This window comes from Streptomyces sp. NC-S4, from assembly GCF_054353315.1.
Window position 1 is genome coordinate 6,397,678 of sequence record NZ_CM135937.1, and the last position, 56,913, is coordinate 6,454,590.

Consider the following 56,913-nt stretch of genomic DNA (forward strand, 5'->3'; position numbering starts at 1 on the left):
CCGGGATCCCCGCCCGGTGCAGCGCGGCCGCGGCACCGGCGATGCCGGCCAGGCCGTCCTTCAGCCGGATGCCGAGGACACCCTTGTGGTCGTCCCGGGTCAGCTCACCGACCCGCGCCCCCTCCAGGGCGGTCAGCGCCGCGGGCATGTCGGCGGGATCGGCGACCGTGATCTCCAGACGCTCCTCGCCGACCCTGCGCTTGAGTTCGTCGGCGGAACCCTCGGCGACCACGGTTCCCTGGTCGATCACCGCGATGCGGTCGGCGAGTTCGTCGGCCTCTTCGAGGTACTGCGTGGTCAGCAGTACCGTGACGCCCTCGGTCACGAGCTCCCGTACGACGGCCCAGAGGTCCAGGCGGCTCTTCGGATCCAGACCGGTCGTCGGCTCGTCCAGGAAGATGACCTCCGGGCTGCCCACCAGGGTGCTGGCCAGGTCCAGCCTGCGCCGCATGCCGCCCGAGTACTCGCGCAGCGGTTTGCTTCCCGCGTCGCTCAGGTGGAACCGGGACAGCATCTCCTCGGCCCGGGCGCGGGCGGCCGGGGCGCCCAGGTGGAGCAGCCGGCCGAGCAGGACCAGGTTCTCCCGCCCGGACAGTTCCTCGTCCACGGCGGCGTACTGGCCCGAGAGCCCGATCCTCCGGCGCACCTCGCGGGGGCTCTTCGACACGTCGAAGCCGCACACCGTGGCCCGTCCGCCGTCGAGCCGCAGCAGCGTGCTGAGGATGCGGACGGTCGTCGTCTTGCCCGCTCCGTTGGGCCCGAGGAGCCCGAGCACGGTGCCCGCGGGGACGTGCAGGTCGATCCCCTTGAGGACCTGGTGGTCCTTGTAGTCCTTGCGGAGGCCCTCGGCCTCGATCGCCGCCGGCGCGTGAGCCGCCACGGGATCAGGCTCCGTGCTCGACGAGGCTCAGCGGGCGGAGGTCGGTCCAGTGCTCCTCCACGTAGCGCACGGCGTCCTCGCGGGCGACGTCGCTCAGCACCTGGCGCCAGCCCGCGGGGACCTCGGCGAAGGAGGGCCACAGGCTGTGCTGGTTCTCGTCGTTGACCAGCACGTGGAAGGTGCCTTCAGGATCGTCGAAAGGGTTGCTCATCTACGTTCGTCCTGTCTGTTCGTCATGGTCAACTTCCTTGACCACTATGCTTGATGGGCACTGACGAGAAGCTGACGGGCGGCTGATCGCAGGTGCGGGGCGGGGACCCGACGGTCCCCGCCCCGCCCCGCACGGCCGGGCCGGTCGTCCAGCCGCGTCCGGGTCAGACGCGGGCCCCCTCCTCGAGCATCTCCTCGGAGCGCTGCGGCCTGGGCAGCCGGCTGGAGGGACCGGTGCGCGACGGCCACCAGTTGGCCCGGCCGAGGAGGGTCATCGCGGCGGGCAGGACGTAGATCCGGATGACCGTCGCGTCGATGACGATCGCCACCGCCAGACCGATGCCGATCTGCTTCATCTCGATGAAGGTCAGCGTGCCGAAGGTGGCGAACACCGCGACCATGACCGCCGCGGCCCCGGTCACGACGCCGGCCGTGCGGGTGATCCCGTCGACGACCGCGTTCTTCGTGGTCATCCCGGCGACCACGCTCTCCCGGATCCGGCTGACCACGAAGACGTGGTAGTCGAGCGAGAGCCCGGAAAGGATCACGAACAGCAGGATCGGCACCCAGGACACGACGTGCCCGGTCGACGTGAAGTCCAGCAGGTCCTCGGCCCAGTTCCGCTGGAAGACCAGGCAGAGGAAGCCGAACGAGGCGGCGACGGACAGCAGGTTCAGCACCACGGTGGTCATGGCCACGACCACCGAACGGAAGGCGAGCAGGATGATCAGGAAGGTCAGTGCGAACACGCCCCCCATCACCAGCGGCAGCCGGCTGTTGAGGTTGGACGTGTAGTCCATGTCCTCGGCCTGCGCACCGCCCACGGCGTACTCGACGCCCGTCAGGCCCCGCAGGGCGTCCGGTACGAGGCCGGTGCGCAGGCGGGTGACGGAGTCACGGGCGGCGTCGGTGCCGGCTGCGGTCGGGGTGCCGGCTTCCAGGACCGCGCCGCGGCCGTCCTCGGAGAAGCGGATCCGGGGCGGGCTGTCCTTGGCGAACAGCGGGTCCTGCTGGATGGACTCGGACAGCCGGGTCAGCCGGGTGCGCAGCTGGTCGCTCTCGCCGGCCGGGACCCGTACGGCGACGGTGTCGGTGTTCGCGGTGGAGGGGAACGCGTCGACCAGGCGGTCGTAGGTCTGCATGGTGCTCAGCGAGCGCGGGAAGTCGTCGACCTGCGTGGCCTTCAGGTTCATGCCCAGGGCGGGCAGGGCCAGGGCCACCAGCGCGCCGACGGCGACCAGGAGGGCGGCCAGCGGGTGCTGGGTGGCGGGGCGGAGCAGGAAGCCCCAGACGCGGGGGGTGCCGTTGCGCTGCGAGAGCCGCCACACGAGCGGGACGCGGGGGCGGTCGACGGCGCGGCCGAGCTTGACCAGCAGGGCGGGCAGGACGGTGACCGCGGATACCATCGCGACGGCGACCACGATGATCGCACCGGTGGCCATGGAGGCCAGCATCACGTCACCGGAGAGGTAGAGGCCCGCGGCGGAGACGATCACCGCGATCCCGGAGACCATCACGGAGTGGCCGGAGGTGGCGGCCGCGATGCTGACCGCGGACGCCGGGTTGTATCCGTTGGCGCACTCCTCGCGGTAGCGGCGCAGGTAGAAGAGGCAGTAGTCGACGCCGACCGCGAGGCCCATCAGGACGATGACGTCCGCCACCATGCCCGGGTCCGGCACGAGCTGGGAGGCCAGGGCCCACAGTCCCATCGTCGAGGCGACGGCCATCAGGCCGAGCAGTACCGGAACACCGGCCATCACGATCGCGCCGAAGATGAGGAGCAGGATCGCCAGGGTCACGGGGACGCTGATCGTGGTCGCCTTCTGGACGTCCTTGGCGAGCCAGTTCTGGAAGTCGTGCTTGATGGAGGCGTCACCGGCCTCCTCGATCAGGAGGTCGGGGTGCTGCTTCTGGGCGTCGGCGGTGGCCGTCAGGAGCGGGGTCACCCGGTCCGCGGCGGTGTCGGCGTCGCCCTTCATCGCGACCTGGAGCAGCAGTACCCGGCCGTCCGGCGAGCCGATCGGGTCGCTCACCGAGGCGACCTCGGGGAGGGCCGCCAGCCGCTGGCGCAGCTCGGTGGCGGCGGCGGTCTGCGCGTCGGCCGCCTGGCCGGCGCGGCTGCCGATCAGGATGTTCTCCGCGGCGGGGTGCCGCAGTCCGTTCTCCTCGACGAGCCGGGCGGCTTCGGCGGACTGGCCGACCAGCAGGTCCTGGTTGGTGGCTTCCTTGGTCTCGACGACGGTGCCGACGGAGAAGGCGCCCACGACCATGACGAGCCAGAGGAAGATGGCCGTCCACGGGTGTGTCGCGCCCCAGCGTCCCATCCGGGAGGCGAAGTGACGATTGCTGACCGGCATGTCGAGATGTCCTTCGATCGGTGGTAAGAGCGGCGTGCGCATGTTCTTTCCTGGAGCTGGGGCTGGAGCCGGTGGTCAGTTGGCCGGAGCGTCGGCCGCGGAATCACTGAGGAGGTCGCAGGCGATCTCGAAGGCGATCGAAGTGGGCCCGCCCAGCGGGCTGGTGACCACGAGGAGGCCGTCGAAGGCGGCCAGCCTGCGCTCGACCCCGGACAGACCGGAGCCGCCCCGGGTGTCGGCGCCGCCGACACCGTCGTCGTGGACGGCGACGCGCAGGCTGTGGTCCGAGTAGCGGATGTCGACGGTGGCCTCGGAGGCCTTGGAGTGCTTGGTCACGTTGCTGAGCAGTTCGGCGACGGCGAAGTACGCGGCGGACTCCACCGGAGCCTGCAGCCGGCCGGGAACCGAGCCGGTGACGTGGATCCGCATCGGGAGTTCGAGGGCCAGCGTGCGGACGGCGTCCACGAGGCCCCGGTCGGCGAGGAGCGGCGGGTGCACGCCGTGGACCAGGTCGCGCAGTTCGTTCAGGGCCTTGGTCGAGTTCTCCTTGGCCTCGGCGAGGAGGGCGCGTACGGCCTCGGGGTTCCGCTCGACCAGGGACTCGGCGGCGGAGAGGGTCATGCCCAGGGCCACCAGACGCACCTGGGCACCGTCGTGCAGGTCCCGCTCGATCCGGCGCAGCTCGGTGGCGTTCATGTCCATGGCGTCGGAACGGGTGCTGGCCAGGTGCTCGACGCGGTCGCTCAGCGCGGCGCGGGTGGACCCCAGCATCAGCCGCACCCAGCGGCCGTGCAGCGGCAGCATCAGGCGGGGCAGCAGGGCCAGTCCGGCCGCGATCTCCACGAGGCCGAGGGCGGCCGCCAGGATCGCCGTGCCCTGGCTGTCCACGGGGATGAACGTGAACCACACGCTGTTCCAGGACTCCGGCAGGCCGTCCCACACGAACGGGAGGCTCAGGCCCCAGAGCCCGCCCAGTACGGCCGCTGCGGGAAGCAGCGCCAGCAGGGGGCCGACCAGCGGGTTGACCAGGGTCCAGAGCAGGTCCCGCCAGGTGGCGCTGTCACCGAGCATCCGGTGGGCCCGCTTCCACACCGGACCGGGCGCGCCGGCCGGCTCGGGGAGGTACGAGGCCTCCACCCGGACGCCGGACCATTCCCCGGCCAGCCTGCGCTGGGTCCGGGCGTCCTTGCGGACCGCGTTCAGCGCACCCGGCAGGAGGGGGATCCCGATGCCGACGAAGCAGAGGCAGACGACGAGCGAGACCCACAGGAGCAACAGCCCCTCGTAGACCGCCAGTCCCGTCAGGGCCACGCCCCGCAGGATCATCGCCGCGGAACCGCCGAGGTTGCGGCCCGTCTTCTCGATCTCGCCCGTACGTGCACTCATGTCCTGCCTCACTTCGCGCTTGCCGCCGTTTCGCTGTGCACTCAGCATGGCGATCATCCGAACGGATCTCAGGGGTGCTAGTACCCCTGTTGCCGATCGGCCCGGCGGCGCGCCCGGCAGGCGGCCTGCCCGCCGGCCCCGGCCGCGGGCCCGGCTCTCAGCCGTGGGCCGGCCGTGTGTCCGGGGCGCGGTTCCAGTCCATCCGGGACCAGGGGAGGGCGAGTTCGGTCCGGTCCGTGACCTGGCGCGGGGTCAGGGAGTCGACGGCGGCCGCCTCGCGGTGGCGGGCGTACACGCCGTCCACGTACCGGTGGCCGGTGTCTGCGGCGATGAAGAGGACCGTACGTTCCGGGGCCCGGGACCGCTCCCAGCGGGCCGCGAGGTAGCCGGCCCCGGTGGACAGGCCGGCGAAGACCGCGTGCCGCCGCAACAGGTCGACGCTGCCGGCCAGCGCGGCGTCGAAGGAGATCCAGTGGAGCGTGTCGTAGGACGCGTGGCTGACGTTCCCGAAGGGGATGGAGCTGCCGATCCCGGCGATGATGATCTCGGGGTCGGCGACGTGCCCGGCGCCGAAGGTGACACTGCCGAAGGGCTGCACGCCGACGAGTTGCACATCGGGGGAGTCCTCCCTGAGGTAGCGGGCGAGGGCCCCCGTGGAGGCGCCCGACCCGACGCCGCCGACCAGGGTCAGGGCGTCCCCGCCGGTCGACCGCGAGATCCGCTCGGCCACCGCCCGGTAGCCCAGGTAGTGGATGTCGTCGTGGTACTGCCGCATCCAGTGGTAGTCGGGGTGCTCCGCGAGGATCTCGTGGACGCGCTCGACCCGCCGCTTCTGGTCCAGCTTCAGGTCCTCGCAGGGCTCCATCCGCTCCAGCGTCGCGCCGAGCACGGCCAGTTGGGCGCACAGCGTGCCGTCGACGGTCGTCGAGCCCACGATGTGGCAGCGCATCCCGTGGCGGTGGCAGGCCAGCGCGAGGGCGTACGCGTAGATCCCGCTGGAGCTGTCCAGCAGGGTGTCCCCGCGCCGCACCGCCCCCGTGTCGAGCAGGTGGCGGACGGCGGCCAGGGCGGAGACGACCTTCATCGTCTCAAAGCGCAGGCAGACGAGCCGGTCGTCGAGGCGTATCAGGTCGGGCCGGCCGATGGCCTCCGCGATGTGCTGGTCCACTCGGGAACTCCTTGGTCGTCGGAACGGGCGGGAAGGTCGTGAAGACGCGGGTCGCGGCGATGCCGTTGCTCTCCAGGGCCCGTACGCAGCTGCGCACCCGGTGGCGCAGGCCCGCGGCCGCCGGGTCGAGGAGCAGACCGGCCACCGCACCGCTGTGGGCGATCTGGACCCCCAGGGCACCGAGCCGCCGGCCGATGCCGGTGAGCGTGTCGAACTCCGGGTGGCACAGGAGCTGTTGGCCCCGCCGCGCGCTGGCGCTCGCGACGTGGCCCAGCAGGGCCGCGTCGCCCGTGGCCACGGCCCGCCGCAGCAGGGAGCGCAGCCGCTCGAAGGCGCGCACGTCGGCCTCGTCGTACGTACGGACCGGCAGGGCGAGGGTGTCGACGGGCGCGCCCCCGCCCAGGGCGCAGCCCACGACGACCAGCGGCGGCAGCCGGGGGCCGAGGACCTCCAGCACCCGCCCCTCGCGCTGGGCGAAGAGCGCCGGGCGGCCGTCGAGCATCAGCGGGTCGCTGGCCAGTTCGGCGCGCACCGCCAGCCGGGCCACGGTGGCGGGCGCCAGCCGCACCCCGTAGGAGTCCGCGACCGCGCGCACGACGGCGATGACATCACTGGTGGAGCTGCCCATGCCGAGGCCCACCGGGATGTCTCCGGTGATCCGCAACTCCCCTCCGCAGGGCGGCTCCCGGCGCCGCGGCGCGCATTCGGCGACGGTGAGGGCCGCCGCGCGGGCGGCCTTCGTACGGTCGCCCGGCAGGACGGTGAGCCGCTCCGGCGGGGTGCCGGGCAGCCGGGTGAACTCGGCCCGGCTGCCCATGCCGGTCATCGGCAGGGTGACCAGGCCGGCGCACCGGCGCCCGGCGGCGTCGAGGAAGACGCCCTGGAGGATCTCGCCGTGGTGGCAGGCGGCGTGCCCGGCGCCGCGGCGGGCGGCGGGCGCGATCACGGCCGTCCCGCCGTCCGGTAGCGGTACAGGGTCGTCGGGTCGGCGCTGAACTGGGAGAAGGGGAAGGGCTCCGCGGACAGGGCGGTCACCCCGGAGCCGAGGAAGGCCCGGGCCACCGCGGCGCCGCTCTGTGCGTAGACGACCAGCGGGACGCCCCGGGTGCGGCAGCGGTCGAGGACGGTGTCGAAGGAGCCGTTGCCGAGGGTCATGCCGGTGGCGACGACGACGTCGGCACGCTCCAGCACTTCGTGCATGTCGGTGGTGACGGGATCGCCCCACTGGGTGGTCTCGAGGTTGAAGTCGCACGGCAGGGGTACGCCGCCCCGTTCACGGATCGCCGCGACCAGCGGGTTCACCACGCCGATGAGGCCGACCCGGGCGCCCGCGCCGATGTCCAGCAGCCCGGCGACGGCCGCGTCGCGGGCCCGGGCGCGGACTTCGGGGGTGCCCGCGGGCAGGACGAGCGGCTCCGCCCCGGCGTCTCGGTGCGGGAGCCGCTCGGCCAGGTACGCGTCGAGGGCGGCGATCCGCAGCGGGCGCGGGGCCTCGCGCAGCAGGACGTCGAGCGGGGCGCCCGAGGAGTCGCGGCAGATCGCCGGGTCGATCTCACCGGCCTCGAAGGCGCAGCCGCCGAAGGATCCGCCCAGGCGCACCAGGACGTACTGGTTGAGGTAGGTGGTGGTGCCGCCGGCCAGCCGGGTGCCGTGGTGGATCCAGAACACGCTGGTCGCCGTGAGTTCGTGGGGCAGCGGGCCGTGTTCACCGGCCAGTACGTCCGCGATGAGGGCGTCGACGGTCGGTGCGGGGGCGGTGGTCGGGTGGCTCGTCATGACGTTCCTTGTCGGAGTACGGGAAGAGACGCGGGTACGGATTCGGGTTCGGACTCGGGTGCGGGCGGGGCGGCGCGCAGGGGGCCGCGGTAGGACACCGAGGGCCGCCCCAGGGAGTCGGTGGCCAGTTCGGCGTCGACCTCGAAGATCCGGGCGAGGTGCTCGGCGGTGAGGACGGCGGCGGGGGCGCCGGAGGCGATCAGGCGGCCCCGGTCCATGAGCAGCAGCCGGTCGCAGTGGCGGGCGGCCAGGGTGAGGTCGTGCAGGGCGACCAGGACCGTCTGCGCGGTGCCGGCGAGCAGTTCCATCAGCTCCAGCTGGTGCTTGACGTCCAGGTGGTTGGTGGGCTCGTCGAGGAGCAGGGCGTACGGCTGCTGGGCGAGCGCGCGGGCGATGTGGGCGCGCTGCCGCTCGCCGCCCGACAGGCCCTTCCAGGAGCGCCCGGCGAGCGCGGTGAGGCCGACGCGGTCCAGCGCGGCCGCGACGACCGCCCGGTCGGTGGCGTCCGGTCCGCGCGGGCCGTCGCGGAAGGGGGTCCGGCCCAGCCCCACGACGTCGACGACGCGCAGGTCGGTGCCGGGTCCGGAGTCCTGTTCCACGAAGGCGGTCCGGCGGGCGATCCGGCGTGCGCTCCAGTCGTGGATCGACCGGCCGTCGTAGCGCACCGTGCCCGCGTCGGGCACGCGCAGCCCGGCCAGGCAGCGCAGCAGCGAGGACTTGCCGGAGCCGTTGGGGCCGAGCAGTCCGACCGTCTCGCCCGGCGCGATGTCCAGGTCGACCCCGCGGACGACGGGCGTGCCCGAGGCCGACCAGCTCAGGCCTTCGGCGGTGATCCTCACAGCTCACCCCGCCTGCGCAGGACGAGGAGGAAGAGCGGTACGCCGAGCAGCGCGGTGATCACGCCGACCGGTATCTCGCGCGGCGCGAAGGCGACCCGTGCCAGGGCGTCGGTCCACACCAGGAACACCGCGCCCGCGAGCGCCGCGTGGGGGAGCAGCACCCGGTGCAGCGGACCGGCCAGCAGGCGCACCCCGTGCGGGACGATCAGCCCGACGAACCCGATGGCGCCGACGGTGGCCACCGCCACCGAGGTCAGCACGGCCGTCACCACGAGCAGCAGCATCCGGGTGCGCCGTACGCCGATCCCCAGCGAGGCGGCGGTGTCCGCGCCGAACGCGAGGCCGTCGAGGGCGTTCGCGCACAGCCAGGCGGCCGCGAGCCCCAGCGGGGTGACGAGCGCGCAGACCACGACGGCGTCCCAGCGGGCCGGGGCCATCGAGCCCAGCAGCCAGTGCGTGAGGGCGCGCGTGGTGTCGGCGTCGGCCGAGGCCATCAGGGCGAGCGAGGTCAGGGCGGTGAAGAGCTGCCCGACGACCACGCCGGTGAGGACGATGCGGACCGAGTCCAGGCCCGTCCGGTGCAGCAGTGCCAGCAACAGGCCGAAGGAGAGCAGGGCGCCGACGAGGGCCCCGCCGGTGATCCCGAGGGTTCCGGCGGCCTGCCCGGACAGGGGCAGGACGGCCACGGCCACCGCCCCGGCCGAGGCCCCCGAGGACACGCCGAGCAGGTACGGGTCGGCCAGCGCGTTGCGGGTGACGGCCTGCAGCACGGTGCCGCAGACCGCCAGCGAGGCGCCGACCAGGGCCGCCATCAGGACCCGTGGCAGCCGCAGGTCCCAGACCAGCGAGTCCAGCAGCGGCGGCAGCGGCTCGGTGGCCAGGCCCAGCCGGGTCCCGAGCACCCGGCCGAGGTCGGTCCACCCCACGTCGGCGCTGCCGATCCGGGTGCTCGCCGCCACCGAGGCGACGAGGACGAGGACCCCGGCGGGGAACAGCGCCGCCCGGGCCGGTCCGCCGGTCCGCGCGGCCCGCCCGGCCCGCGGTGCCGGGGGCGGCTCGCTCACCCGGAGCTCGCGGGCCGCCGGCAGCAGCAGGTCCACCGCCGCGGCCGCCGGGTCAGCGGGCATGTCCGAGGTCCTTCATCCCCGCCGCCAGCAGCCCCAGGGCGTGCACGGAGCGTACGGAGGGGTCCAGTTCGATGCCCGGCACCTCGATGATCCTGTTCTCGCGGACCGCCGCCAGCTCGGAGACCACCGGTTCCGCGGCCATCGTGGCGCGCTTCTCGGTGGCGCTGTCGCCGGGCCGGCCGCGCTCGCCGAGATCGCCGATCACGATGAAGTCCGGGTCGCGCCGGGCGACTTCCTCCCAGGAGACCTCCGGCCAGTCCTCGGCCACGTCGTCGAAGGCGTTCTTCGCGCCGACGATCCGGCTCATCTCGCTGGGCAGACCGGTCCGCCCGGCGACGTAGGGCATGCCGTTGAAGACCGAGTACAGGAAGACGACGGTGGGCTGCTTCCCGCCCGGGGCGGTGGCCCCGGAAGCGCTCTCGCCGGCCCGGGCGACGGCGGCACGCTGCTCCCGGGCGAGCCGGGCGGCCCGTTCCTCGCTGCCGAAGGCCTTGCCGAGCTGTTCGTAGTCGGAGAAGAGCAGTTCGAAGGGGGTCTTCCCGGCCTCGTTCTGCTGCGGGCAGTCCACCGCGCTGACGAAGGTGGGGACCCCGAGGGCGGCCAGTTCCTCGCGGGTGCCGGCGCGGTCCTTCGTATAGAGGTCGGAGGAGCCGGCCACCACGAAGTCGGCTGCGGCCGCGCGCAGTTGCTCGCCGGTGGCGATCTTGGGTGCGATGACCGGGACCTTGGCGTAGGCAGCCCGGTACTGCTCGGGGATCTTCGTCTTGAGGTTGGCCGTCCCGGCCATCCGGTCCTGGAGCCCCAGTTCCAGCAGGGTTTCGGTCGAGGTCTGGTCCAGGGCGACGGCGCGCTGCGGGGGCCGGTCGAGGGAGAGCCGTCGCCCGCAGCTGTCGAGTGCCGCCGTCCGGGCGGCGGGTTCGCCCTTCGGTGCGCGGTCGCCGGTGGTGGTCGAGCAGCCCGTGGTGGCGAGGGTCAGGGCGAGTGCGAGGGGGATGCCGATCCGGGCGCGGTGGCGCATGGGTTCTCCGGTCTGGGAGGGCGTGGGTGTGGTCGTGCACCGGGCAGGAGTGCCGCGTTCGAAGGGTACTGTAATGGTTATCGTTTTCATTAACACCCCCGGGTCGGGCATTGCCGAACCGCGATCCGCGACCCGCCGACGAACGAGGAGCACTCCACCGTGGCGACCACACCCGCGCCCGCGACGCCCACGACCGGCCCGCCGCCCGCGCGTTCCGTCCTGCGCGACACCGCCTTCCTGCGCCTGTGGGCGGGCACCACCGCCTCCGGACTCGCGACCTGGGCGCTGCCCTTCGTCCTGGGGCTCGCCGTCCTGCACCGCGAACTCGGCGCGGCCGGCCTGGGCCTGGTCCTCGCGGCCCGCACCGCCGGCTTCCTCGCCGCCGTCGCCGTCGGCGGGGTGCTGGCCGACCGTCACTCGCGCCGGGCCGTCGTGCTGTGGTCCGCCCTCGCGGCCGCGTCCGCCGCCCCGCTCCTCGCCCTCGGACTCGGCCGCTCGCTGCTGGTGATGACGCTGGCCGCCGCCCTCGCGGGCGCGGGCCAGGGAGCCTGCCGCCCCGCCTTCCAGGCCCTCACCGCCGAGACCGTCGCCGCAGGCAGCAGGCAGCAGGCCAACGCCGCCATGACCGTGGCGGTACGGACCTCCACGCTCGCGGGCCCCACCCTGACGGCGCTGCTGGCGGCGTTCACCGACGTCGGGACGCTGCTGCTGGGGATCGGCCTGCTCTGGCTGGTCGCCGCCCTCCTGCCCGGCCGCGGCGCCCCGGCCGCCTCCGCCGGATCGGCGGCCCCCGTTCCGCGGGCGTCCCTGCGCGCCGAGTTCGTCGACGGCATACGCGAGGCCCGCCGCCACCCCTGGTTCCTCGCCGGACTCGGCGCCCTGACCGCCGTGATAGCGCTGGGCTACTCCGCCACCGGCGTGGCCCTGCCCCTCATCAGCCGCGACCGCTACGGCACCGGGTGGGTCATGGCCGCGGCCATGACCGCCTACACCGTGGGCGCGCTCGGCGGGGCCCTGGTCACCGCTCGCCGACGGCCCCGCTCCCAGGGCTGGAGCGCCTTCGCCGGCCTGGCCCTGTACGGCTTCGCGCCGCTGAGCCTCATGCTGCCGGTCCATCCGGCCGTCGTGATCGCGGCCTACGCCGTGGCCGGTATCGGCATCGAGCTGTTCAACGTGCCCTGGTTCACCGCCACCCAGCGCGAGGTCGCCCCGGACAAGCTCGCCCGCGTCTCCTCGCTGGACTTCCTCCTGTCCTACGGCCTCGCCCCGGTGGGCCTCGCCCTGATCGCCCCGGCCATCGCCGCCTTCGGCGTCACCCCGGTTCTCGCCGTGTGCGCCGCGGCCTGTTTCCTCGTTCCCGCCGCGGCCGCTCTCGTACCCACCGCCCGGCACTTCGGGCGGACTCCGGAGTCCGGGGAGCGCTGACCTCAGCGCGACGGGTGCACCAGGGCGAAGACCGCGCCCTCCGGGTCCGCGACCGTGGCCTGTCGCCCGCGCGGGCCCTCACGGGGCGGGTCGACGACGCGCCCGCCGAGCTCGACGACCCGCGCCGCCGCCGCATCGGTGTCCGCCACCTCGAAGTACGCCATCCAGTGCGGCCCCCGGTCGTGCGGCAGCGAGCGGCCGACCCCGTGCACGGCGGCCACCGGGTGCCCCTCCAGGTGCAGGGTCAGGTAGTCGAAGTCGTCGGAGGCCGCGGCGTGCGTCTGGGCCTCGTGGCCGAAGACGTGCTCGTAGAACTTCCCGACCGTGGAGGTGTCCTGGGTGACCAGCTCGTTCCACACGGGGGTGCCCGGCCCGCGGTACGGCCGGGTGCCCATGCGGCTCTGCGCCTGCCACAGCCCGAAGATGGCGCCCAGCGGGTCGGAGCAGATCGCCACCCGCCCCGCGATGCCGGCATCCAGCGGACCCACCGCGACCGTGCCGCCGCAGGCACGGACCGACTCGGCCGTCGCGTCCGCGTCGTCCGTGGCGAGGTACGTCGTCCAGGCCACCGGAAGATGCCGGTCCGGCGGCATCTCGCCGATCCCGGCCACCTCGTGGCCGTCCAGCACCGCGCGGACGTACGGGCCGAGCTGCTCGGGGCCCGGCTCGTACTCCCAGCCGAACAGGTCGGCGTAGAAGTCCTCGGTGGTCCCGAGCCCGTGCACCATGAGACTCACCCAGCACGGGGTGCCGGGCGTGCGCCGGGTTGCTTCCGCTGCCTCGGTCATGTCAGCCGTCTCCTCCGTCGTGGCGCTTACCGGTGCTGATGCTTCCACTCCCGGCGACCCGGCGCGCCCCGACCGGGCCGCATAAATGCGGCCCGGCGCGGAGTTGACCGGATCGGTTCGGCCCTCGGATGACGGGCCTGTTACGCCGGTGCCGGCCGGGGAGGAAGATGACCGGCATGACTGCGAAATCTACGATCCTCGCCGCCGCCGAACTGAGGAACGAGCTGGCGGGCCCCCGCCCGCCGGTGCTGCTGGACGTCCGCTGGCAGCTCGGCGGCCCCGACCAGCGGCCCGCCTACGAGGCAGGACACCTGCCCGGAGCGGTGTACGTCGACCTCGACCGCGAACTGGCAGGTCCGCCCGGGGCGGGCGGCCGCCATCCGCTGCCGGACCCGGAGGCCTTCGGGGAGGCCATGAGGCGGGCGGGCGTCCGGGCGGACGAACCCGTCGTTGTGTACGACGGCGGGCTGGGCTGGGCGGCGGCCCGGGCATGGTGGTTGCTGCGCTGGACGGGTCACCCGAACGTGCGGGTCCTGGACGGCGGCTTGCCCGCCTGGACGGCCGCCGGGGGTGCGGTGACGGCCGATCGGGTGACTCCCGTGGAGGGCGATTTCAAGCCAACCCCGGGTGCGGTCGGGGTGCTGGACGCGGACGCCGCGGCCCTGCGCGCGCGGGCGGGGGTCCTGCTGGACGCGCGTGCGGGGGAGCGCTACCGGGGCGAGGTCGAGCCGATCGACCCGGTCGCCGGCCACATCCCGGGCGCGCTGTCGGCCCCGACCACGGAGAACGTGGGTCCGGACGGGCGGTTCCTGCCGGCGGACGCCCTGCGCGCCCGGTTCGAGGGGCTCGGCGCGTCCGAGGGGACGGCGGTGGGCGTGTACTGCGGCTCGGGGGTCTCCGGGGCGCATGAGGTACTGGCCCTGGAGGTGGCCGGTATCGAGTCCGACCTCTACGCGGGCAGTTGGTCCGAGTGGTCCGGCGACCCGGCCCGCCCGGTGGCCACGGGCCCGGACCCCCAGTAGGCCGACCGGCGCTGCCGCCGGGCCGGACCCGGCGGCGGGGCTACTCCTGCTTCTTGCGGCGGGTGCCGAAGACGATCTCGTCCCAGCTCGGTACCGCCGCACGGCGCCCGGGGCGGACCCCGTCGGCCTCGGCCTGGCGGTCGGTGGTGCCCGTCAGGCGGTCCCGGTGGCCCGCCACCGTGCGCGGCATCAGGACATCGGCGTACGCGGCGCCCGCGCCCGCCGAGGCGGCCGGGGCCGGCGGCTCCTCCGCCTCCGGTTCGGTGTCGTCCGGGGTTTCGGTGCGGTCCGGGACCACCATGTCGCCGCGGAAGCTCGGTACCGCCTCCAAGAGGCTGGTGAGCGTGTCGCGTTCCTCTTCCGGTTCCGGGGCCGGCGCCGGCCGGTTGTCGGCCCGCTCCATCTGCCGGTCCAGGGCGCGGTCCAGCGGCCGGTCGCGCGGCAGCCGGGCGATCCTCGGGACGAAGGGGAAGCTGGGCTCCGGCGCCGTCGGCAGGTCCTCCGACTCGCCGATCAGGGAACGCGCCTCGTCGTCCACGGCCACGACCAGCCGGCGCGGCGGGTCGTAGGTCCAGCTGGCCGAGTGCAGTTCGCCCACGACCAGGTAGACGAGCAGGACCTCCCAGGTGCCGTCGTCGCGTCGCCAGGAGTCCCACTGGACGGATTCCTTCTCGGCCCCGCGCAGGGTCAGCCGCTCCTGCACGGCCTCGCCGAGCTGCGGACCGGTGTTCTCACCGGGGCGGCGTACGGGGGTCTTGCGGGCGCGCTCGGCCATGAACGCGCGCTCGGCGAGCACCGGGCCCTCGAAGCGGCGCACGCGGTCGACGGGGATGCCGGCGAGTTGAGCGACCTCCTCCGCGGAGGCACCGGCCCGTATGCGGGCCTGGATGTCGCGGGGGCGGAGGTGGCTCTCCACCTCGATCTCGATCTGGTTCAGGCGCGCGCGATCGTTGCGGACGGCGGCCCGGAGCCGCTCGTCGATCGGAAGCGTGTACTCCGTGCTGTCCGCAGCCTTGAGCACCAGTCGTGTGCCGTCATTTGAGACGGCCACGACACGCAGTTCGGGCATGGGGACCTCCCGGGTGGTGCCTGCCGACGTCACGTGCGTCGCTGCTTCCGCTAGTCGAGTGTGGCCTGCCCGGGTGCAGCCTGCCACAACCTTGCCGAGTTAAACCGGCGTGTCGGGCATGCGCCCTTGATCGCCGTTATGGCACGGTTACCTGTTGGGCACGCACAGTGACCGGATGGTTACTGTGCGCAGCAGGAGCCCGTGCGATACCGCGGCATCACCGGTCATCGAGTGCCGTGTTCCATCCGTCGGCCCCCTCTCCCGAGTCCGGACATCCGAAAGGAAGGACGGCCCCAGGGCTCGCCACAGTACTCCATTCGGGCCACCTGGGTGGACCGCCGCGCCGCCGAACTTTACCCGGACGGCGGGAGTCGGCCTGCCCTCGATCGGGTCCGACCTGCACCCGTGGTCCGTTTTGAGGTGTCTTGCTTCACATAATCGCCAGAAACGGAACTATTCGCTTCGCTCGGCGGTCGGTAACTCCTGGAAGAGGAGAGGCGCGAGAGGCGGGACGCACCAAAGATGGCGATGGGTCAGAAGGCGACGCGGGACGTCGGGGACGAACCGGAGAAGAAGAAGCTCGACCTGAGCGCTGCCCAGGTCGCCGGTTCCTCGCTCGCCACCGTCGCCGCGGCCCTGCTCGCCTCGAAGATGGGCGTCTACGGGACCATCCTCGGGGCCGGTGTGGTCAGCGTGGTCGCCACCGCGGGCGGGCCCGTCATCCAGCACCTCTTCCGGCGCACCGGGGACCGGCTGCGCAGCGGCGCCCGGCCCGGGGTCCGTCAGGTGCCCCCGCCCCGCGGGGAGTCGGCGGGCGCGGGTCCGGCGGCCCCGGGGTACGCGGGGCCCGTGGGGCCCGCCACCGGGGAGTTCGGCGCGGCGACCGTGCACGGCACCCGGGTGCGGGGCTGGAAGCGCACCGCGGTCGCCTCCGGCGCGGCCTTCGCCATCGCCATCGGCGGCCTCGGCACCTACGAGGCGATGGCCGGCACCTCCGTCAGCAGCGGCGGCGGCACCCTCTTCTCCGGCGGCACCCGCACGGTGGAGCGGGACCGCCCCGCCCCGCCCCGGGACGAGCCGGGCGACGGGCAGAGGGGCGGGCACGGTTCCGGAACCTCCCCGAGCCCCTCGCCGTCGCCGGGCGGCCGGAGCCCGAGCCCCGGACCCAGTCCCTCCGGCCCCGGGAGTCCCGACGGCTCCGCGGCCCCGACGCCCGGCGCCTCCCCGTCGAAGGAGGCCCCGAGCTCGTCCCCGGCCCCCACCCCGCCGGCCCCGTCGACCGGTCCGGACGCCCCCTCGCCGGCGGCGCGGCCGAGCGCGCCCTGACCCGGGACCGGCTCAGTCCCCCAGGACGCGCCGCAGGTAGTCGTTGCCGAAGACCCGGTCCGGGTCGAGCCGGTCGCGCAGCGCGGTGAACTCGCCGAACCGCGGGTAGACCTCCGCGAAGTACCCCGCGTCCCGCGTGTGCACCTTGCCCCAGTGCGGACGCCCGCCGTGCGCGGTGAAGATGCGCTCGGCCGCCGTGAAGTAGGCCTGGTACGGGGTGCCCTTGTACATGTGCACCGCGATGTACGCCGTGTCGCGGCCGGACGCCGTCGACAGAGTGATGTCGTCCGCCGGAGCCGTCCGCACCTCCACCGGGAAGCTGATCCGCAGCCCGGAACGGTCGACCATCGCCCGCAGCTCCCGCAGCGCCCCGACCACCTGCTCGCGCGGGAGGGCGTACTCCATCTCCACGAAGCGCACCCGGCGCGGACTGGTGAACACCTTGTACGGGATGTCCGTGTAGGTGCGGGCCGACAGGGCGCGGCTGGCCACCCGTGCGATGGAGGGGATGGTGGCCGGGACCGCGCGGCCCAGGGAGTTGACGGCCTGGAAGAGGCCGTTGGAGAGCAACTCGTCCTCGACCCAGGCGCTCACCCGTCCGGGTGGCGCGGCGGGGCCCTGGCTGCGGTTGTTCCGCTTGGTGTTGCAGTTGCCGGTGTGCGGGAACCAGTAGAACTCGAAGTGCTCGTTCTCCGCGAAGTGCTCCTCGAACTCCGCCGTCACCCGGTCGAAGCCCATCGGCTCCTCCCGGGCGGTCAGGAAGAAGAGCGGCTCCACGGCGAAGGTGATCGCGGTGACGATGCCGAGCGCGCCGATGCCGACCCGGGCAGCCGCGAAGACCTCGGGATTCTCCTTCTCGGAGCAGGTCAGGAGCCGGCCGTCGGCGGTGACCAGTTCCAGGCCGCGGATCTGGGCGGCGATGGAGGCCGAGTCGCGGCCGGTGCCGTGCGTGCCGGTGCTGGTGGCACCGGAGACCGTCTGCTCCATGATGTCGCCCATGTTGGTGAGCGACAGGCCTTCCCGGGCCAGGGCCCGGTTCAGGTCCTTCAAGGCCGTGCCCGCCGCCACCGTGACGGTACCGGCGGCCCGGTCGACCGACCGGATCCCGGCCAGGGCCTGCGGGCGTACGAGCACCCCGTCGGTCGCGGCGGCCGCGGTGAAGGAGTGGCCGGTGCCGACCGCCTTCACCCGCAGTCCGTCCTCGGCGGCCCGGCGGACCGCCTCCTGGAGCTCCCCGACCGAGGCCGGGGTCACCGTGCGGACCGGTGTGGCGGTGACGTTGCCCGCCCAGTTATGCCACGCGGTCCGTTCCGTGCTGTTCTGCCCTGCTGTCGCCGTCCCCATCGATTGCTGGCACCTCCCCTTGCGCCGGCCTCGTCAGCCGGCGGTATCCCGCGAACGCAACCGCCGCCGCGGCCACTCCCGCCGATACGGAGACGACGTACCCGGTCTGCGCACCGGCTGCGTCGACGACCCAGCCGGTCACGGAGGACCCGAGCGCGATTCCGACCGCGAGGCCGGTGCTGATCCAGGTCATGCCCTCGGTCAGCTTCGCGTGTGGCACGTGCGCCTCGATCAGGGCCATCGTGGTGATCATCGTGGGAGCGATGGCGAGGCCCGAGACGAAGAGCGCCACGGCCAGAAACGGCAGGTTCCCGGCCAGTAGGAGGGGGATCATACTCACGGCCATCGCACTGATGCCCAGTACCCAGCGAGGTTCGGCCCTGCCCTTGAAGTGCAGCAGGCCGAAGACGATGCCGGCCAGGCAGGAACCGAACGCCCAGACCGCCAGGAACACCCCGCCGAGGGACTTGCTGCCGTGCTCCGCGGCGAAGGCCAGGGTGGCCACGTCCACGGATCCGAAGATCGCGCCGGTCGCGACGAAGGTCGCCACCAGGACCTGCAGGCCCCGGGAGCGCAGCGCCGAGGACCGGTCCGTGTGCTCCTCGTGCGGATGCGGCTCCGGCTCGGTGGCGGTCAGTGCGGTCAGCCACCACACGCCCGTCAGCAGGAACACGAGGGCGACCACCGGGCCGGCCTCGGGGAACCAGCCGGCCGAGAGCGTCGCGGCCAGCGGCGGGCCCACGATGAAGCACAGCTCGTCGACGATGGACTCGAACGAGTAGGCCGTGTGCAGTTGGGGGGTGTCGCGGAAGAGGGCCGTCCAGCGGGCCCGGACCATCGACCCGACGCTGGGCACGCAGCCGGCCACCACGGCGAAGACGAAGAGCGTCCAGCTCGGCCAGCCGCTCGCGGCCGCGACCAGCAGGCCCGTCACCGCGGCGCCCGCGGTCAGGGTGGCGGGGCGCAGCACCCGCCGCTGTCCGTACTGGTCGACCAGCCGGGACACCTGCGGGCCCACGGCGGCGGCGGACAGGGCGATGGTGGCGGTGATGCCGCCCGCGAGGGCGTAGCTGCCGCCCAGCTCGGTGATCATCGTGAGGACACCGATGCCCACCATGGACAGCGGCATCCGGCCGAGCAGGCCGGCGGCCGTGAACCCCTTGGTGCCGGGAGCCGCGAATATCGCGCGGTAGGGACTGGGCAAGGTGGTGCCCTCCGTAAGGGACGTGGTTGGCTCACACAGGTTACGTCTGCCGACAAGACACCCGCATGGGGAAAATACCGACAGGAAGTAAGGGTGACCTTACCTGTCGTCCGAAGCGTGGGACGGGCCGGGTCCGTTGCCCGGGCGCGGACGCCGGGGTGGCAGGATTCGAGGCATGTCAGACCAGCTCCGTGCTCCCGAAGGCGGCTCCGCCGCCCCTTACGACGCCCTCCTGCTGCTGTCCTTCGGCGGCCCCGAGGGACCCGACGACGTCGTGCCCTTCCTGGAGAACGTCACGCGCGGGCGCGGCATCCCGCGCGAGCGGCTCAAGGAGGTCGGGCAGCACTACTTCGGATTCGGCGGGGTCAGCCCGATCAACGGGCAGAACCGCGAGCTGCTGGACGCGCTCCGCAAGGACTTCGCCGGACACGGGCTGGACCTGCCCGTCTACTGGGGCAACCGGAACTGGGCCCCGTACCTGACCGACGTGATGCGCGAGATGGCCGCCGACGGGCGCCGTCGCATCGCGGTGCTCGCGACCAGCGCGTACGCCTCGTACTCGGGCTGCCGCCAGTACCGCGAGAACCTCGCCGACGCCCTGGCCGCGCTCGCCGAGGAAGGCGTGGAACTGCCGCGGGTCGACAAGCTGCGCCACTACTTCAACCACCCCGGCTTCGTGGAACCCATGATCGACGGGGTGGTGGCCTCGCTCGCCGAACTGCCCGAGGAAGTGCGCTCCGGTGCGCACCTCGCCTTCACCACCCACTCCATTCCGACGGCCGCCGCGGACACCTCCGGCCCGGTCGAGGACCACACCGAGGACGGCGGGGGCGGGGCGTACGTCAAGCAGCACCTCGACGTCGCCCGGGTGATCGCGGACGAGGTCGCCGCCCGGACCGGGGTCGCACACACCTGGGAGCTCGTCTACCAGTCCCGCAGCGGCGCCCCGCACATCCCGTGGCTGGAGCCCGACATCTGCGACCACCTGGAGGCCCTGCACGACGCCGGGGCGCCCGCCGTCGTCATGGTGCCCATCGGCTTCGTCTCCGACCACATGGAAGTCCTCTACGACCTGGACACCGAGGCCACCGCGAAGGCGGCCGAGCTGGGCCTGCCCGTGCGGCGGTCCGCGACCGTCGGCGCCGATCCGCGCTTCGCCGGGGCCGTCCGGGAGCTGGTGCTGGAGCGGGCCGCCAAGGAGCGCGGCGAGCCGGCCGCGGAGTGCTGGGTCGGCGCGCTGGGCCAGAGTCATGACCTGTGCGCGGTGGGCTGCTGCCCGGCGCGGGGCCCCCGGCCGGCGGCCGCGGGCGTGGACAGTCCGTACGCGTAGGGAGTGGGACCGTGATCTCTGACGAGCTGAAGGCCGAACTGCTGGAAGTCGGCCTGGAGGCCGCCCGGCGGGCCGGGGCCCTGCTGCGCGACGGCCGCCCGGCCGATCTGGCGGTGGCGGCGACGAAGAGCAGCCCGATCGACGTGGTGACCGAGATGGACATCGCGGCGGAGAAGCTGATCACCGGCATCCTCGCCGAGCGGCGGCCCGAGGACGGGCTGCTGGGCGAGGAGGGGGCGGACGCCCCGGGCACGAGCGGGGTGCGCTGGATCGTCGACCCGCTGGACGGCACCGTGAACTACCTCTACGGACTTCCGAGCTGGGGCGTGTCCATCGCGGCCGAGTACGGCGGCGAGAGCGTGGTGGGCGTCGTGGCGGCCCCGATGCGGGGGGAGACCTACCACGCGGTGCTCGGGGGCGGGGCGTGGCTGGGTACGGCGCGCCTGGCCTGCCGGCCGACGGCGCCGCTGGACCAGGCACTGCTCGGGACCGGCTTCGCGTACGTGCAGACCCGGCGGGCCCACCAGGCCGAGGTCGCGGCGCGGATCATCCCGCTGGTGCGGGACATCCGGCGGGGCGGGTCGGCCGCACTGGACCTGTGCGACGTGGCCGCCGGGCGGCTGGACGGGTACTACGAGCGGGGGCTGAACCCGTGGGACCTGGCGGCCGGCGACCTGATCGCGCGGGAGGCCGGGGCCCTGACCGGGGGCCGTCCGGGTGAGCCGGCCTCGGGCGAGCTGACCCTGGCCGCCACACCGGCGGTGTTCGCCTCGCTGCAGCCGCTGCTGGAGGAGTCCGGAGCCTGGCACGACTGAAGGCACGCGGACCTGAAGGCATGCGGATCTGAAAGCACGTGGACCCCGGCCGCCCGCTCGGGCGTCCGGGGTCCACGTCGTTCAGCTTCGTTCAGGGGCAGTGCGGGGGTGGTGCAGGGATCGTGCGGAGGCCGTACGGAGATCGTGCGGGAGCAGGATGCGTGCAGAGGTCGTGCGGGGGTCGTGCGGGAAACGCGGGCCGGCCGATCGGGGGATCAGCAGGCGGGCACGGCGGCCGAGACCGGGACACCGTGTTCGGCGGCCAGGCGCTGGAGATCCTCCAGCTCCGCCAGTTCCACTTCCGCGAGGAAGTCGTCGCCCGTCTCGCGGGCGTGCCTGAGGTCCGACTGCGTGGTCCTGATGCGCTGCAGGAGACCCGCGGTGAATGCGTCCATGATGGGTTCGCCCCCTCTTCGTGGGTCGGCGGCGGAACGTGGCTTTCCGCCGTCAGGGAGTGGATGGGGTGTGATCTCGTCCTCCCCTGCACCCTGGGCCCAGAAACCTCGTGAGGCCAGGGAATCCTCACTTCCGCCCCGTCAGCCCCTCCCCGAGCCGCCTTACAGCCGGTTTATGGCCGAAACGGGCAGGATGGGCGACGCAATACACGTGTGCCCTTCTGGGCTCGGAGGAAGGAAACGACGTGCGCGTACTCGTCGTCGAGGACGAGCAGCTGCTCGCCGATGCGGTGGCCACCGGACTACGCCGGGAGGCCATGGCCGTGGACGTCGTGTACGACGGCGCCGCCGCCCTGGAGCGGGTCGGCGTGAACGACTACGACGTGGTCGTGCTCGACCGGGACCTCCCGCTCGTGCACGGCGACGACGTGTGCCGGAAGATCGTCGAGCTCGGCATGCCCACCCGCGTGCTGATGCTGACCGCCTCCGGCGACGTCAGCGACCGGGTGGAGGGGCTGGAGCTCGGGGCGGACGACTACCTGCCCAAGCCGTTCGCCTTCACCGAGCTGACCGCCCGCGTACGGGCGCTCGGACGGCGCACCACGGTCGCGCTGCCGCCCGTACTGGAGCGGGCGGGCATCAAGCTGGACCCGAACCGGAGGGAAGTATTCCGCGAGGGCAGGGAGGTGCAGCTGGCGCCGAAGGAGTTCGCGGTGCTGGAGGTGCTCATGCGCAGCGAGGGGACCGTCGTCTCCGCCGAGCAGCTGCTGGAGAAGGCCTGGGACGAGAACACCGACCCCTTCACCAACGTCGTACGGGTGACCGTGATGACCCTGCGCCGCAAGCTGGGTGAGCCGCCCGTCATCGTGACGGTGCCCGGCTCCGGATACCGGATCTGATGCGCATGGCAACCACCCCGGCGCCACCGGCGGCGCCACCGAAACCGACATGGGACCCCGGCCAGCCCGAGGGTCCCTTCCCGTGGCTGCGGCCGACCATCCGGATACGGCTCACGCTGCTGTACGGCGGGATGTTCCTGATCGCCGGGATCCTGCTGCTGTCGATCATCTACCTGCTGGCGGCGCAGGCCCTGCGGCAGGGCAACGCGATCCCGTTCACGATCGTCCGCGGTCAGAACATCGAGGTCACCAGCACGACCTGCTCCGGTGTGAGCGGCACCAACCAGCCGTTCGAGCAGTTCACCGCGGCGATCAACCAGTGCGTCCTGGAACAGCGCCGGCACGCCCTGGACGACCTGCTGAGCCGGTCGCTGATGGCCCTCCTCGGGCTGAGCATCATCGCCTTCGCCTTCGGCTACGCGATGGCCGGCCGGGTGCTCTCGCCCCTCGGCAAGATCACCCGGACCGCCCGCCGGGTCGTGGGCTCCGACCTGACCCGGCGGATCGAGCTGGACGGGCCGGACGACGAGCTCAAGGAGCTCGCCGACACCTTCGACGACATGCTCGACCGGCTGGAGCGGGCCTTCACGGCCCAGCAGCGGTTCGTCGCGAACGCCTCGCACGAGCTGCGGACCCCGCTCGCGATCAACCGGACCCTGCTGGAGGTGCACCTCTCCGATCCGGGGGCGCCGATCGAGCTCCAGCAGCTGGGCAAGACCCTGCTCGCCACCAACGAGCGCAGCGAGCAGCTGGTCGAGGGCCTGCTGCTGCTGGCCCGCAGCGAGAACCAGATCGTCGAGCGCAAGCCCGTGGACCTGGCGGAGGTCGCCTCGCGCGCCGTCGACCAGGTGCGCGGCGAGGCCGAGGCGAAGGGCGTGGAGATCCGCGGCGAGCGGGCGCCGGCCGTCGTGCAGGGCAACGGGGTGCTGCTGGAGCGGATCGCCCTCAACCTGGTGCAGAACGCCGTCCGGTACAACGTGCCCGAGGGCGGCTGGGTGGAGGTGGTCACCGAGGCCAACCACGATCAGGCGGTGCTCCTGGTGTCGAACACGGGTCCCGTTGTTCCCGCGTACGAGGTGGACAACCTCTTCGAGCCCTTCAGGAGGCTGCGTACGGAGCGCACGGGCAGTGACAAGGGTGTCGGGCTGGGTCTGTCGATCGCGCGCTCCGTGGCGCGCGCACACGGCGGCAGGATCCAGGCGATGCCCCGGGAGGGCGGTGGCCTCGTGATGCGTGTCACTCTTCCCTTGTGAGACCCCGGCGTCGTGTTCGCTTTTGGCTGAATACCTGCCCTGTGAAAACAATCGGTCCTGTGTGATCGATCACATGGGTCGGTGTCTGCCCATGTGCGTTCAGTGACCCCATCGCGGCCGGAACGCCCGGGAAGTCCGGGTTTCCGGCCCCTCGGATGGCGGGAAATACACGGGGTGGCGTTTGTGCATGACGGCCCCCGGACCGTGTACGGTCCCGCTCGTCATCCCAGCCAATCGTCCTTCGGGCGGGCGGCTGGGTGTCGATTGAGTAACAGACCTTGATGTGAGGCAAAATCTCCGCCTCAGGTCGGGCACAAGTCCGGCCTCTCGTGCGTTACGTGCGCTGAGACACCGCTAACACCCAGAGGGGGAGAGCGAACAATGGCAACGGACTACGACACCCCGCGCAAGACCGACGATGACGTCGACAACGACAGCATCGAAGAGCTGAAGGCCCGGCGCAACGAGAAGTCGACCTCGTCCGCGGACATGGACGAATTCGACTCCGTCGAAAGCATGGAGCTGCCCGGTGCGGACCTCTCCAACGAGGAGCTGGCCGTCCGGGTCCTGCCCAAGCAGGCCGACGAGTTCACCTGCATGAGCTGCTTCCTGGTGCACCACCGCAGCCAGCTGGCACGCGAGAAGAACGGCCAGCCGATCTGTCGCGACTGCGACTGACAGGCGTCGGCCGTGGCTGGCTCCACACCCTTCCGGAAGCGACGCTTCCGGAAATCTGGTGATCCGGCGGAGACGCAGGCGGCATCCGTGGATCCGGAAACGGCTCCCGGGGCTTCCGGCGGCTCCGCCAGTGCGGCGATAGCCGTGCCCGCCGACACCGCCCCGGCGGTGCCGTCGGAAACCGATCCCGACGAGGGGTCCCGGCTCCGCTCCGGGGCTCGTCGGATGCAAGCCGTCAGGAACGGCGTGCGCAAGGGCGGCGACAGCGTCAGGGGCGCCACCCAGTACGTCACCGACAGGATCATCGAGAACGCACCTCGCGTTCCGGTTCGGGACCTCGCGACGCTGCGCGCGCAGTTCCCGGGCCTCGGCCCCGAGCAGCTCGCCGAGAAGCTGGTCTCGGGCGCCTGCGCCGCCACCTCGACCGTGGGCGCGGGAATCGGCGCCGCGGCCATGCTGCCCGTGCCGCCCGCGATGCCGGCGGAACTGGCGGCCGAGATCACCGCGGTCGCGGCCATCGAGCTCAAGCTCATCGCCGAACTCCACGAGGTCTACGGGCGCCGCCCGCACGGAGGCCTGGGAGAGCGCAGCCTCGCCTACCTGACCGCCTGGACGGAGGAGCGCGGGGTCGACCTGACCAAGCCGACCACGCTCAACGCGGCGCTCGGCGGGCACATGAAGCGCGAACTGCGCCAGCAGATCATGAAGCGGATGTTCCGCAGCCTGCCGAACCTCATGCCGTTCATGGTGGGCGCCGCCGTCGGCGCGGTCATGAACCGGCGCGACACCCGCAAACTCGCCGAGAAGGTCCGTGGTGACCTGCGGAGGCAGGCCGTGGACTGGGAGGCCCTGGGCTCCCTGCCGCCCCTGGAACGGCCCGCAGGGCCCCTTCCCGAGGCCACCAGGATCGCACTGGAGGCCGCGGATCCCTCCGCGCACGGCTGAGGCCCTCCGCGGCCCTCCGCCGGGGCTGACCGCTCCGGCCGTGCCACCGGCACCACGGGCCGGTCAGGCCGCCTGGGTACGGGCGGCGAGCAGGGCCGCCACCAGGGCCTGCGGCTCGCGGGTGGAGACGTAGACGTACGGGGTCGGGTCGGCCGGGTCGGTGACCTCGACGCGGACCGCGGTCGGCACGTAGCTGCGCATCAGCATGAAGGCGCGGGTGTCCGCCTTGTACGTGCGCCAGGCGCGCGACTCCTCGGCGTCCAGGATCTCGGGCTCGCCCAGCGCCGTCACCGGGATCCGCGCGTCACCGGCCGCCAGCGCACCGCCCACCACGCGCACGCGCGCGGATCCGTACGAGCTCACCACCAGCCCGGCCAGCGCGGTGCCCCCGACCAGCCCGGCCAGCAGCGGCATCGTGCCCAGCGGCAGCAGCATCAACGCGCAGGCGAGGCCGACCAGTACGGCGATGCCCCACCAGGAGCGGGGGGCGGTCAGGCGTTCGTCGTGGTGCGCGGGGGAGAGCTGCATACGGACAAGCCTGCCACGAGGCGACCCGTGGGTAGCCGCGCGGGTAAGGTCTGCGGCTGTGAGTGGACGAAACACAGCGTTGACGCCCCCGGCCGATGCCGCCGCGCCGGTCAGGCACCCCGACGCGCCCGCACCCGGCGAGCTCCTCGGTGCGCACTACGAGCACTGTTTCGGCTGCGGCGGGGGCCAGCCCCACGGACTCCACCTGGAGGCCCGGGCGGGCGAGGGCGTGCGCGTCACCGCCGAGTTCACCGTCCGGCCCGCGCACCAGGGCGCGCCCGGCCTCGCCCACGGCGGGGTGCTCGCCACCGCGCTCGACGAGACGCTGGGTTCCCTGAACTGGCTGCTGCGCGTCATCGCGGTGACGGGGCGGCTGGAGACCGACTTCGTGCGCCCCGTGCCGGTGGACACCGTGCTGTACCTGGAGGCCGAGGTCACCGCCGTCGCCGGCCGGAAGATCTACTGCACGGCCGTCGGCCGGATAGGCGGACCGCAGGGCCCGGTCGCCGTACGCGCCGACGCCCTCTTCATCGAGGTGAAGGTCGACCACTTCATCGACAACGGACGGCCCGAGGAGATCCGGGCGGCGATGGCCGACCCGGACCAGGTCAGGCGCGCACGCGCCTTTGAGGTGAACCCCTGATGTCCCAGAGCAACCACGATTCCGGCCGGCCGGTCGACGTGCTGATCCGCCGCGTCGACCCGGAGGTGCCGATTCCGGCATACGGGCACCCCGGCGACGCCGGCTGCGACCTCGTCACCACCGAGGCCGCCGAGCTGGAGCCGGGCGAGCGCGCCGTACTGCCCACCGGTGTGTCGATCGCGCTGCCCGACGGGTACGCGGCGTTCGTGCACCCGCGGTCCGGCCTGGCCGCACGCTGCGGGCTCGCGCTCGTGAATGCCCCGGGGACGGTGGATGCCGGGTACCGTGGGGAGATCAAGGTGATCGTGGTCAATCTCGACCCTCGCGAGAGCGTCCGGTTCGAGCGTTTCGACCGCATCGCCCAGCTGGTTGTCCAGCGGGTCGAGAAGGTCCGCTTCCATGAGGTGGCGGAACTTCCCGGCTCGGCCCGGGCCGAGGGGGGCTTCGGCTCCACCGGCGGGCATGCGGCCGTGGCCGGATCCGGGGCTGGTCAGCAGGGTGGGAATGGCTACGCTTCGGTCGTAACCGACCGGGAAGGACAGTGACGTGTTCGGACGTCGCAAGAAGAACGACTCCGCCCAAGACGGCGGCGCGGCCGAGCAGGTCGTAGACGGCGTCGCCGAGCAGGACGACGCGGGCGAGCAGGAGAACGCCGCCCCGCGCCGGGTGAACCTGCCGCCGGCCCCGCGGCCCGACGGCCCCTGGGACGTCTCCGAGGTGCTCGGGAACCCGGCCGACGGCCGGGTCGACCTGGGCGGCATCCTCGTACCCGGCGTCGAGGGCATGGAGCTGCGCGTCGAGGTGGCCGGTGACGCGATCGTCGCCGCGACCGTGGTCCTGGGCGACAGTGCCGTGCAGCTGCAGGCCTTCGCCGCGCCCAAGAAGGAGGGCATCTGGGGCGAGGTCCGCGAGGAGATCGCCGCGGGTATCACCCAGCAGGGCGGCATCATCGACGAGGCCCAGGGCTCGCTGGGCTGGGAGCTGCGCGCCCAGGTGCCCGTACCGCTCCCGGACGGGCAGACCGGCGCCCAGCTGGTCCGCTTCGTCGGCGTCGACGGCCCGCGCTGGTTCCTGCGCGGCGTCATCTCCGGCCAGGGCGCCGTGCGCCCCGAGTCGGCGGGTGTGCTGGAGCAGATCTTCCGGGACACCGTCGTCGTCCGCGGTGACGGCCCGATGGCTCCCCGCGACCCGATCGTCCTGAAGCTGCCGAACGACGCCCAGATGGTGCCGGACGGCGTGCAGACGGACGACCAGGAAGGCTCCCGCTTCGGCGGCGGCATGGGGCAGCTCGAACGCGGCCCGGAGATCACCGAGGTCCGCTGACCTCGGACGACCTCGGACGGCCCCCGCGCACAGGGGGCTCGTCATGCGTTTCGGCCGGTGGGCCCCACTCCTTCGGGGGTGGGGCCCACCGGCTTCTGCGCCCCCGGCGGGGTCCCGTACCCCGCGTCAGGGATCCGTCAGGGATCGGCGCCGGGGCGCCGATCGGTGCGTACGCGGCGTGCACGTCCCGGAGAATGGGGCGCATGGGACGCGGCAAGCTCAGGATCTACCTCGGCGCGGCACCCGGTGTGGGCAAGACCTACGCGATGCTCTCCGAGGGGCACCGCCGGGTGGAGCGCGGCGCGGACTGCGTCGTCGGCTTCGTCGAGCACCACGGCCGGCAGCGGACGGAGGTCATGCTCCACGGCCTCGAACAGGTCGAGCGCAAGCCCCTGGTGCACCGGGGCGCCGCCTTCACCGAGATGGACGTGGACGCACTCCTCGCCCGCAGGCCCGCCATAGCGCTGGTCGACGAGCTCGCGCACACCAACGTGCCCGGCTCGCGCAACGCCAAACGCTGGCAGGACGTGGAGGAGCTGCTGCGGGCCGGCATCGACGTCGTGTCCACCGTGAACATCCAGCACCTGGAGTCGCTCGGGGACGTGGTCGAGTCGATCACCGGGGTGCGGCAGCGGGAGACCGTGCCGGACGAGGTGGTCCGCCGGGCCGACCAGGTCGAGCTGGTCGACATGTCCCCGCAGGCCCTGCGCCGGCGGATGGCCCACGGGAACATATACAGGCCCGAGAAGGTCGACGCGGCCCTGTCGAACTACTTCCGGCCGGGCAACCTCACCGCCCTGCGCGAGCTGGCGCTGCTGTGGGTGGCCGACCGGGCGGACGAGTACCTCCAGCAGTACCGGGGCGAGCACGGCATCCGCTCGACCTGGCAGGCGCGGGAGCGGATCGTCGTCGGGCTCACCGGCGGCCCGGAGGGGCGCACGCTCATCCGGCGGGCCTCGCGCCTGGCCGAGAAGGGGGCCGGCGGCGAGGTCCTGGCCGTCTACATCGCCCGCAGCGACGGGCTGACCGCCGCCTCGCCCAAGGAACTCGCCGTCCAGCGGACCCTGGTCGAGGACCTGGGCGGAACGTTTCATCATGTGATCGGCGACAACATCCCCGAAGCCCTGCTCGCCTTCGCGCGCGGGGTCAACGCCACCCAGATCGTGCTCGGCTCCAGCCGCCGCCGCTCCTGGCAGTACGTCTTCGGCCCCGGGGTCGGGGCGAGCGTCGCCCGCGACTCCGGACCCGACCTCGACGTGCACATCGTCACGCACGAGCACGTCGCCAAGGGGCGAGGCCTGCCCGTGGTGCCCTCGGCGGCCCGGCTCGGGCGGACCCGGATCATCGCCGGCTGGGTGGTGGGGGCGGTCCTGCCCGTACTGCTGTGCCTGCTGCTCACGCACGTCGACGCGGACCTCGGCCTCGCCAACGACATGCTGCTCTTCCTGTCGCTGACGGTGGCGGCCGCGCTGCTCGGCGGGCTCTGGCCGGCCCTGGCCTCCGCGGCCCTCGGCTCACTGCTGCTGAACTACTTCTTCGCACCGCCGCTGCACCGCTTCACGGTGTCCGACCCCAAGAACATCGTCGCCATCGCCGTCTTCTTCGGGGTCGCCGTCTCCGTGGCCTCGGTCGTGGACCTGGCCGCCCGCCGCACCCACCAGGCGGCCCGGCTGCGCGCCGAGTCCGAGATCCTCTCCTTCCTGGCCGGCAGCGTGCTGCGCGGCGAGACCACCCTGGACGCGCTGCTGGAGCGGGTGCGCGAGACCTTCGCCATGGAGTCCGTGGCCCTGCTGGAGCGGGCGGGCGACCTGGAGCCCTGGAAACCGGCCGGCAGCGTCGGTCCCGGCCCCGTCGCCCGGCCCGAGGACGCCGACGTGGACATGCCCATCGGGGACCACATGGCCCTGGCCCTGTCCGGCCGGGTGCTGCCCGCCGAGGACCGCCGGGTGCTCGGTGCCTTCGCGGCGCAGGCGGCCGTGGTCCTGGACCGTCAGCGGCTGGTCGGCGAGGCCGAGGAGGCCCGCCGGATGGCCGAGGGCAACCGGATCCGCACCGCGCTGCTGGCCGCCGTCAGCCATGACCTGCGGACCCCGCTGGCCTCCATCAAGGCCTCCGTCAGCTCCCTGCGCTCCGCCGACGTGGAATGGAGCGAGGAGGACCGGGCCGAGCTCCTCGAAGGCATCGAGGACGGCGCCGACCGCCTCGACCACCTGGTGGGCAACCTGCTCGACATGTCCCGGCTGCAGACCGGCACCGTCACCCCGCTGATCCGGGAGATCGACCTCGACGAGGTGGTCCCGATGGCGCTGGGCGGTGTACCGGAGGACAGCGTGCTGCTGGACGTGCCCGAGGCGCTGCCGATGGTGGCGGTGGACCCGGGGCTGCTGGAGCGGACCGTGGCCAACGTCGTGGAGAACGCCGTCAAGTACAGCCCGGCCGGGGAGCCGGTCCTGGTGGCGGCCAGCAGCCTCGGCGACCGGGTCGAGGTCCGCGTCGTCGACCGCGGGCGGGGCGTGCCCGACGAGGCGAAGGACCGTATCTTCGCCCCCTTCCAGCGGTACGGGGACGCCCCGCGCGGGGCAGGCGTGGGCCTCGGGCTCGCCGTCGCCCGCGGGTTCGCCGAGGCGATGGACGGCACCCTGACGGCCGAGGACACCCCCGGGGGCGGGCTGACGATGGTGCTCACATTGCGCGCGGTACGGGGCGAACGGGTACCGGAGCGTGCCACGGTGGGCGTGGGCGTGAGCGCGACGGCGGAACCGACGGAACCGAACGGACCGAAGGAACCGAACGAACCGAACGAACTTGGTCACGACCGTGATCGGATGACGCGACAGAAGGCAGGACCTCAATGACCCGGGTGCTCGTGGTGGAAGACGAGCCGCAGATCGTCCGAGCGCTTGTGATCAACCTGAAGGCGCGCAGATACGAGGTCGACGCCGCGGCCGACGGGGCGAGTGCACTGGAGCTCGCGGCCGCCCGCCACCCCGACGTGGTCGTGCTCGACCTCGGACTGCCCGACATGGACGGGGTCGAGGTGATCAAGGGCCTGCGCGGCTGGACCCGGGTACCGATCCTGGTCCTCTCCGCCCGGCACAGCTCCGACGAGAAGGTCGAGGCCCTGGACGCGGGCGCCGACGACTACGTCACCAAGCCCTTCGGCATGGACGAGCTGCTGGCGCGGCTGCGCGCCGCCGTCCGCCGGGCCGAGCCGGCCGCCGGCTCCGGCGAGGACGAGGTGGTCGTGGAGACGGACGGCTTCACGGTGGACCTGGCCGCCAAGAAGGCCGTGCGCGAGGGCCGCGACGTACGGCTGACGCCCACCGAGTGGCACCTGCTGGAGGTCCTGGTCCGCAACGCCGGCAAACTGGTCAGCCAGAAGCAGCTGCTCCAGGAGGTCTGGGGGCCCTCGTACGGCACCGAGACGAACTACCTGCGGGTCTACATGGCCCAACTGCGGCGCAAGCTGGAGGCGGATCCCTCGCATCCGCGGCACTTCATCACCGAGCCGGGCATGGGCTACCGCTTCGAGCGGTAGTGCGCACGCCGGTAGGCTTCCTTTATGAGTGCTGAACCGCGTCCCGAGAAGTCCGCGAAGCCGGCCAGGCCTGCGGGCCGGTTCCGCCGGATGATTGAGCGGCTGTCCACCTCCCAGGAGGAGCTGCATTCGGCGGAGCTGCAGGAGGACGCAGAAGCCGCGGGGTGCACGCGGATCTGCGACTGCCACGACCGTCAGATAGTCAAGGTGACCGGAACCCTGCGTACCGTCACCCTGCGGCCGCGTGCGGGCGTTCCCGCCCTGGAGGCCGAGCTCTTCGACGGCTCGGCCGCGCTGGACGTGGTCTGGCTCGGGCGTCGCTCGATCGTGGGAATCGAGCCCGGCCGACGCATGATCGCCTCGGGGCGCATCTCCATGACCCACGGCCGTCGGGTGCTCTTCAACCCGAAGTACGAACTCCGCCCGCTCGGACAGGAGCACTGACCGGTGACGTCACTCGACAAACCGACCACCCCGAATTCGGCCGGGCCGCGCCACGCCGCCGCCCCTTCCGCCGACCAGAAGGCCGTGACCCAGGCGGCGCTCTTCGATGCCTTCGGCGGTATCCGGGGCACCGTGGAGACGATGCTGCCCGGGCTGCTCTTCGTCATGATCTACACGATCAACAAGGACGTGAAGTGGTCCGCCATCGCGGCGGGCGCGGTCGCGGTCCTGCTGGTGATCGTGCGGCTGCTGCGCAAGGACACGGTCAAGCACGCCTTCAGCGGAGTCTTCGGCGTGGGCGTGGGTGTGGCCTTCGCCCTGTTCACGGGCAGCGCGAAGGGCTTCTACCTGCCCGGCATGATCTACGGCGTCGGTCTCGGCCTGGCCTTCACGCTCTCGGCGCTGGTGGGCTTCCCGCTGCTCGGCGTGATCCTGGGCCCGGTGTTCAAGGAGAACCTCTCCTGGCGCACCCGCAACCCCGGGCGCAAGAAGGCGTACGTCAAGGCCAGCCTGGCCTGGGGCCTGATCTTCCTCGCCAAGTACGCGATCCTCTTCCCGCTGTACTGGTGGGGTGACGCGACGCAGCTGGGCTGGGTGCTGATCGCGCTGAAGCTCCCGCCGATGGTGCTCGCGGTGTACTTCACCTGGGTCTTCCTGGCGAAGGCGCCGCCGCCGATCGACGTGATCGCGGAGTGGGAGGCCAAGGAGGCCGCGGAGGCCGCCGCCAAGGGGCCGAAGGCCTGACGGCCGCCGACTGACGCAAAGGGGCGGGACCGGGCCGACAGGCCGGTCCCGCCCCTTTGCGCTGCCACGGCTCCGGCGGCCGGGGCCACTGCCCGGGCGGGCGCGGGAGCGGGGGCCGGCCCGGGGACCACCCGGCAGCGCCCTGCCGGCGCCCGCCGGGCTGCCGCCGTACTCCCCGGGGCCCGTAGGACAGTTCGGTGCGCTGGTCCGAGGCCGATGCCGGAGTTTCGTGCCGGGCTGTTGCGCCGGGGGGCCGGCGTCCGCGCCGCGCCGAGGCCGACGCCCGACGGCTCGCGGCGTGCCCCTGCCGGGCCCGGGAGCCCTGGGGCGGAACGGCTGCAAGGATGCGGGGCCGCGCCCGCCCGGGCAGCGGGACGGGTTCTCTGCTTAGCGCAGCGCAGCGCCGCGCCGAGGCCGGCGCCCGGCGGCTCGCGGCGTGCCCCTGCCGGGATGCGGGTCCGCGTCCGCGCGGTCGGCGCCGCGCAGGGGCGGGCCCGTGGTGGCCGACGGCCCCGGGCCGGGCGCCGGGCTTGCGCAGCCGGTCCCGGCGGCGGCCGGGAAGCCCGAAGGGGGTGCCGCCCGGCCGGGCGGCACCCCCTTCGTCGTCGAGCGGCCCGCAGGGCTAGCGGCGGGCCTGGAGGAGGTCCTCCAGCTGTTCCTCGCGGGCCTGGGCGGCCACGAAGAGCAGCTCGTCGCCCGGCTCCAGGGTCTCCTCCCCGTGCGGGGTGAGGACCCGGTTGCCCCGGATGATCGTGACCAGCGAGGTGTCCTCGGGCCAGGTGATGTCGCTGATCTGGGTGCCCGCGACCGAGGAGTCGGCCGGCAGGGTCAGCTCGACGAGGTTGGCGTCGCCGTGGCTGAAGCGCAGCAGCCGTACCAGGTCGCCGACGCTCACGGCCTCCTCGACCAGGGCCGACATCAGGCGCGGCGTGGAGACGGCGACGTCGACGCCCCAGGACTCGTTGAAGAGCCACTCGTTCTTCGGGTTGTTGACGCGGGCCACCACGCGCGGGACCCCGTACTCGGTCTTGGCGAGCAGCGAGACGACGAGGTTGACCTTGTCGTCACCGGTGGCCGCGATGACCACGTTGCAGCGCTGCAGTGCCGCCTCGTCCAGCGAGGTGATCTCGCAGGCGTCGGCCAGCAGCCACTCGGCCTGCGGCACCCGCTCGACCGAGATGGCCGTCGGGGCCTTGTCGACCAGGAGCACCTCGTGGCCGTTCTCCAGCAGTTCGCCCGCGATGGACCGGCCCACCGCGCCCGCACCGGCGATCGCGACCCTCATGCGTGTGCCTCCTCGGGCCCCTCGGCGAACGCCGCCTCGACCTTGTCGATCTCGTCCGTGCGCATCATCACGTGGACGAGGTCGCCCTCCTGCAGGACCGTCGCCGACGTGGGCAGCATCGCTTCGCCCAGGCGGGTGAGGAACGCCACGCGGACGCCCGTCTCGTCCTGGAGCTTGCTGACCTTGTGGCCGATCCAGGCGGCGGAGGTGTGCACCTCGGCGAGCTGCACCCCGCCGCTCGGGTCGCGCCACAGCGGCTCGGCCCCCGAGGGCAGCAGCCTGCGCAGCATCTGGTCGGCGGTCCACCGCACGGTGGCGACGGTGGGGATGCCGAGGCGCTGGTACACCTCGGCGCGCTTGGGGTCGTAGATGCGGGCGGCGACGTTCTCCACGCCGAACATCTCGCGGGCCACGCGGGCCGCGATGATGTTGGAATTGTCACCACTGCTGACGGCGGCGAAGGCGCCCGCGTCCTCGATTCCCGCCTCCCTCAGGGTGTCCTGGTCGAAGCCCACCCCGGTGACGCGGCGGCCGCCGAAACCGGCGCCGAGCCGGCGGAATGCGGTGGGGTCCTGGTCGACGACGGCGACCGTATGCCCCTGCTGTTCCAGGGTTTGCGCGAGGGCGGAGCCCACTCTTCCGCAACCCATGATGACGATGTGCACGGCCGTCCTTCCGGCTGTCAGCGACTCGCTGGTTCCCAGCCTCATTGCATGCTCTGGTTAAACAGGGTCTCAGACCATGGCCCAAGCTACACACGGGCGGTCACCCATGGGGTCTCTTGCGTCGCAGTCGTGCTGCGGGTGGGGAGGAATTGCGGCGGGATTGCGGTATGAGGGGGTGGGGGGTTCGTCAGGCTGATTTCGAACGCTTACGATCCTCTGCGTGTCCAAACTGACCGACGTGCCCAAACGGATCCTGATCGGCCGGGCGCTGCGCAGCGACCGCCTCGGAGAAACACTCCTTCCCAAGCGGATCGCCCTTCCCGTCTTCGCCTCCGACCCGCTGTCCTCCGTGGCATATGCCCCCGGCGAGGTCCTGCTGGTCCTGTCGATCGCGGGCGTGTCGGCGTACCAGTACAGCCCCTGGATCGCGCTCGCGGTCGTCGTGCTGATGTTCACCGTCGTGGCGTCCTACCGCCAGAACGTCCACGCCTACCCGAGCGGCGGCGGCGACTACGAGGTCGCCAACACCAACCTCGGACCCAGGGCCGGCCTCACCGTGGCGAGCGCCCTGCTCGTCGATTACGTCCTGACCGTCGCCGTGTCGATCTCCTCCGGGGTCGAGAATCTCGGCTCCGCGGTGGATTTCGTGATCGAGCACAAGGTGCTCTCGGCGATGGTCATGATCCTTCTCCTCACCCTGATGAACCTGCGCGGTGTGAAGGAATCCGGGAAGCTCTTCGCGATCCCGACCTATGTCTTCGTCGCCGCCGTATTCGTCATGATCGGCTGGGGTGCCTGGAAGGGCCTCGTCCTCGACGACACGATGACCGCCCCCACCGCGAATCTCGAGATCAAGCCCGAGCAGCAGGGCCTGGCCGGCTTCGCGATGGTGTTCCTGCTGCTGCGGGCCTTCTCCTCCGGCTGTGCCGCCCTCACCGGCGTCGAGGCCATCAGCAACGGCGTGCCCGCCTTCCGCAAGCCCAAGAGCAAGAACGCGGCCAGCACCCTCGCCCTCATGGGCGCCCTGGCCGTCACCATGTTCTGCGGCATCATCGGCCTGGCCATGGCCACCGACGTGCGGATGGCGGAGAACCCCGCGACCGACCTGCTCGACAACGGCGTCCCCGTGGGCCCCGGATACGTCCAGCACCCGGTCATCTCCCAGGTCGCCGAGGCCGTCTTCGGCAACGGCAGCTTCCTGTTCGTCCTGCTGGCCGCGGCCACCGCGCTGGTGCTGTTCCTGGCCGCGAACACCGCGTACAACGGCTTCCCGCTGCTCGGCTCGATCCTCGCCCAGGACCGCTACCTGCCGCGCCAGCTGCACACCCGCGGCGACCGGCTCGCCTTCTCCAACGGCATCGTGCTCCTCGCGGGCGCGGCCATGCTGCTCGTGTGGATCTACGACGCCGACTCCACCAAGCTGATCCAGCTCTACATCGTGGGTGTCTTCGTCTCCTTCACCCTGAGCCAGATCGGCATGGTCCGGCACTGGAACCGGCACCTGAAGACGGAGCGCGACGTCGCCGCCCGCCGCCGGATGCACCGCAGCCGGGCCATCAACACCTTCGGCGCCTTCTTCACCGGCATGGTGCTGGCCGTCGTCCTCGCGACCAAGTTCACCCACGGCGCCTGGGTGGCCCTGCTCGGCATGGTGATCTTCTACGGCACCATGACCGCGATCCGCAAGCACTACGACCGCGTCTCCGCGGAGATCGCCGCCGCCGAGGGCCCCAGCGAGGACAGCGTGCGCCCCTCCCGGGTCCACTCGATCGTCCTGGTCTCCAAGGTCCACAAGCCCACGCTGCGCGCCCTGGCGTTCGCCAAGCTGACCCGCTCGGACACGCTGGAAGCCCTCAGCATCAGCGTCGACCCGGCCGAGACCAAGGCCCTGCGCGAGGAATGGGACCGCCGCGGGATCAACGTCCCGCTCAAGATCCTCGACTCCCCGTACCGGGAGATCACCCGCCCGGTCGTCGAGTACGTCAAGGGCCTGCGCAGCGAGAACCCGCGCGACGCGGTCAGCGTCTACATCCCCGAGTACGTCGTCGGCCGCTGGTACGAACACCTGCTGCACAACCAGAGCGCGCTGCGCCTCAAGGGCCGGCTGCTCTTCACCCCCGGTGTGATGGTCACCTCGGTGCCGTACCAGCTGGAGTCCTCGGAGCTCGCCAAGCGGCGGGCGAAGAAGCGCCAGGACTGGAACGCCCCGGGCGCGGTGCGCCGCGGCCCGGTGGACACGCCGAGGCCGCCGAAGGCGCCGACCGGCAAGGGCTGAACGGGTTGGTGAACGGCCGGACGAGATCCACGTAAACTGGTGGGTCGGTCGTCCGGCCGTTCCCCGTTTTCGGTTTTTTGGAGTCTCCCCACCATGACGAGCGTCGAGCAGAACGAGAAGCGGTCACTGGTCGGGGAGGAGTACGAGGTCGAGGTCGGCCCCGTGGCGCACGGCGGCCACTGCATCGCCCGCACCGTCGACGGCCGGGTCCTGTTCGTCCGCCACACCCTCCCGGGGGAGAAGGTGATCGCCAGGGTCACCGAGGGCGAGACGGACTCCCGCTACCTGCGCGCCGACGCGATCACCGTGCTCGACGCCTCCAAGGACCGCGTCGAGGCCCCCTGCCCGTACGCCGGCCCCGGCAAGTGCGGCGGCTGCGACTGGCAGCACGCCAAGCCCGGCGCCCAGCGCCGGCTCAAGGGCGAGGTCGTCGCAGAGCAGCTGAAGCGGCTCGCGGGGCTCACCCCGGAGGAGGCCGGCTGGGACGGCACCGTGATGCCGGCCGAGGGCGACAAGCTGCCGGCCGGGCAGGTGCCGCAGTGGCGCACCCGCGTGCAGTTCGCCATCGACGAGGACGGCAACGCGGGCCTGCGCAAGCACCGCTCTCACGACATCGAACTGATCGACCACTGCATGATCGCGGCGCCGGGCGTCAGCGAACTGGGCATCGAGAAGCAGGACTGGCCCCAGATGGCCACGGTCGAGGCGATCGCGGCGACGGGCTCCCAGGACCGCCAGGTCGTCCTGACCCCCCGCCCGGGCGGCCGCCTGCCGCTGGTGGAGCTCGACAAGCCGGTCTCGGTCCTGCGGGTGGAGGAGAAGGACGGCGGGGTCCACCGCGTCCACGGCCGCCCGTTCGTCCGCGAGCGCGCCGACGGCCGTACCTACCGCGTGGGCATGGGCGGCTTCTGGCAGGTCCACCCGCAGGCCGCGGACACCCTGATCAAGGCCGTCATGCAGGGCCTGATGCCGCGCAGGGGCGAGATGGCCCTCGACCTCTACTGCGGCGTCGGCATCTTCGCGGGAGCCCTCGCGGAACGCCTCGGCGAGACCGGCGCCGTCCTCGGCATCGAGTCGACGAAGCGCGCGGTGGAGGACGCCCGCCACAACCTGGCGGACTTCCCGCGGGTCCGCATCGAGCAGGGCAAGGTCGAGCAGATCCTCCCGAAGACCGGGATCACGGAATGCGACCTGGTCGTCCTGGACCCCCCGCGCGCGGGCGCGGGCAAGCAGACGGTCCGCCACGTGGCCGGCCTCTCGGCCCGCCGCATCGCCTACGTGGCCTGCGACCCGGCGGCCCTGGCCCGCGACCTGGGCTACTTCAAGGAATACGGCTACAAGCCCCGCACCCTGCGCGTCTTCGACCTCTTCCCGATGACCCACCACGTCGAGTGCGTGGCCATCCTGGAGCCCATCAACAAGGCCGCCTGACCTGCTCCTTCTCCGGGTGTGCCTGATCGGTGGTACGTGCGTGAGGCGCGGTGTCCTGACGCGTATCTGACGCACGTGCCGCACGGACGGGGCGATTCCTGATGGGCCATCATGCGTGATCGGTGACCGCCGGGCGGAGCCCTCGGCTGGTGGTCTGTCCTGGTGGCATGGTCTCGACTTGCCTACGGCGCTTGCGTACTCCGTGAGTCGGGCGTCGCCGGCCCTTCCTCACCCCACAGCACCCGATGCACGGCCTGTCCGCCAATGGTGATATGTCCGCCTCGGAGGGTGGTGAGTCCCTCGGCGTCGGAGGTGAGGGTCGTGACCGGCCCGGGTGCGCCCAGGGCCGTAGCGGCGAGCACTCAGTCGCACAGGGCCTTGGCCTGGCGGGTGGTGCGGTGGGCGGACCAGGCCAGGACCGCGGCGGAGCGGGCTGCCAGCCACAGGGTGTCGGTGTCCGGGGTGGCGGTCGGGTGGTGAGCCGTGTGCCACAGGTAGGGCGCCGTCACGAACGCCGCGGCCAGTGCGGGGGCCAGTCGCCACAGGACGAACGGCACGGCCGCGTACCAGTCGAGGGACAGGGCGAGCAGGTCGTAGCGGGGCGCCCCCCGGTAGGCACCCACCAGGGTGGTGCCGACCAGGGCGGGACCCGCGAGCAGCAGCGCCGTGGCGTACGCGCCGAGTGGACCGGCGGGCGCGCTGGACAACAGGGCCGCGGCCCAGCCGACACCGCCGGCGGCCCACAGGAACGCCACCGGCGCCGCCAGGTGGGAGAGGGCCAGGGCGCCGGGCGACAGCGGCAGCAGCAGGGCGCGGCGCGGCCGGTCCGTGTCCTGGTAGGCGGGTTCGGCCAGTGCGACCGCGGCGAGGTACGGCGGTACGACCAGGAGCAGGCCCGCGAACGCCGCCTTCAGGGGGCCGACCGGACCGTGGCCCGGCTCCGTCAGCCAGTCGGCCACCAGGCGGAACTGGGCGAACCCGGCGACCAGGGCGGCGCAGGCCAGGACCGGCCGCCAGGGGTGGCGCGCCAGGACGACGGTGTCCCGCCACAGCGGTATCGCCCACCGGGAGCGCGGCATCGGGATCCGGGTAGGCCGCCGGCGCCGCCCGCCGGTGGACTGCAGTACGAGGGTCAGCGCGCGCAGGTCCAGCAGCGTCGCGCCCCGGGCGGCCTCCCGCCCGGTGCGGGCCCGGGCGATCAGCGCGTCCGTCGGGATGCCGTCCACGGTCCGGAAGGCCTCCCGCAGGGCGGCCGCCGCGCAGGCGGCGAGGCAGGTCAGGGCCGCCGCCCAGGCCAGGGGCGGGCCGTGCCCGGCCGCGGTGGCGACGGCCGCGCCCGCCCAGCCCCAGGGGCCGGACCAGGCCGCTGCCCCGGTCACCGCCGGCACCGAGGTTCCGCAGGCGAGCACGGTCGCTCCGGCCAGTGCCAGCACGCCGCCGAGCAGCCGGACCCGGCCCGCCAGGGCGGGGCGGGCCTCGGCCACGGTGCCCAGTCCGACCGCGAGGCAGGCCAGCGCCAGGTGGGCGAGGAGCGCCACGGGGAGTACCTCGTAACGCTGTTCGCCCTGCAGGGCCAGGGCGAACGCGGCGGTCAGCGCACCGGTGGGCAGGGCCGCCGCGCAGGCGACCGCCACGGCCCGCACCAGCCGGGGGCGCAGCAGCCGGCCCCGGTCGCCGGGCAGCGGCAGGAGCCAGGTGATCTCGGCGGGACTGAGCAGTACCGGCCCCAGCCGCAGGCACAGGGAGATCTGGCCGGCGAACAGCAGCAGCGTGGTGCCGACCACGCCTGCGCGGGCGGGCGGCCCGCCGGACCAGCCCAGCCCCTGGCCGATGCCCGGTGCCGCCTGGACCAGGCCCGCGAGCACCACCAGTGCGGAGACGGCCGCGCACACCCAGGTCCACGCGTCGTCGAACCGGGGCCGGCCGGACCCGCGTTCCCGCCGGGCGCGCGCCGCGGTGGCCACGGCCGTGGTCGTGGCGTCCCGGTCCTCGGCGGCACGTTCGGCGGTCACCGCCACGGTGAGACCTCCGCTGCGCCGGTCACCTCGTCGGGGGTGCCCAGGGCAGCCGTCCGGCCCCGGTCCAGGAGCAGCACCCGGTCGGCGGTCTCCTCCACGGTGGCCCGGTCGTGCGAGGCCAGCAGTACGGCCGTACCGGCGGCCTTCGCCGCCCGCAGCGCGGCGGCCAGCCTGCGGCGGGCGGCGGTGTCCAGGCGCTGCTCGGGCTCGTCCACGACGATCAGGCGGGCCGGACGCACCAGTACCGAGGCGAGCAGCAGCATCTGGCGCTGTCCCGCCGACAGGGCGTCGGGGAAGGCGTCGCCGCGGTGGTCCAGGCCGAGTTCGGCCAGTACCCGGTCGGCGGCGGCGTCGGCTCGGGGGCCCAGACCGTGGGCAGCGGCGACCATCCGTATGTGCTCCGCGACGGTGAGGTCGGGAAAGCATTCGGCGCCGTCGAGGAGCAGCCCGACGTCCCGCCGGAAGGCGGGATCCGCCTCGCGCGGCGCGGCCCCCGCGAAGCGGACCTCGCCGCGGTCCGGCTGCCGCCGGCCCACGCAGACGCTCAACAGGGTCGACTTGCCGGAGCCGTTGGCGCCGGCGAGAGCCAGACAGCCGCCGGGCTCCAGGGCCAGGGAGACGTCGGCCAGGACGGCTTCCTCGGCGTAGGCCACGTGGATGTCCTGCGCGTACAGCAGGGCGGTCCTCGGGGAGGTGCCCTCGTCGGCGTCGGTCACGCCCGTCCCCACCTTCGCCGCCCGCCCCGGCCCCCGCCCATATGTATTCATCGTGCACGAATATACCCATGTGATGGACAGTCATATGAGTCTGCAGTTGCGGGCGTTCGCTTCGCCGGTTCGTCAGGCCAGGGTCAGGGGGAGGGTGGTCAGGCCGCGGGTGAGGCGGGTGTGGCGCCAGGTCGGGGCGTCCGCGGGGGCGGCCAGGCGCGTGTTCGGGAAGCGGGTCAGCAGGGCGCGGAGGGCGATTTCCGCCTCGGCGCGGGCCAGGGGGGCGCCCGGGCAGCGGTGGATCCCGTGGCCGAAGGAGAGGTGGCCGCCGGCGTCGCGGTCGAGGTCCAGGCGGTGCGGGTCGGGGAAGGCCCGGGGGTCGCGGTTCGCGGCTCCGGGGGCGATGAGGACCGGGAAGCCGGCCGGGACGTCGATGCCGCCGATGCTCAGGTCCTCGGTGCTGTGGCGGAAGGTGGCCACGCCCACCGGGGAGTCGAAGCGGAGCAGTTCGTCGAGGGCGCCGGGGATCAGGTCCGGGTCCCGGCGCAGGCGGTCGAACGCTTCCGGGTGCCGGAGCAGGGCCAGGGCGGCGTTGCCGATGAAGTGGGTGGTGGTCTCGTGCCCGGCGACCAGGAGGAGGGCGGCCAGGGAGACGGTTTCCTCCCGGTCGAGGCCGCCCTCCTCGCAGTCGCGCAGGAGGGAGTGGAGCGGGCCGTCGCCGGGGGTGGCGCGGGCGGTGTCGACGAGGTGGGTCAGGTAGTCGCCGATGTGGTGCGACGCGGCGTCCACGCGGTCGGTGTCGGTCGCGTCGAAGAGCTCGTGGGACCGGGCGGCGAGGGTGGCGCGGTCGGGTTCGGGGACGCCCAGCAGTTCGCAGACGACGGTGACCGGCAGGGGGACCGCCAGGTCCGCCACCAGGTCGACCTCCGCACCCAGTCGCCATGTGCCCATGAGGCCGTCGACGATGCGGGTGATGAACGGGCGCAGTTCGCGGACGCGGCCGGTCGTGAACAGGCGCGTCGCCACTCGCCGGTGGCGGGTGTGCACGGGCGGGTCGCTCGCCAGCATGTTGCGGGAGATCGCCGGGTGCAGGTCGCGGTTCGAGGGCCGGTCGGCGAAGAAGCGGGCCGTGTCCTTGGACAGGCGGGGGTCGGTGAACGCCTCCCGGGCCTCGGCGTGGCCGGTGATCAGGTACGCCTGGTGGCCGCCGGAGCCGGTGGGGATCCGCCGGACCGGGCAGCCCTCGCGCAGCCGGTCGTAGGTGGGGTAGGGGTCGGCGAAGAAGCGGGGGTCGCGCAGCGGGTCCTGCCGCGGGGCGGTCACGAGGCCGCGCCCGCGCGCTCGGGCGCCGCCGGTGCCCGGTGGCGTCCGTAGGCCTCGGCCACGAGCAGCAGCCACGCGGTCTCCGCCGGGAGGTCGCCCTTGCGGGAGCGGGTACCGGCGGCGGGCGGGGCCTCGTCGCCGTCGAGGGGGAGTCCGGCGCGCTTCGCGGCGACGGCCGCGGCGATGACCGCCGCCTCCACCTCGGCGTCGCCCTCGGGGGTACCGGCCGTACCCCGGCGGGCGCTCTCGGCGGTCGCGGCGTCCCGTACCGACGCCCGACGGTACCGGCGCAGGGCCAGCACGCAGTCGTTGATCTCGATGACCCGGCGGTGGAGGTGGAAGTCGAGGTCGAGGTCGTGGGTGTCGGCGTCGGTGCCGGTGGCGGTGTGGCCCGGGTCGAGCACGACCTCGGGGACCGCCGAGGTGACCTCCCGCCACAGGGGTTCGAGCGCGGTGAACGAGTTCCGCTCCCAGCGGCGCCGGCGCAGTTGGCTGAGCGGCCACAACAGGGCGGGGAGGGTGAGTCCGACGGTGATGAGGAGGACGGCGACGGCGGGCGCGCTCACGCTGAACGCGCAGCGGAAGGGGGTCAGCGGGGTCGAGCACCGGGCGTGGTCGGGTACGAGCCCCAGCCCGAGGCCGATGGAGACCAGGGCGAACAGCTTGTACGCGGCGTAGACGAGGGCGAAGCCGCAGCCCACCGAGGTCGTGCGCAGGCCCCAGCGCTGGCTGCGGCGGGTCGAGCGCTTGGACTGGGCCCAGGTCTGCAGCAGGAAGTCCTTGGCCGTGTACCCGAGGAAGGAGATGTAGATCAGGACGTAGCAGGCGTACAACGCCGGGTTGCGGCCGGTGAGTTGTTCGGCGGTGAAGAAGGCGGTCATCCCGGCGACGGAGATCGCGAGGGCGATGACACGCAGTCGGATCTGCCGCTGCGCCCGCTCACGGTCCAGGTTGAGCTGGAAGAGGAAGGCGAGGACCGAGGTGGCCGCCGTCAGGGTGAAGGTGTTGCTGAGGAGCCGGGCGACGTGCGGGACCACCGACTCGACCGCGTGCTCCACGGCCGGGGCGTAGGAGGCGAAGGCGAGCGCGAACGAGGTCAGCAGCGCCGCCATCGCCCAGGTGCCCGTGGGGCGGTGGCCACCGCGGCCCCGCACCCAGTAGACGGCGAAGCACAACAGCACGACGGCCGTGCCCGTGAAGAGGATGTTGATCATTTCCGGTGGCGATTCTTCCTGTGTGGCTCGGCGAACAGCGCGTCCCAGCTCTCGGCGCCGCTGGCGGGCCGGCTCGAGGGGCTCTCGCGTCCCCGGTACATGAGTTGGCGGATCACGCTGGCCATCACCTCGGCCTCGCGTTCGTCCTCGCTGGTGTAACTGGTCCGGCCGGACATCCGCTGCACGAGGGTGGGGTTGAACCCGATCGCGCGCAGGGTGTCCTGGTCCAGCTCCAGACTGCCGGGGTGGTCGCAGATGATGTGGCTGATCTCGTGGGCGAGGATGTGGTTCTGATGGAGGGGCGAGGTGGCCTCCTCGTAGAACAACAGGTCGGCGTCCGGGGTCTCCAGGCGGATGCCGCACGGGGCGTCCGTGGCGCCCAGGGTGCTCAGGGGGCGCAGGACGATGGGGCGTCCGCGTTGTTCGGCCACGGCGTCGCGCAGGTCGCGGGTGCTGAAGCGGTGCGGGAGTCGAAGCGCCTCGACGCGTGCCTCACACGCGGCGCGAAGCTGCTCAAGGTCCATGTGCTCACTCTGGTGACGCCGGTCGGGGGTGGTCGGCCGTGGCGACCTCCCCCTGGAAGCCCGGTACGCGCGCCCCAATGTTGGCATGTCGGCGACCCTGTTTCGTGGGCGGGGTACGCCGCGGGGATGCCGCGCGGAGCGCGGTGCCGGGCTTGTACCGCAAGATCCGAAAGAGACGGCCCAAGCCGCTTGCCCGCTTGCCGCTGGTCGCCCCGGCGTGCCGGACGGTCCGCACCCGCAGGTCGTCGAAGGCGTCGTCGCGCCGACCGAGCCCGTACCGGTGGGTGTCGCGGACGGGCGCGGTGCCCGTGTGTATCCGGCGTATGCCTTCCCGGGACACCACGGTCTGGGGCTTGCCGAGCTGGGCGAGGGCGAAGCGGCTCAGGTCGTCGATGTTCAGGCCGAGGTCATGCCGAGCGGCTGGAGGACGGCTTCGCGCAGGTGGTCTTCGATGACGGCGGCGAGGCGCATGTAGTCGGCGTCGCTGTACTGGTGTCGCTCGCCCGGGGGCGCCGTCAGCTCCACCGGGCGAGGCTTCGGGCCGGCCGCATGATGCCGTCCGGCTCGTTGTCGTGGCGATCGGATCGCAGGAAGCCCTCGCGCTCGGCGATTCCGCCGGTACGGGTCAGTAGTTGACGGATGGTGATCCCGTCGATCCGGGCCCCCGACGGGGCGAACCAGGGCAGGTGCTCGCGCACCCGGCCGTCCAGGGCGATCCGGCCTTCCTCCGCCGGCCTCATGACGGCCATGGCGGTGACCGGCTTGGACACCGACCCGATCAGGAACGGAGTCCCGGGGGTGACGGGATCCCCGTTGCCGTCCCGCCCCCAGGTGCGCCGCTGCACCACGCCTTCGCCGCTGACGACGGCGAAGGCGATACCGGGAACGCGGGTGCGCTGCCTGAGCTGCTGGATGTAGGCGTCGACCTTGCCGAAGTCGCCCCCGGACGCGGCGGCCGCACCGGCCGCACCGGCCGCGCCCCCGCGCCCCCGGCGAACGGCCGGTCTGGGCCGCCTCGGTCTAGGCGCCCGTCGTGCCGTCGAGCAGCTCGCGCAGGATGTCCAGGTGGCCGTTGTGGCGGGCCGTCTCCTCGGTGAGGTGCAGGAGGATCCAGCGCAGGTCGACGTGGAGGCCGTTGCGTACGGCTCGCTCGGCCTTGTCGTCCAGGCCGCGCCCGGTGACCAGTTCGCGGTACCGGGCGCTGTGCTCGGTGTACTCGTCGAGTAGCTGCGTGAGGGGGAAGTCGACGGCGATGCGCATCTCGCGGTCGGGGTCCTCCTCGGTCCAGGGGCCCCGGTCCTCCTCGCCGAGGAAGACCACCTGGAACCAGTAGTACTCGACCCAGCGGAGGTGGTTGATCACTCCGCTCATCGTCATCAGCGGTGAGCCAGGCAGGGGCGCCCTGCGTGCGTTCTCCGCGGAGACGCCGTCGCACTTGGCGCGGGCGGTGTCACGGGCGTAGTCGAGGAACGTGGTGAGCTGCGTGCGCTCGTCCCACGCGGGCGGGGTGTCGTCGGTTCTCGTCATCGCGCGAAGCGTCCCCGATCAACGCGCCCGGTGTCGAGGCGTTTTCCGGCGGGCCGGACCTGCTCCCCGGGCCGTCTCCAGGCCGTCTCTTTCGGATCTTGCCGAGCCCGCGGCGTCCGGCACCGCACCCGGCCGCGTTGTCGGGGCGCCCGAGTACGTCCAGTACGCAGGGCTCACCTCCGCCTTGCCATGTACGGCACCGGACGCCGCGGGTTCGGCCGGCAAGATCCGAAAGGGGCGGCCTAGTCGTCCAGATTCAGGTCCCGCTCGGTGTCGTCGGTGGTGAGCCCCTCGAGCTTGCGGGCCTGTTCGATCACGGTGGACAGCATCTTCAGGCTGTCGACGCTCAGGCCGTTGGCGCGCAGGGCCACCTTGCGGACGTCCTGGTCGCGCATCGCGGCGAGGAGGTCTATCTCCGCCTTGGTGCGTTCGGCCGCCGCGCTGTCGACGAAGTAGCCCGCCGGTACGCCGAAGAAGTCGGCCAGGGCCTTGATGGTGTGCCGCGTCGGGTTCCGCTTGGCGCCGGTGCGCAGTTGCTGGATGGCGCTCGCCGTCACCCCGCGCCCCTCCCCGGTCGCGGCCCTGCGGATCCCCTCGGCGACCTCCGCGTATGTGTAGGGACCCCGGGACGGTGGGTGCACCTCGCGGAAGAGGTGGTCCAGGAGTTGGGCGAAGGTGGGCGACTGGTCAGCCTCCATGTACACGACCTCCTAGGCGTGATGCCGAGCCTTTGCCCACCACAGTGTTTCTCGAAGCCCCTCGGGCCGGCACCGGCAACACTTTGGTTGACGCCGGACAGTCACTCTGGTGTACGTTACCAACGCGCCACCGACACTGGAGTGTTGAGGGTGAGCGCAGGACGGGTCGGGGTCGAGCTTCACGGGGGTGGGCTCGGCCGACGGCCCGACACCCCGTGGCCGCGCCCCGGGGGCTCTTCCCGGCCGGCGGGCGCGGCGACACGGCCGGCCGGTGGCCCGGTGCCGGTGTGGTCAAGATCGATGTGATTCGGTCAACTCCATTCGTCTCCGCCGATCCCGGGCGCGGGCCGGGGAGAATGGCCGACGATGGACACGAATGCTCCCCAACCGGAGGGCCCGACCGGCGGATACGGGCCGTTCGCCCACCTCACCGCCCCGAACGTGCTGCTCTACCGCTCCGTGATGCGGGCCTTCCTGGCCGCCAAGGAGCGCTTCGCCGTGCATCTGCGGCCGGAAGACGTCCACGCCGCCCTGCCCGCCGCGACGCGCCCCGGAGAGGTCGACGCGGTGGCGAAGGCGCTCGACGCCCTGGTCGCCTGGGGGAACCTGCGGGCGGATCCGGACACGGGGCGGGTCACGGCCGTCGAGGACTTCTACCGCAAGCGCTTCATCTACCAGCTCACGCGCGAGGGCGAAGCGGCCGAGAAGGCCCTGTCCGCCTACGACGAGGCCCTCGGGCTGCGCGGGGCCCTCCAGGCGGTCGCGCTGCACGACATCGTCACCCAGCTGCGCGCCCTCCTCGTGCTGGCGGCCGAGGAGGAGCCCGATCCGGCCAAAACGCACCTGGCGCTCGACGGCCTCGCCAGCCGCTTCGCCGCGCTCGCCGACAACGCCCGGGCCTTCATGGGGTCCCTGCAGCGGACCATCGACCTCCACGACGTGGCGGAGGACGTCTTCCTCGCCTACAAGGACCAGCTCATCCAGTACCTGGAGCGGTTCATCCAGGACCTGATCACCCTCGGCGGACGCATCGCCCGCCTGATCCTGGAGCTGGAGGACGGGCACCGGATCCAGCCCCTGCTGAGGTCCGCCGCGGCCCGCGAGGCAGCCGACGCGACCCCGCAGGAGGCGGCGCACGCCGAGCAGGCCGCCTACGAGCGATGGGCCGGCCGGTGGGCGGGGCTCGCGGCGTGGTTCCTCAGCCGCGACGGCCGGGAGTCGCAGTCCCGACTGCTGCGCGGACGCGCACTCGGGGCGATCCCGCAGCTGCTGGCGGTCGTACGGTCGCTGAACGAGCGCCGGGCCGGCCGCTCCGACCGCTCCGCCGACTTCCGCACACTGGCCCTCTGGTTCGCCGAGGCCCCCGACGACGACGCCCGGCACCGGCTGTGGCGCACCGCCTTCGGGCTGTACCCGGCGCGCCACCTCACCCTCGACGCCGAGACGCACGCCGCACGGCTCGCCCGCCCCGAGCCGGCCGCAACTCCCTGGGCGGGAGCCGAACCGCTGCGCATCAGCCCGCAGTTGCGCCGCACGGGCAGCTACGAGCGGCGCGGCAAGCCCCGCAAGGTCGAAGACCGGCAGGAGGCGCGCCGGCTGCTCGCGCAGACCGCCGCCAAGCAGGCCGCCGAGACCGCGGCCGCACGGGCCAGGCTGGTCACCGGAGGCATCACCAGGCTGTCCGGGCTCGGCGAACTGGACCCGGCCAGCTTCCGCTTCTTCCTCCAGCTCCTCGGGGACGCGCTCGCCACCTGGCGGCCCGGCATGAAGCACACCACGGCCACGAGCAACGACGGAGCCATGGAGATCCGGCTCACGGCCCTGCCGGACGGGTCGACGACCGAGGTACGCACGCCGGAGGGGATCTTCCGAGGCCCCGACCACGCCATCGAGATCGTCGATCTCACCGCAGGAACAGAAGGGGGCGACGGGCGATGAACACCTCGCTCGCCGAAGTGCTGGACGGGCAACACGCCTCCGACCTGCGCAAAGCGGCCAGAGCCCTGCTCAAGCAGCCCCTGCTGCTCGCGCACGGCCCCTCGGCGGACGAGTTCCGGCTCGTCCGGCGGCACGCCTCCGACCTGAGGGAGTGGTTCGACCGCAACACCGGCTGGCCCCTCCAGGTCGACGCCGAGTCGGCCAGGCTCGGCAAGATCCCGGCCCGCCTCGCCGACGCCACCCATCCCGCCCGCGAGGCGACGCGCAGCGCCGCCCCCTTCACGCGCCGCCGCTACGTCCTGCTCTGCCTGGCCCTCGCGGCCCTCGAACGCGGCGAGGCGCAGATCGCCCTCGGCCGGCTCGCCGAACAGGTCGTGCTGGACGCGTCCGACCCCCAGCTCACCGCCACCGGCATCCGGTTCACCCTGGACCGCCGCGACGAGCGCCTCGACCTGGCCGCCGTCGTACGGCTCCTGCTCGGCCTCGGGGTGCTGCGACGGGTCGCCGGTGACGAGGACGCCTACGTCAGCGGAGCCGGCGACGTCCTGTACGACGTCGAACGGCGCGTGCTGGCCGGGCTGCTCGCCACCCGGCGCGGCCCTTCCACCGTACGGGCCGAGTCCCCCGCGGAGCGGCTCGCCGAGCTCACCGCCGAGACCGCCCTCGACAGCGACGAACTGCGCTTCCGGGCCATGCGCCGCTCGCTGACCCGGCGGCTGCTCGACGACCCCGTCCTCTACTACGACGAGCTGACCGACGCCGAACTGGGCTACCTCACCCGCCAGCGCGGCTTCCTCACCGCACGCATCACCGAACTCACCGGACTCGTCGCCGAGGTCCGGGCCGAAGGCATCGCCATGGTCGACCCCGACGACGACCTCACCGATGTCCGCATGCCCGAATCGGGAACCCACGGCCACGTCACGCTGCTGCTCGCCGAACACCTCACGGCGGCCCGAGGCCCGGTCAGCACCGCCGACCTGATGCGGAAGGTCACCGAACTGGCCGCCGAACACGGTGGGTTCTGGTCGAAGTCGGCGCGCGAGGCGGGTGCCGAAGGAGAACTGGTGGAGCAGGCCGTCACCCGGCTCGCCGCCCTCGGGCTCGTCTCCCGCACGGGCGACGCGGTCGTACCCCGACCCGCCCTGGCCCGGTACACGGTCGGCGAGACCGTCCTGCTCGCACCCCGCACAGCCGGTACCACAGAGGTGCCCGCCCAGCGAAAGGCGTACCCGCTTTGATTCCCCCCACCGCGCTCCCGGCCCCCGCGCGATCACGCTGGCAGCCCCTGCGGATGGGCCTCGTCGACCTGTTCCACTACGACGTGGAGGAGTTCCACTTCCGCGACGGCAGGCTGCTGCTCCGGGGGAACAACGGGACGGGCAAGTCCAAGGTGCTGGCCCTGACCCTGCCCTTCCTCCTCGACGGGGACCTCAGCGCACGCCGCGTCGAACCGGACGGTGACGCCGGCAAGCGGATGGAGTGGAACCTCCTGCTCGGCGGCGAGCACCCGCACTCGGAACGGCTCGGCTACACCTGGGTGGAGTTCGGCCGCCGCGACGCGACGAGCGGCGAGGAACACTTCCGCACGCTCGTCTGCGGGCTCAAGGCCGTCAGCGGGCGCGGGATCGCCCGCCACTGGTGGGCGGTGACCGGGCAGCGGATCGACCACGCACCGGCCGCCGAACCCTCCGACAGCACCCTCAGCCTGCTGGACGGCACCGGCACGGTCCTGTCCCGGGACCGGCTCATCGAGGCGGTCGCCGGACACGGGATGGTCTACGACCAGGCCAAGACCTACCGCAGGGCCGTGGACGAAGCGCTCTTCGGCCTGGGCGAGCAGCGCTACGGAGCACTCGTCGACCTGCTCATCCAGCTGCGCCAGCCCCAGCTGTCCAAGCGGCCCAACGAAGTCGCCCTCTCCCGCGCCCTCACCGAGGCCCTGCCGCCGATGGACCAGGCTCTCATCGCCGATGTGGCCGAGGCCTTCCGGTCCCTGGACGAGGAGAAGGAGGAACTGCGTTCCGCCAGATCCGCCGAACGTGCCGCCTCCGTGTTCCTCGACCACTACCAGCGCTACGCCCGCATCGCCTCCCGCCGCCGCGCGCGCCTGCCGCGCACCGAGCACTCGAAGTACGAGCACCTGCTGCGCGACCTGGCCGGCGCACAGGAGGAGAAGGCCACCGCGGAGGAGCAGCGGGCGGCGGCCGCCGAGCGGATCGAGGCGCTCACCGGGGACCGGGCACGGCTGGAGGCCACGGACGCCGCCCTGCGCGAGGGCCCGGAGATGCGCAGCGCCCACGAGCTGGACCGTGCCGCCCGGGCGGTGGAGCGGTCGCAGGACGACAGCACCCGGGCCGGCTCCGACCGGGAAGAGGCCGAGCTCCTGCACACCCGTGCGCGGGGGCGGCTCGCAGCCGCGGAGAACCGTCTGCGGAGCGCCCGGGAACACGCCGAGGACACGCTCCGCCGGGCCGGGGAAACCGCGGAGAGGGCCCGGCTGGAGCTGCCCGCGGCCGAAGGACTGCCGACGGCGGAGCTGCGGGCGGCGGTCACCGAGGTGATCGACCGCCGCCACCGGACCCTCGCCCACGTGGCGGACCTCGCCTCCCGGGCCGAGGAGACCGCGGCCGAGCACCGCAGCGCCGCGCTGCGGCTCGACGAGGCGGAGGCCGACCTGGCGCGGGCGGCCGAAGCACAGGAGGCGGCCGACGGGGACGTGACGGCCGCCGGCCGGGCCCTGGTCGACGCGGTACGCGAACACGTCGGCCGGTGCGAGGAGTTGGTGTACGCCGACCCGACGGGACTCCTGGACGAGCTCCAGGAGTGGACCGTGCGCCAGGACGGACCCTGCCCGGCCCGGCGGCACGCCGCCCGGGCCCACGGTGCCACGGCGGCCGAACTCGCCGACCGGACCGCGCAGGCCGCCCAGCGCCGGACCGTCCTCGAAGCCCGCGTCCTCGAGGCACGGGAGGAGCTCGCCGCACTGGAAGCCGGCGGCCGGTCCGGGCCGCGGGCCCCGCACACCCGCACCCCGGGCTCGCGCGACCGGATGCCGGGGGCTCCGTTCTGGCGCCTGGTCGACTTCCGGGACCACGTCGGGGACCAGGACCGCGCCGGGCTGGAAGCGGCCCTCGAAGCGGCCGGGCTGCTGGACGCGTGGGTGAACCCCGACGGCTCGGTCCTGTCCGCCGAGGACCACGACGTACTCCTGGCCCCGCGACCGGCGCCTCCGGCGGGCCCTTCCCTGGCCGACGTGCTGTGCGCGGCGGTGGACCGCGGCGACGCCCGGGCGGTCTCCGTGGGCGAGGAGGCGGTGGCCCGCCTGCTCGGGGCGATCGGCCTCGGAGCACCCCTCGGAACACCCCCCGGGGACGCACCGGCCGAGGGTCCGCACGCACCGGCCGAGGGTCCGCACGCACCGGACGACGGGGCGGCCGCCCCCCGGCCCGCCGCGGACACGTGGGTCGCCGCGGACGGACGCTACCGGATCGGCGCCCTGACCGGCCGGTGGGGCAAACCCGCTGCCGAACACGTCGGCGAAGGAGCGAGGGAGGCCGCCCGGCGCCTGCGCATCGCCGCTCTGCACGACGAACTCGGCCGGCTCCAGCAGCAGTGGAACGACCTCGACGCGCAGACCCGGACCCTGGCCGCCCGCCGCCTCGTACTCGACGCCGAGCTGGCCGCCGTACCCGACGAGGACCCGCTGACCCGGGCGCACGCCCGCGCCGCCGCGACGGCCGACACGGTGCGCCACGTCAGGAACCGCCGCGCGGACCGGGCCGACGCCCTCCGGGCCTCGGCGGAGCGGGCCGGGCTGGCGAGCACCGAACTCCACGGGACGGCGGCGGATCTGGGGCTGCCCCCGGACCGGCCGGCCCTGGCCGGCGTACGGGAGGCCCTCGCCGAACTCGCCACCGTCCTGGCCGAGCTCTGGCCCGCACTGCGCGAACGCACCGAAGCGTTCCGGCAGACGGCGGAGGAGCGCGAGGAGGCCCACCGGGCGGGCGAACGGACCGCCGAACTGAGGACGCGCGCCGAAGAGGCGGCCCGTCGGGCAGCCGCGGCGGCCGAGCGACTGGCGACCCTGCGCTCGACGGTCGGCGCGGCCGTCGCCGAACTGCAGCGGCGGCTGGCCGACACGGCGAAGGCGCTGCGCGCGTGCACGGCGGAGCAGAAGCTCCTGGGCGAACACCACGGCGAGGCGGACCGCCGGGCCAGCCGGGCCGAAGGGCGCATCGAACAGCTGGAGAAGGACGTCGCGAACGCCGCCGCGGCGCGCTCCGAGGCCATCGCCGCGCTCCAGCGCTTCAGTGCCACCGGGCTGATCGCGGTCGCCCTTCCCGATCTCGCCCTGCCGGCCCCGGGCGGGGGGAGCTGGACGGCGACGGCCGCGATCGCGCTCGCCCGTTCCCTCGACGCGGAACTGGCCGCGACCGACGATTCCGACGGTGCGTGGGAGCGGGTGCAGCGGCGGCTCAGCGAAGAGCTCAAGACCCTCCAGGACGCGTTGTCCCGGCACGGTCACCGGGCGTCGGCCCGCATGGTCGAGGAGGGCATGGTCGTCGACATCGTCTACCAGGGCCGTGAGCGCGCCGTACCGGAACTCGTGGAGGCCCTCGCCGTCGAAGTGGCGGAACTCAACCGCATCCTGTCCGCGCACGAGCGCGAGATCCTCGAGACCCACCTCATCACCGAGGTCGCGGGCACGCTCCAGGAGCTCATCGGGGCCGCCGAGCGCAAGGTACTGGCCATGAACGCCGAGCTGGAGGAACGCCCGACCTCCACGGGGATGACCCTGCGTCTGGTGTGGCGGGCCTCGCACAAGGCCCCTGCGGGACTGGCCCAGGCCCGTGGCCGCCTCCTCCAGACCTCCGACGCCTGGACCCCCGGGGACCGGGCGGCGGTCGGGGAGTTCCTGCAGACGCAGATCGCCCGCCAGCAGACCGAGGACGTGGCCGGCAGCTGGCTGGAGCACCTCACCGCAGCCCTCGACTACCGCTCCTGGCACGAGTTCGCCGTCGAGCGGCAGCAGCACGGCCGCTGGGTACCCGCCACCGGACCGGCCTCGGGCGGCGAACGCGTGCTGGCCGTTTCCGTACCGCTGTTCGCCGCGGCTTCCTCGCACTACGCCAGCGCGGGCAGCCCGTACGCCCCTCGCCTGGTCACCCTGGACGAGGCGTTCGCCGGGGTGGACGACGACTCGCGCGCCAAGTGCCTCGGGCTGCTGCACGCCTTCGACCTCGACGTCGTCATGACCAGCGAGCGGGAGTGGGCCTGCTATCCGCAGGTCCCCGGCATCGCGATCGCCCAGCTCTCCCGCGTCGACGAGGTGGCAGCCGTCCTGGTCACCCGCTGGGAGTGGGACGGTACGTCCCGTACCCGGCGCGCGGACCCGGTGCGTCCGGCCGAGCCGGAGGCACTGTGGGCGTGAACGGGCCGGCGGTCGACGAGGAGCGCCTGCGCCGGCTCCTCGGCGGTGAGGATCTCGCCTGGCTGCTCGACCGGGCCCGCCGCCGAATGGAGCGGGGACGGCCCCTCACCGGTGCGGTGTCCCTGGCCGCCCCCACCCCCGCCCAACGGGCGGCGGCGGAACGGCTTCTGGGGCGGGCACCCGGCGGGGGCGGGTCGCTCACCGTACGGCTCGACGCGGTGGACGCCGTACTGCGCCGGTCGGGCATCAGCCCCGAAGGCCTCCCGGCGGCCGCCGCCACGCTCACCGGCCCGGTCGTCCCACTCGAAGAGGTGCGACGGGCCGAGGAGCGGGCCTGGGCGCAGGCCTGCACCCCGCTCGCCCTGCTGGCCCGGGACGAACCGCTGCTCGCGGACTGGGCGGCCCGATCACGCGAGAACGGCCTGGTACGACGCGTCGCCGGCACGCCCGCGGCAGCCCATGAGCTCCTCGGCCGGGCCGCCCGCGTGCTGCGCGCACTGCCCGCCGAACCGGCCCGTTCGCTGTCCGTGTTCGCCGCGGACACGCTCGGCAGCGCCCACGCACTCGACGACGGCACCCCCTTGGCCACGATCGCCCTTTCCGGAGTCCGTGCCCTCACCGGCCATCCCGACGGCTCGGGCGCCGCCTGGCGGCGGGCGGCGTGGGCCTCGGCCGGTCTGCTCCGCGACGACGTCTCCTCCACGGTCCTCACCCTGAACCTGCGCGGTACTCCGGCCCTGGACTGGATGGCCGACGGGGGCGAACCGTGCGTCCTCACCCTCCGCCAGCTCGCCCACCAACCCCCGCGGACCGCGCCGACGGTGGTCCACATCTGCGAGAATCCCGCGGTCCTCGCGGCCGCCGCGGACCGGCACGGCGCCGGTTCGCTCCCGCTGGTGTGCCTCCAGGGCCAGCCGTCGGCGGCCGCTCTCGCCCTCCTCACCCGTCTGCGCGGACTCGGCGCCTCCTTCCACTACCACGGCGACTTCGACTGGGGCGGCCTGCGCATCGCCACGACGCTGCGCCGGCACGTTCCGTGGCGCCCGTGGCGCTACACCGCCGACGACTACCGTGCGGCGGTGGCCGCCGCCGACCGCGTTCCCCCGCCGATCGGCGGGACGCCGGCGCCGTCCCCGTGGGACCCGGACCTGGCGTCCGCCCTCGCCGAGCACGGAATCCGCATCGAGGAGGAAGCCGTCCTGGACGTACTGCTGGCAGACCTCGCACCGGTGACCGGCTGCCGCTGACCCGGCCACTGCCGGGACATGCGGGGGAGGGGCCCGTGCCGCCTGGCACGGGCCCCGATCTGCGGCGGGAGGCCGCTCAGCCGCCCGAGGGCGAGACGATCGCGTACGCGGGCCAGCCGCCGACGAGGCGGCGGGTGACGCGCTCCACCCGGTCGTTGTGGTTGCCCTCGATGGTGGTGACGGTCCCGTCACCGTTGTCCTTCTCGATCACGCCGACGTGGACGCTCGTGGAGGTGTTCGACGGGCCGCTGCCGAAGAGGATCACATCGCCCGGCTTGGGCGCGGCGTTGCGCAGGTCCGTACGGAGCGTTCCGTGGTCGCGCCCGTAGTAGTAGAAGTCCCCGCTGAAGGCCGTGTGGTAGTTGATCCCGGCCTGCTGCCAGGTCCAGCTGGCGAAGTGCGCGCACCAGGCCTCACAACGACCGTACGGGTTGCAGTTGTTGCCCCACTCCTCCTGGCCGAGCTGGGAGCGCGCCGCCTGGATGATCTTGTCGCGGACGCTGCCCGACAGCGGGGGCACCGGTACGGTCGGGCTGCCGCCGCTGGGTCCGCCGCCGGGGCCGGTGCTCCCGATCTCGCGGGCGATGCCCATGGCCGCCATGGTCCGCGGGCCGGCTATGCCGTCCACCTCCAGCCCGTGGCCCGACTGGTAGGTCCGTACGGCGCCCAGGGTGTTGGGGCCGTAGTCGCCGTCGGCGGGGGTGCCGGCCGCGCTCTGCACCTTCTGCACCTTCGCCGACAGGGCGCCCTTGGTCTGGGGGCCGGCGATCCCGTCGACCTCCAGGTCGTTGTCGCTCTGGAAGGACAGCACGGCGTTCTTGGTGCGCGGGCCGTAGGCGCCGTCCACACCGCTCAGCGGCAGATAGCCCAGGCCGGCCAGGTTCCGCTGGAGGAGCTTGGTCTCGGAGTCGGTACCGGTGCCCTGTCCGCTGGAGACGATCCGGTCGATGTTCATCTCGCCCATCGTCTGGGGGCCGGCGATCCCGTCGACCTCCAGGCCGTGGCGGGACTGGTAGGTCCGTACGGCGCCCAGCGTGTTCGTGCCGTAGTCGCCGTCGGCCTGCGTGCCGGCCGCGGACTGCACCTGCTTCACCTTGCCGAGCAGGGCTGCCATGGTCTTCGGCCCGGCGTCGCCGTCCACGTCGAGACCGTTGTCCCGCTGGAAGTGCCGTACGGAGTCCTGCGTCTGCGGCCCGTACGCGCCGTCGACCCCGCTGCGCGGGAGGTAGCTGAGGCCCGACAGGCCCCTCTGGAGCAGGCCCGTGTCGACGGCGTGCGCGGTCGGCACCGGTCCGGTCAGCAGCGCCGTCAGAGCGGCGGCGAGGGTCAGGAACACGGCCATCAGCCTGCGGGCCGACATCGCCGCGCGGTCCGGCGGCCGGGTGGCGAGGGGTGGGGAAGAGAGTGAAGACATGAGCGAAGTGGGCCTTTCGGCTGTGTGGTGACGATTGGTCACCACGCAGCTTCAAGGGCCGCACCGCGTCTCCTCCAGTACCCCAGCGTCTCTGGGACGGGCCCGGGATGTCCCTGGGGCAGGTTCTCTTCCGGCCGTCGCCGCGCCGGCCGTCAGGGCTGCTGGGCGGCCCCTTCGGGCGCGCACTGCATCTGCTTCTCCGCGGGGATCGACCCGCACACGCTCATCGCTTCGAGGGGAGCCTCGGCGGAGACCGCGAGCATCTTGGTGTACGAGTCGTGCTCGAAGCGGATCAGGGCTTCCAGTTCCGTACCCCTGGCGTCCCTGATGCTCACCCTGTCGCCGACGGCCCCGCCTTCGATGCGTCCCCACACCGACTGGCAGGCCGCGCTGTAGCGGAGCTGGATGTGCATGCCGCGCAAGAAGGTGCTCTTGGCCGTGGTCGCGTCCCAATGGCATTCCATGGCCTGGGGGTCGTGGCGCAGGCAGGTGTCGGACTTGCACTTGACCTGGATGTCACCGGCTCGCGGAACGAGGGTCGCGGTCTCCTCGCCGCCGCTCTTCCTGGTGTCGGACGGTTCCCCCGCCGCACCCTGGGAGCGGCCTCCCGGCGTGGTGGCCGAGAAGGCGAGACCGGTGGCGACCGAGCCCAGCAGGGCTCCCGCGGTGATGTATCCGATCACGCCGAATCTTCGTCTCCACTCGGACCGGGGTCTCTCGCGCGGCGACGCGTCCGCTG

General features: G+C 73.1%; 51 protein-coding genes (2 of these 51 cut by a window edge). 22 read left to right on the forward strand and 29 right to left on the reverse strand.

What is annotated here, in order from left to right:
* The 10 genes from ACXNSR_RS28835 to ACXNSR_RS28880 all read right to left on the reverse strand — a co-directional run.
* Positions 1-880 carry the 5' portion of an ATP-binding cassette domain-containing protein gene (locus tag ACXNSR_RS28835; protein WP_458638275.1) on the reverse strand. 74 nt of this gene lie to the left of the window's left edge, so only the first 880 of its 954 coding nucleotides appear in the window; its start codon is at positions 878-880; its stop codon lies beyond the left edge, outside the window.
* A 4-nt stretch (positions 881-884) separates the two neighbouring features.
* Positions 885-1,091 carry an MbtH family protein gene (locus tag ACXNSR_RS28840; RefSeq protein ID WP_458638276.1) on the reverse strand — a complete coding sequence of 69 codons (207 nt, stop codon included), beginning with the start codon at positions 1,089-1,091 and terminating at the stop codon, positions 885-887.
* A 163-nt stretch (positions 1,092-1,254) separates the two neighbouring features.
* Positions 1,255-3,447 (reverse strand): MMPL family transporter, encoded by a 2,193-nt coding sequence (locus tag ACXNSR_RS28845; protein ID WP_458638277.1) that lies wholly within the window; start codon positions 3,445-3,447, stop codon positions 1,255-1,257.
* 75 nt (positions 3,448-3,522) lie between these two features.
* The gene (locus ACXNSR_RS28850; RefSeq protein WP_458638278.1) at positions 3,523-4,833 is read right to left on the reverse strand and encodes a sensor histidine kinase; all 1,311 of its coding nucleotides are present in this window, start codon (positions 4,831-4,833) and stop codon (positions 3,523-3,525) included.
* Positions 4,834-4,990: 157 nt separating this feature from the next.
* Complete coding sequence (locus tag ACXNSR_RS28855) at positions 4,991-6,001, reverse strand: pyridoxal-phosphate dependent enzyme (RefSeq protein WP_458638279.1); 1,011 nt, start codon at positions 5,999-6,001, stop codon at positions 4,991-4,993.
* The gene (locus ACXNSR_RS28860; protein ID WP_458638280.1) at positions 5,922-6,947 is read right to left on the reverse strand and encodes a GHMP family kinase ATP-binding protein; all 1,026 of its coding nucleotides are present in this window, start codon (positions 6,945-6,947) and stop codon (positions 5,922-5,924) included. Before ACXNSR_RS28860 ends, ACXNSR_RS28855 begins: the two co-directional genes overlap by 80 nt.
* Positions 6,944-7,777 (reverse strand): Rossmann-like domain-containing protein, encoded by an 834-nt coding sequence (locus ACXNSR_RS28865; protein WP_458638281.1) that lies wholly within the window; start codon positions 7,775-7,777, stop codon positions 6,944-6,946. Before ACXNSR_RS28865 ends, ACXNSR_RS28860 begins: the two co-directional genes overlap by 4 nt.
* Positions 7,774-8,616, reverse strand: coding sequence for an ABC transporter ATP-binding protein (locus ACXNSR_RS28870; protein WP_458638282.1), 843 nt, complete (start codon positions 8,614-8,616; stop codon positions 7,774-7,776). Before ACXNSR_RS28870 ends, ACXNSR_RS28865 begins: the two co-directional genes overlap by 4 nt.
* Positions 8,613-9,743, reverse strand: coding sequence for a FecCD family ABC transporter permease (locus ACXNSR_RS28875; protein WP_458638283.1), 1,131 nt, complete (start codon positions 9,741-9,743; stop codon positions 8,613-8,615). The genes ACXNSR_RS28870 and ACXNSR_RS28875 overlap by 4 nt, the downstream gene beginning before the upstream one ends.
* The gene (locus ACXNSR_RS28880) at positions 9,733-10,761 is read right to left on the reverse strand and encodes an ABC transporter substrate-binding protein (protein ID WP_458638284.1); all 1,029 of its coding nucleotides are present in this window, start codon (positions 10,759-10,761) and stop codon (positions 9,733-9,735) included. Before ACXNSR_RS28880 ends, ACXNSR_RS28875 begins: the two co-directional genes overlap by 11 nt.
* A 159-nt stretch (positions 10,762-10,920) precedes the next feature.
* Between ACXNSR_RS28880 and ACXNSR_RS28885 the strand changes: the two genes are divergently transcribed.
* On the forward strand, positions 10,921-12,186 hold the full coding sequence (locus ACXNSR_RS28885; protein WP_458638285.1) for an MFS transporter: 1,266 nt from the start codon (positions 10,921-10,923) through the stop codon (positions 12,184-12,186).
* A gap of 2 nt (positions 12,187-12,188) precedes the next feature.
* Here ACXNSR_RS28885 and ACXNSR_RS28890 read toward each other — a convergent pair whose 3' ends face one another.
* A complete protein-coding gene (locus ACXNSR_RS28890) occupies positions 12,189-12,974 on the reverse strand; it encodes a VOC family protein (RefSeq protein WP_458638286.1) in 786 nt (261 codons plus the stop codon).
* A 176-nt stretch (positions 12,975-13,150) separates the two neighbouring features.
* Between ACXNSR_RS28890 and ACXNSR_RS28895 the strand changes: the two genes are divergently transcribed.
* Positions 13,151-13,996 carry a sulfurtransferase gene (locus ACXNSR_RS28895; RefSeq protein WP_458638287.1) on the forward strand — a complete coding sequence of 282 codons (846 nt, stop codon included), beginning with the start codon at positions 13,151-13,153 and terminating at the stop codon, positions 13,994-13,996.
* A 40-nt stretch (positions 13,997-14,036) separates the two neighbouring features.
* Here ACXNSR_RS28895 and sepH read toward each other — a convergent pair whose 3' ends face one another.
* Positions 14,037-15,065, reverse strand: coding sequence for a septation protein SepH (sepH, locus tag ACXNSR_RS28900; protein WP_458638288.1), 1,029 nt, complete (start codon positions 15,063-15,065; stop codon positions 14,037-14,039).
* A 522-nt stretch (positions 15,066-15,587) separates the two neighbouring features.
* On the opposite strand from sepH, the gene ACXNSR_RS28905 reads away from it, so the two are divergent.
* Positions 15,588-16,391, forward strand: a complete 804-nt coding sequence (locus ACXNSR_RS28905) for a hypothetical protein (protein ID WP_458638289.1) — start codon at positions 15,588-15,590, stop codon at positions 16,389-16,391.
* Positions 16,392-16,403: 12 nt separating this feature from the next.
* Here ACXNSR_RS28905 and ACXNSR_RS28910 read toward each other — a convergent pair whose 3' ends face one another.
* Entirely contained in the window at positions 16,404-17,735 is a 1,332-nt protein-coding gene (locus ACXNSR_RS28910; protein WP_458638290.1) for a D-arabinono-1,4-lactone oxidase, read from the reverse strand.
* Positions 17,683-18,939 (reverse strand): MFS transporter, encoded by a 1,257-nt coding sequence (locus tag ACXNSR_RS28915; RefSeq protein ID WP_458638291.1) that lies wholly within the window; start codon positions 18,937-18,939, stop codon positions 17,683-17,685. Before ACXNSR_RS28915 ends, ACXNSR_RS28910 begins: the two co-directional genes overlap by 53 nt.
* A 175-nt stretch (positions 18,940-19,114) precedes the next feature.
* Between ACXNSR_RS28915 and ACXNSR_RS28920 the strand changes: the two genes are divergently transcribed.
* Both ACXNSR_RS28920 and ACXNSR_RS28925 read left to right on the forward strand, forming a co-directional pair.
* Complete coding sequence (locus tag ACXNSR_RS28920) at positions 19,115-20,269, forward strand: ferrochelatase (RefSeq protein WP_458638292.1); 1,155 nt, start codon at positions 19,115-19,117, stop codon at positions 20,267-20,269.
* 14 nt (positions 20,270-20,283) lie between these two features.
* Positions 20,284-21,084, forward strand: coding sequence for an inositol monophosphatase family protein (locus ACXNSR_RS28925; RefSeq protein ID WP_458643423.1), 801 nt, complete (start codon positions 20,284-20,286; stop codon positions 21,082-21,084).
* Positions 21,085-21,299: 215 nt separating this feature from the next.
* Here the strand turns inward: ACXNSR_RS28925 and ACXNSR_RS28930 are convergent, their stop codons facing one another.
* Positions 21,300-21,479, reverse strand: coding sequence for a hypothetical protein (locus tag ACXNSR_RS28930; protein WP_030008766.1), 180 nt, complete (start codon positions 21,477-21,479; stop codon positions 21,300-21,302).
* 245 nt (positions 21,480-21,724) lie between these two features.
* Between ACXNSR_RS28930 and ACXNSR_RS28935 the strand changes: the two genes are divergently transcribed.
* The 4 genes from ACXNSR_RS28935 (at position 21,725) to ACXNSR_RS28950 (ending at position 25,254) form a co-directional block, all read left to right on the forward strand.
* On the forward strand, positions 21,725-22,378 hold the full coding sequence (locus ACXNSR_RS28935) for a response regulator transcription factor (protein WP_030036265.1): 654 nt from the start codon (positions 21,725-21,727) through the stop codon (positions 22,376-22,378).
* 5 nt (positions 22,379-22,383) lie between these two features.
* On the forward strand, positions 22,384-23,631 hold the full coding sequence (locus ACXNSR_RS28940) for a sensor histidine kinase (protein ID WP_458638293.1): 1,248 nt from the start codon (positions 22,384-22,386) through the stop codon (positions 23,629-23,631).
* A gap of 381 nt (positions 23,632-24,012) precedes the next feature.
* On the forward strand, positions 24,013-24,309 hold the full coding sequence (locus ACXNSR_RS28945) for a DUF4193 domain-containing protein (RefSeq protein WP_030008769.1): 297 nt from the start codon (positions 24,013-24,015) through the stop codon (positions 24,307-24,309).
* A gap of 12 nt (positions 24,310-24,321) precedes the next feature.
* A complete protein-coding gene (locus ACXNSR_RS28950) occupies positions 24,322-25,254 on the forward strand; it encodes a hypothetical protein (protein WP_458638294.1) in 933 nt (310 codons plus the stop codon).
* A 63-nt stretch (positions 25,255-25,317) separates the two neighbouring features.
* On the opposite strand, the gene ACXNSR_RS28955 is transcribed toward ACXNSR_RS28950, so the two are convergent.
* On the reverse strand, positions 25,318-25,782 hold the full coding sequence (locus ACXNSR_RS28955) for a DUF3093 domain-containing protein (RefSeq protein WP_458638295.1): 465 nt from the start codon (positions 25,780-25,782) through the stop codon (positions 25,318-25,320).
* Positions 25,783-25,840: 58 nt separating this feature from the next.
* Here ACXNSR_RS28955 and ACXNSR_RS28960 point away from each other — a divergent pair, with 58 nt between their 5' ends.
* The 7 genes from ACXNSR_RS28960 to ACXNSR_RS28990 all read left to right on the forward strand — a co-directional run bounded on the left by ACXNSR_RS28960 (position 25,841) and on the right by ACXNSR_RS28990 (position 32,474).
* Positions 25,841-26,425, forward strand: a complete 585-nt coding sequence (locus ACXNSR_RS28960) for a PaaI family thioesterase (RefSeq protein ID WP_458638296.1) — start codon at positions 25,841-25,843, stop codon at positions 26,423-26,425.
* A complete protein-coding gene (dut, locus tag ACXNSR_RS28965) occupies positions 26,425-26,970 on the forward strand; it encodes a dUTP diphosphatase (RefSeq protein ID WP_458638297.1) in 546 nt (181 codons plus the stop codon). Before ACXNSR_RS28960 ends, dut begins: the two co-directional genes overlap by 1 nt.
* 1 nt (position 26,971) lies before the next feature.
* Positions 26,972-27,748 (forward strand): DUF3710 domain-containing protein, encoded by a 777-nt coding sequence (locus ACXNSR_RS28970; protein ID WP_458638298.1) that lies wholly within the window; start codon positions 26,972-26,974, stop codon positions 27,746-27,748.
* Positions 27,749-27,951: 203 nt separating this feature from the next.
* Positions 27,952-30,603 (forward strand): DUF4118 domain-containing protein, encoded by a 2,652-nt coding sequence (locus tag ACXNSR_RS28975; RefSeq protein WP_458638299.1) that lies wholly within the window; start codon positions 27,952-27,954, stop codon positions 30,601-30,603.
* Complete coding sequence (locus tag ACXNSR_RS28980; protein WP_458638300.1) at positions 30,600-31,286, forward strand: response regulator; 687 nt, start codon at positions 30,600-30,602, stop codon at positions 31,284-31,286. Before ACXNSR_RS28975 ends, ACXNSR_RS28980 begins: the two co-directional genes overlap by 4 nt.
* 24 nt (positions 31,287-31,310) lie before the next feature.
* Positions 31,311-31,730: an OB-fold nucleic acid binding domain-containing protein gene (locus ACXNSR_RS28985; RefSeq protein ID WP_094744607.1), complete on the forward strand. Its 420-nt coding sequence runs from the start codon at positions 31,311-31,313 to the stop codon at positions 31,728-31,730.
* Positions 31,731-31,733: 3 nt separating this feature from the next.
* Complete coding sequence (locus ACXNSR_RS28990; protein ID WP_458638301.1) at positions 31,734-32,474, forward strand: DUF3159 domain-containing protein; 741 nt, start codon at positions 31,734-31,736, stop codon at positions 32,472-32,474.
* Between the two features lie 622 nt (positions 32,475-33,096).
* On the opposite strand, the gene ACXNSR_RS28995 is transcribed toward ACXNSR_RS28990, so the two are convergent.
* Together ACXNSR_RS28995 and ACXNSR_RS29000 are read right to left on the reverse strand one after the other, a co-directional pair.
* On the reverse strand, positions 33,097-33,759 hold the full coding sequence (locus tag ACXNSR_RS28995) for a potassium channel family protein (protein WP_266605851.1): 663 nt from the start codon (positions 33,757-33,759) through the stop codon (positions 33,097-33,099).
* A complete protein-coding gene (locus tag ACXNSR_RS29000; protein WP_030016272.1) occupies positions 33,756-34,424 on the reverse strand; it encodes a potassium channel family protein in 669 nt (222 codons plus the stop codon). The genes ACXNSR_RS28995 and ACXNSR_RS29000 overlap by 4 nt, the downstream gene beginning before the upstream one ends.
* A gap of 220 nt (positions 34,425-34,644) precedes the next feature.
* Here ACXNSR_RS29000 and ACXNSR_RS29005 point away from each other — a divergent pair, with 220 nt between their 5' ends.
* A complete protein-coding gene (locus tag ACXNSR_RS29005; protein ID WP_458638302.1) occupies positions 34,645-36,699 on the forward strand; it encodes an APC family permease in 2,055 nt (684 codons plus the stop codon).
* A gap of 93 nt (positions 36,700-36,792) precedes the next feature.
* Positions 36,793-38,130, forward strand: coding sequence for a class I SAM-dependent RNA methyltransferase (locus ACXNSR_RS29010; protein ID WP_458638303.1), 1,338 nt, complete (start codon positions 36,793-36,795; stop codon positions 38,128-38,130).
* A gap of 362 nt (positions 38,131-38,492) precedes the next feature.
* On the opposite strand, the gene ACXNSR_RS29015 is transcribed toward ACXNSR_RS29010, so the two are convergent.
* From ACXNSR_RS29015 to ACXNSR_RS29055, 9 genes are all read right to left on the reverse strand, one after another.
* Complete coding sequence (locus tag ACXNSR_RS29015) at positions 38,493-40,142, reverse strand: DUF6297 family protein (protein ID WP_458638304.1); 1,650 nt, start codon at positions 40,140-40,142, stop codon at positions 38,493-38,495.
* Positions 40,139-40,864: an ATP-binding cassette domain-containing protein gene (locus ACXNSR_RS29020; RefSeq protein WP_458638305.1), complete on the reverse strand. Its 726-nt coding sequence runs from the start codon at positions 40,862-40,864 to the stop codon at positions 40,139-40,141. The genes ACXNSR_RS29015 and ACXNSR_RS29020 overlap by 4 nt, the downstream gene beginning before the upstream one ends.
* Before the next feature lie 123 nt (positions 40,865-40,987).
* Positions 40,988-42,178, reverse strand: coding sequence for a cytochrome P450 family protein (locus tag ACXNSR_RS29025; protein WP_458638306.1), 1,191 nt, complete (start codon positions 42,176-42,178; stop codon positions 40,988-40,990).
* Positions 42,175-43,392, reverse strand: a complete 1,218-nt coding sequence (locus ACXNSR_RS29030) for an MAB_1171c family putative transporter (protein ID WP_458638307.1) — start codon at positions 43,390-43,392, stop codon at positions 42,175-42,177. The genes ACXNSR_RS29025 and ACXNSR_RS29030 overlap by 4 nt, the downstream gene beginning before the upstream one ends.
* Positions 43,389-43,916: a regulator component gene (locus ACXNSR_RS29035; protein ID WP_458638308.1), complete on the reverse strand. Its 528-nt coding sequence runs from the start codon at positions 43,914-43,916 to the stop codon at positions 43,389-43,391. The genes ACXNSR_RS29030 and ACXNSR_RS29035 overlap by 4 nt, the downstream gene beginning before the upstream one ends.
* A gap of 396 nt (positions 43,917-44,312) precedes the next feature.
* A complete protein-coding gene (locus ACXNSR_RS29040; protein ID WP_458638309.1) occupies positions 44,313-44,441 on the reverse strand; it encodes a hypothetical protein in 129 nt (42 codons plus the stop codon).
* Positions 44,432-44,830 carry a serine hydrolase domain-containing protein gene (locus ACXNSR_RS29045; protein WP_458643424.1) on the reverse strand — a complete coding sequence of 133 codons (399 nt, stop codon included), beginning with the start codon at positions 44,828-44,830 and terminating at the stop codon, positions 44,432-44,434. Before ACXNSR_RS29045 ends, ACXNSR_RS29040 begins: the two co-directional genes overlap by 10 nt.
* Positions 44,831-44,936: 106 nt before the next feature.
* Positions 44,937-45,443: a DinB family protein gene (locus tag ACXNSR_RS29050; protein WP_458638310.1), complete on the reverse strand. Its 507-nt coding sequence runs from the start codon at positions 45,441-45,443 to the stop codon at positions 44,937-44,939.
* A 242-nt stretch (positions 45,444-45,685) separates the two neighbouring features.
* Positions 45,686-46,141 (reverse strand): helix-turn-helix domain-containing protein, encoded by a 456-nt coding sequence (locus ACXNSR_RS29055; RefSeq protein ID WP_458638311.1) that lies wholly within the window; start codon positions 46,139-46,141, stop codon positions 45,686-45,688.
* 366 nt (positions 46,142-46,507) lie between these two features.
* Between ACXNSR_RS29055 and ACXNSR_RS29060 the strand changes: the two genes are divergently transcribed.
* Genes ACXNSR_RS29060 through ACXNSR_RS29075 form a run of 4 tightly spaced genes read left to right on the forward strand, consistent with a single transcriptional unit; the run spans position 46,508 to position 54,760 of the window.
* Complete coding sequence (locus ACXNSR_RS29060) at positions 46,508-48,079, forward strand: TIGR02677 family protein (protein ID WP_458638312.1); 1,572 nt, start codon at positions 46,508-46,510, stop codon at positions 48,077-48,079.
* The gene (locus tag ACXNSR_RS29065; RefSeq protein WP_458638313.1) at positions 48,076-49,320 is read left to right on the forward strand and encodes a TIGR02678 family protein; all 1,245 of its coding nucleotides are present in this window, start codon (positions 48,076-48,078) and stop codon (positions 49,318-49,320) included. Before ACXNSR_RS29060 ends, ACXNSR_RS29065 begins: the two co-directional genes overlap by 4 nt.
* Entirely contained in the window at positions 49,317-53,513 is a 4,197-nt protein-coding gene (locus tag ACXNSR_RS29070; RefSeq protein ID WP_458638314.1) for a TIGR02680 family protein, read from the forward strand. Before ACXNSR_RS29065 ends, ACXNSR_RS29070 begins: the two co-directional genes overlap by 4 nt.
* Positions 53,510-54,760, forward strand: coding sequence for a TIGR02679 family protein (locus tag ACXNSR_RS29075; RefSeq protein WP_458638315.1), 1,251 nt, complete (start codon positions 53,510-53,512; stop codon positions 54,758-54,760). Before ACXNSR_RS29070 ends, ACXNSR_RS29075 begins: the two co-directional genes overlap by 4 nt.
* Positions 54,761-54,836: 76 nt before the next feature.
* On the opposite strand, the gene ACXNSR_RS29080 is transcribed toward ACXNSR_RS29075, so the two are convergent.
* A complete protein-coding gene (locus ACXNSR_RS29080; RefSeq protein ID WP_458638316.1) occupies positions 54,837-56,174 on the reverse strand; it encodes a peptidoglycan-binding protein in 1,338 nt (445 codons plus the stop codon).
* A 152-nt stretch (positions 56,175-56,326) separates the two neighbouring features.
* Positions 56,327-56,913 carry the 3' portion of a helix-turn-helix domain-containing protein gene (locus tag ACXNSR_RS29085; RefSeq protein ID WP_458638317.1) on the reverse strand. Its footprint extends 388 nt past the window's final position, so only the last 587 of its 975 coding nucleotides appear in the window; the start codon falls outside the window, past its right edge — the gene reads right to left on this strand; it ends in the stop codon at positions 56,327-56,329.

Coding starts and splice junctions, on each gene's coding strand:
- ACXNSR_RS28840 (WP_458638276.1), bottom strand. CDS start 1,091: ATGAGCAACCCTTTCGACGATCCTGAAGGCACCTTCCACGTGCTGGTC.
- ACXNSR_RS28845 (WP_458638277.1), bottom strand. CDS start 3,447: ATGCCGGTCAGCAATCGTCACTTCGCCTCCCGGATGGGACGCTGGGGC.
- ACXNSR_RS28850 (WP_458638278.1), bottom strand. CDS start 4,833: ATGAGTGCACGTACGGGCGAGATCGAGAAGACGGGCCGCAACCTCGGC.
- ACXNSR_RS28865 (WP_458638281.1), bottom strand. CDS start 7,777: ATGACGAGCCACCCGACCACCGCCCCCGCACCGACCGTCGACGCCCTC.
- ACXNSR_RS28875 (WP_458638283.1), bottom strand. CDS start 9,743: ATGCCCGCTGACCCGGCGGCCGCGGCGGTGGACCTGCTGCTGCCGGCG.
- ACXNSR_RS28880 (WP_458638284.1), bottom strand. CDS start 10,761: ATGCGCCACCGCGCCCGGATCGGCATCCCCCTCGCACTCGCCCTGACC.
- ACXNSR_RS28890 (WP_458638286.1), bottom strand. CDS start 12,974: ATGACCGAGGCAGCGGAAGCAACCCGGCGCACGCCCGGCACCCCGTGC.
- ACXNSR_RS28895 (WP_458638287.1), top strand. CDS start 13,151: ATGACTGCGAAATCTACGATCCTCGCCGCCGCCGAACTGAGGAACGAG.
- sepH (WP_458638288.1), bottom strand. CDS start 15,065: ATGCCCGAACTGCGTGTCGTGGCCGTCTCAAATGACGGCACACGACTG.
- ACXNSR_RS28905 (WP_458638289.1), top strand. CDS start 15,588: ATGGCGATGGGTCAGAAGGCGACGCGGGACGTCGGGGACGAACCGGAG.
- ACXNSR_RS28910 (WP_458638290.1), bottom strand. CDS start 17,735: ATGGGGACGGCGACAGCAGGGCAGAACAGCACGGAACGGACCGCGTGG.
- ACXNSR_RS28920 (WP_458638292.1), top strand. CDS start 19,115: ATGTCAGACCAGCTCCGTGCTCCCGAAGGCGGCTCCGCCGCCCCTTAC.
- ACXNSR_RS28930 (WP_030008766.1), bottom strand. CDS start 21,479: ATGGACGCATTCACCGCGGGTCTCCTGCAGCGCATCAGGACCACGCAG.
- ACXNSR_RS28940 (WP_458638293.1), top strand. CDS start 22,384: ATGGCAACCACCCCGGCGCCACCGGCGGCGCCACCGAAACCGACATGG.
- ACXNSR_RS28945 (WP_030008769.1), top strand. CDS start 24,013: ATGGCAACGGACTACGACACCCCGCGCAAGACCGACGATGACGTCGAC.
- ACXNSR_RS28955 (WP_458638295.1), bottom strand. CDS start 25,782: ATGCAGCTCTCCCCCGCGCACCACGACGAACGCCTGACCGCCCCCCGC.
- dut (WP_458638297.1), top strand. CDS start 26,425: ATGTCCCAGAGCAACCACGATTCCGGCCGGCCGGTCGACGTGCTGATC.
- ACXNSR_RS28975 (WP_458638299.1), top strand. CDS start 27,952: ATGGGACGCGGCAAGCTCAGGATCTACCTCGGCGCGGCACCCGGTGTG.
- ACXNSR_RS28980 (WP_458638300.1), top strand. CDS start 30,600: ATGACCCGGGTGCTCGTGGTGGAAGACGAGCCGCAGATCGTCCGAGCG.
- ACXNSR_RS28985 (WP_094744607.1), top strand. CDS start 31,311: ATGAGTGCTGAACCGCGTCCCGAGAAGTCCGCGAAGCCGGCCAGGCCT.
- ACXNSR_RS28995 (WP_266605851.1), bottom strand. CDS start 33,759: ATGAGGGTCGCGATCGCCGGTGCGGGCGCGGTGGGCCGGTCCATCGCG.
- ACXNSR_RS29010 (WP_458638303.1), top strand. CDS start 36,793: ATGACGAGCGTCGAGCAGAACGAGAAGCGGTCACTGGTCGGGGAGGAG.
- ACXNSR_RS29030 (WP_458638307.1), bottom strand. CDS start 43,392: ATGATCAACATCCTCTTCACGGGCACGGCCGTCGTGCTGTTGTGCTTC.
- ACXNSR_RS29035 (WP_458638308.1), bottom strand. CDS start 43,916: ATGGACCTTGAGCAGCTTCGCGCCGCGTGTGAGGCACGCGTCGAGGCG.
- ACXNSR_RS29050 (WP_458638310.1), bottom strand. CDS start 45,443: ATGACGAGAACCGACGACACCCCGCCCGCGTGGGACGAGCGCACGCAG.
- ACXNSR_RS29055 (WP_458638311.1), bottom strand. CDS start 46,141: ATGGAGGCTGACCAGTCGCCCACCTTCGCCCAACTCCTGGACCACCTC.
- ACXNSR_RS29060 (WP_458638312.1), top strand. CDS start 46,508: ATGGACACGAATGCTCCCCAACCGGAGGGCCCGACCGGCGGATACGGG.
- ACXNSR_RS29065 (WP_458638313.1), top strand. CDS start 48,076: ATGAACACCTCGCTCGCCGAAGTGCTGGACGGGCAACACGCCTCCGAC.
- ACXNSR_RS29080 (WP_458638316.1), bottom strand. CDS start 56,174: ATGTCTTCACTCTCTTCCCCACCCCTCGCCACCCGGCCGCCGGACCGC.